Source organism: Acinetobacter portensis, from assembly GCF_023158935.1.
In the GTDB taxonomy this organism is placed as follows: domain Bacteria; phylum Pseudomonadota; class Gammaproteobacteria; order Pseudomonadales; family Moraxellaceae; genus Acinetobacter; species Acinetobacter faecalis.
The window spans coordinates 1,035,601-1,093,271 of the sequence record NZ_CP096120.1; the positions used below are offsets into that span (position 1 = coordinate 1,035,601).

50 protein-coding genes and 1 tRNA gene (2 of these 51 only partly in view) are annotated in these 57,671 nt (G+C 35.9%); 35 read left to right on the forward strand and 16 right to left on the reverse strand.

The window, feature by feature from the left end; genetic code table 11:
• From MZO21_RS05205 to rpmE, 4 genes are all read left to right on the forward strand, one after another.
• Positions 1–423 carry the 3' end of an AmpG family muropeptide MFS transporter gene (locus MZO21_RS05205; RefSeq protein ID WP_248101884.1) on the forward strand. Its footprint begins 1,731 nt before the window's first position, so only the last 423 of its 2,154 coding nucleotides appear in the window; the start codon falls outside the window, past its left edge; its stop codon occupies positions 421–423.
• Between the two features lies 1 nt (position 424).
• The gene (gene gloA, locus MZO21_RS05210) at positions 425–826 is read left to right on the forward strand and encodes a lactoylglutathione lyase (protein ID WP_154773207.1); all 402 of its coding nucleotides are present in this window, start codon (positions 425–427) and stop codon (positions 824–826) included.
• Between the two features lie 145 nt (positions 827–971).
• The gene (locus tag MZO21_RS05215) at positions 972–1,952 is read left to right on the forward strand and encodes a bile acid:sodium symporter family protein (RefSeq protein ID WP_248101839.1); all 981 of its coding nucleotides are present in this window, start codon (positions 972–974) and stop codon (positions 1,950–1,952) included.
• Between the two features lie 207 nt (positions 1,953–2,159).
• Entirely contained in the window at positions 2,160–2,387 is a 228-nt protein-coding gene (gene rpmE, locus MZO21_RS05220) for a 50S ribosomal protein L31 (RefSeq protein WP_154773209.1), read from the forward strand.
• Positions 2,388–2,481: 94 nt separating this feature from the next.
• On the opposite strand, the gene MZO21_RS05225 is transcribed toward rpmE, so the two are convergent.
• From MZO21_RS05225 to epmB, 3 genes are read right to left on the reverse strand one after another with little or no spacing between them, the layout of a single operon-like run.
• Positions 2,482–4,641, reverse strand: a complete 2,160-nt coding sequence (locus MZO21_RS05225) for an EAL domain-containing protein (RefSeq protein WP_248101836.1) — start codon at positions 4,639–4,641, stop codon at positions 2,482–2,484.
• Entirely contained in the window at positions 4,623–6,368 is a 1,746-nt protein-coding gene (locus tag MZO21_RS05230) for a GTPase (protein ID WP_248101833.1), read from the reverse strand. The genes MZO21_RS05225 and MZO21_RS05230 overlap by 19 nt, the downstream gene beginning before the upstream one ends.
• A 12-nt stretch (positions 6,369–6,380) precedes the next feature.
• On the reverse strand, positions 6,381–7,397 hold the full coding sequence (gene epmB / locus MZO21_RS05235; RefSeq protein ID WP_154773212.1) for an EF-P beta-lysylation protein EpmB: 1,017 nt from the start codon (positions 7,395–7,397) through the stop codon (positions 6,381–6,383).
• 370 nt (positions 7,398–7,767) lie between these two features.
• On the opposite strand from epmB, the gene efp reads away from it, so the two are divergent.
• The 12 genes from efp (at position 7,768) to MZO21_RS05295 (ending at position 21,842) form a co-directional block, all read left to right on the forward strand.
• Complete coding sequence (gene efp / locus MZO21_RS05240) at positions 7,768–8,337, forward strand: elongation factor P (RefSeq protein WP_120402416.1); 570 nt, start codon at positions 7,768–7,770, stop codon at positions 8,335–8,337.
• A 172-nt stretch (positions 8,338–8,509) separates the two neighbouring features.
• Positions 8,510–10,612, forward strand: a complete 2,103-nt coding sequence (locus tag MZO21_RS05245; RefSeq protein WP_248101832.1) for a carbon starvation CstA family protein — start codon at positions 8,510–8,512, stop codon at positions 10,610–10,612.
• A gap of 12 nt (positions 10,613–10,624) precedes the next feature.
• Positions 10,625–10,927, forward strand: a complete 303-nt coding sequence (locus MZO21_RS05250; RefSeq protein WP_154773214.1) for a YbdD/YjiX family protein — start codon at positions 10,625–10,627, stop codon at positions 10,925–10,927.
• A gap of 271 nt (positions 10,928–11,198) precedes the next feature.
• On the forward strand, positions 11,199–12,161 hold the full coding sequence (locus MZO21_RS05255) for an AAA family ATPase (protein WP_407060869.1): 963 nt from the start codon (positions 11,199–11,201) through the stop codon (positions 12,159–12,161).
• Positions 12,162–12,170: 9 nt separating this feature from the next.
• Positions 12,171–13,076, forward strand: coding sequence for a DUF58 domain-containing protein (locus MZO21_RS05260; protein WP_248101880.1), 906 nt, complete (start codon positions 12,171–12,173; stop codon positions 13,074–13,076).
• Between the two features lie 5 nt (positions 13,077–13,081).
• Positions 13,082–15,097 carry a transglutaminaseTgpA domain-containing protein gene (locus tag MZO21_RS05265; RefSeq protein WP_248101829.1) on the forward strand — a complete coding sequence of 672 codons (2,016 nt, stop codon included), beginning with the start codon at positions 13,082–13,084 and terminating at the stop codon, positions 15,095–15,097.
• 32 nt (positions 15,098–15,129) lie between these two features.
• Positions 15,130–15,206 (forward strand) — tRNA-Val (locus tag MZO21_RS05270).
• Positions 15,207–15,921: 715 nt separating this feature from the next.
• Positions 15,922–18,153, forward strand: coding sequence for an NADP-dependent isocitrate dehydrogenase (locus tag MZO21_RS05275; protein ID WP_248101826.1), 2,232 nt, complete (start codon positions 15,922–15,924; stop codon positions 18,151–18,153).
• Between the two features lie 338 nt (positions 18,154–18,491).
• Positions 18,492–18,659 carry a hypothetical protein gene (locus tag MZO21_RS05280; protein WP_154773218.1) on the forward strand — a complete coding sequence of 56 codons (168 nt, stop codon included), beginning with the start codon at positions 18,492–18,494 and terminating at the stop codon, positions 18,657–18,659.
• Between the two features lie 364 nt (positions 18,660–19,023).
• Complete coding sequence (locus MZO21_RS05285; RefSeq protein WP_154773219.1) at positions 19,024–20,346, forward strand: NCS2 family permease; 1,323 nt, start codon at positions 19,024–19,026, stop codon at positions 20,344–20,346.
• A 64-nt stretch (positions 20,347–20,410) separates the two neighbouring features.
• Complete coding sequence (locus tag MZO21_RS05290; RefSeq protein WP_248101823.1) at positions 20,411–21,412, forward strand: adenosine deaminase; 1,002 nt, start codon at positions 20,411–20,413, stop codon at positions 21,410–21,412.
• A 61-nt stretch (positions 21,413–21,473) separates the two neighbouring features.
• Positions 21,474–21,842 carry a hypothetical protein gene (locus MZO21_RS05295; protein WP_154773221.1) on the forward strand — a complete coding sequence of 123 codons (369 nt, stop codon included), beginning with the start codon at positions 21,474–21,476 and terminating at the stop codon, positions 21,840–21,842.
• Between the two features lie 58 nt (positions 21,843–21,900).
• On the opposite strand, the gene MZO21_RS05300 is transcribed toward MZO21_RS05295, so the two are convergent.
• Complete coding sequence (locus MZO21_RS05300; protein ID WP_248101820.1) at positions 21,901–22,455, reverse strand: cytochrome b; 555 nt, start codon at positions 22,453–22,455, stop codon at positions 21,901–21,903.
• A gap of 212 nt (positions 22,456–22,667) precedes the next feature.
• On the opposite strand from MZO21_RS05300, the gene MZO21_RS05305 reads away from it, so the two are divergent.
• Together MZO21_RS05305 and rnhB are read left to right on the forward strand one after the other, a co-directional pair.
• Positions 22,668–23,045, forward strand: coding sequence for a hypothetical protein (locus tag MZO21_RS05305; protein ID WP_171501217.1), 378 nt, complete (start codon positions 22,668–22,670; stop codon positions 23,043–23,045).
• Positions 23,046–23,106: 61 nt separating this feature from the next.
• On the forward strand, positions 23,107–23,688 hold the full coding sequence (gene rnhB / locus MZO21_RS05310; RefSeq protein ID WP_154772206.1) for a ribonuclease HII: 582 nt from the start codon (positions 23,107–23,109) through the stop codon (positions 23,686–23,688).
• Between the two features lie 69 nt (positions 23,689–23,757).
• On the opposite strand, the gene csrA is transcribed toward rnhB, so the two are convergent.
• From csrA to alaS, 3 genes are all read right to left on the reverse strand, one after another.
• The gene (gene csrA / locus MZO21_RS05315; RefSeq protein WP_154772205.1) at positions 23,758–24,012 is read right to left on the reverse strand and encodes a carbon storage regulator CsrA; all 255 of its coding nucleotides are present in this window, start codon (positions 24,010–24,012) and stop codon (positions 23,758–23,760) included.
• A 234-nt stretch (positions 24,013–24,246) separates the two neighbouring features.
• On the reverse strand, positions 24,247–25,527 hold the full coding sequence (locus tag MZO21_RS05320) for an aspartate kinase (protein ID WP_154772204.1): 1,281 nt from the start codon (positions 25,525–25,527) through the stop codon (positions 24,247–24,249).
• Positions 25,528–25,590: 63 nt separating this feature from the next.
• Positions 25,591–28,284 carry an alanine--tRNA ligase gene (alaS, locus tag MZO21_RS05325; RefSeq protein ID WP_171501216.1) on the reverse strand — a complete coding sequence of 898 codons (2,694 nt, stop codon included), beginning with the start codon at positions 28,282–28,284 and terminating at the stop codon, positions 25,591–25,593.
• Between the two features lie 403 nt (positions 28,285–28,687).
• On the opposite strand from alaS, the gene MZO21_RS05330 reads away from it, so the two are divergent.
• The 5 genes from MZO21_RS05330 (at position 28,688) to MZO21_RS05350 (ending at position 33,921) form a co-directional block, all read left to right on the forward strand.
• Positions 28,688–29,716 (forward strand): type I glyceraldehyde-3-phosphate dehydrogenase, encoded by a 1,029-nt coding sequence (locus MZO21_RS05330; RefSeq protein WP_154772203.1) that lies wholly within the window; start codon positions 28,688–28,690, stop codon positions 29,714–29,716.
• Positions 29,717–30,016: 300 nt separating this feature from the next.
• Positions 30,017–31,183, forward strand: coding sequence for an ATP phosphoribosyltransferase regulatory subunit (locus MZO21_RS05335; RefSeq protein ID WP_154772202.1), 1,167 nt, complete (start codon positions 30,017–30,019; stop codon positions 31,181–31,183).
• 70 nt (positions 31,184–31,253) lie between these two features.
• On the forward strand, positions 31,254–32,573 hold the full coding sequence (locus MZO21_RS05340; protein WP_154772201.1) for an adenylosuccinate synthase: 1,320 nt from the start codon (positions 31,254–31,256) through the stop codon (positions 32,571–32,573).
• Between the two features lie 153 nt (positions 32,574–32,726).
• The gene (locus MZO21_RS05345) at positions 32,727–33,035 is read left to right on the forward strand and encodes a hypothetical protein (protein ID WP_154772200.1); all 309 of its coding nucleotides are present in this window, start codon (positions 32,727–32,729) and stop codon (positions 33,033–33,035) included.
• Positions 33,036–33,138: 103 nt separating this feature from the next.
• Positions 33,139–33,921, forward strand: a complete 783-nt coding sequence (locus tag MZO21_RS05350; protein ID WP_154772199.1) for a M48 family metallopeptidase — start codon at positions 33,139–33,141, stop codon at positions 33,919–33,921.
• A 115-nt stretch (positions 33,922–34,036) separates the two neighbouring features.
• Here the strand turns inward: MZO21_RS05350 and MZO21_RS05355 are convergent, their stop codons facing one another.
• Positions 34,037–35,086 (reverse strand): NADP(H)-dependent aldo-keto reductase, encoded by a 1,050-nt coding sequence (locus MZO21_RS05355; RefSeq protein WP_154772198.1) that lies wholly within the window; start codon positions 35,084–35,086, stop codon positions 34,037–34,039.
• A gap of 176 nt (positions 35,087–35,262) precedes the next feature.
• Positions 35,263–35,964, reverse strand: a complete 702-nt coding sequence (crp, locus tag MZO21_RS05360) for a cAMP-activated global transcriptional regulator CRP (protein ID WP_154772197.1) — start codon at positions 35,962–35,964, stop codon at positions 35,263–35,265.
• Positions 35,965–36,109: 145 nt separating this feature from the next.
• Between crp and MZO21_RS05365 the strand changes: the two genes are divergently transcribed.
• Positions 36,110–36,532, forward strand: coding sequence for an OsmC family protein (locus MZO21_RS05365; protein ID WP_154772196.1), 423 nt, complete (start codon positions 36,110–36,112; stop codon positions 36,530–36,532).
• A 322-nt stretch (positions 36,533–36,854) separates the two neighbouring features.
• Positions 36,855–39,434, forward strand: coding sequence for an ATP-dependent chaperone ClpB (clpB, locus tag MZO21_RS05370; RefSeq protein ID WP_154772195.1), 2,580 nt, complete (start codon positions 36,855–36,857; stop codon positions 39,432–39,434).
• A 130-nt stretch (positions 39,435–39,564) separates the two neighbouring features.
• Here clpB and rlmKL read toward each other — a convergent pair whose 3' ends face one another.
• Positions 39,565–41,778, reverse strand: a complete 2,214-nt coding sequence (gene rlmKL, locus MZO21_RS05375) for a bifunctional 23S rRNA (guanine(2069)-N(7))-methyltransferase RlmK/23S rRNA (guanine(2445)-N(2))-methyltransferase RlmL (protein ID WP_154772194.1) — start codon at positions 41,776–41,778, stop codon at positions 39,565–39,567.
• A gap of 249 nt (positions 41,779–42,027) precedes the next feature.
• Here rlmKL and MZO21_RS05380 point away from each other — a divergent pair, with 249 nt between their 5' ends.
• Positions 42,028–42,384, forward strand: a complete 357-nt coding sequence (locus MZO21_RS05380; protein ID WP_154772193.1) for a hypothetical protein — start codon at positions 42,028–42,030, stop codon at positions 42,382–42,384.
• Between the two features lie 158 nt (positions 42,385–42,542).
• Here the strand turns inward: MZO21_RS05380 and MZO21_RS05385 are convergent, their stop codons facing one another.
• The gene (locus tag MZO21_RS05385; protein WP_154772192.1) at positions 42,543–43,847 is read right to left on the reverse strand and encodes a D-alanyl-D-alanine carboxypeptidase PBP6B; all 1,305 of its coding nucleotides are present in this window, start codon (positions 43,845–43,847) and stop codon (positions 42,543–42,545) included.
• 179 nt (positions 43,848–44,026) lie between these two features.
• Between MZO21_RS05385 and MZO21_RS05390 the strand changes: the two genes are divergently transcribed.
• The 4 genes from MZO21_RS05390 (at position 44,027) to MZO21_RS05405 (ending at position 48,162) form a co-directional block, all read left to right on the forward strand.
• Complete coding sequence (locus MZO21_RS05390) at positions 44,027–45,730, forward strand: M61 family metallopeptidase (protein WP_154772191.1); 1,704 nt, start codon at positions 44,027–44,029, stop codon at positions 45,728–45,730.
• 90 nt (positions 45,731–45,820) lie between these two features.
• The gene (locus MZO21_RS05395; RefSeq protein WP_248101817.1) at positions 45,821–46,597 is read left to right on the forward strand and encodes a PD-(D/E)XK nuclease family protein; all 777 of its coding nucleotides are present in this window, start codon (positions 45,821–45,823) and stop codon (positions 46,595–46,597) included.
• A 53-nt stretch (positions 46,598–46,650) separates the two neighbouring features.
• Positions 46,651–47,679: an IS701 family transposase gene (locus MZO21_RS05400; RefSeq protein ID WP_180039189.1), complete on the forward strand. Its 1,029-nt coding sequence runs from the start codon at positions 46,651–46,653 to the stop codon at positions 47,677–47,679.
• A gap of 213 nt (positions 47,680–47,892) precedes the next feature.
• Positions 47,893–48,162 carry a hypothetical protein gene (locus MZO21_RS05405; protein ID WP_248102260.1) on the forward strand — a complete coding sequence of 90 codons (270 nt, stop codon included), beginning with the start codon at positions 47,893–47,895 and terminating at the stop codon, positions 48,160–48,162.
• Between the two features lie 64 nt (positions 48,163–48,226).
• Here MZO21_RS05405 and MZO21_RS05410 read toward each other — a convergent pair whose 3' ends face one another.
• On the reverse strand, positions 48,227–49,018 hold the full coding sequence (locus tag MZO21_RS05410; RefSeq protein WP_154772189.1) for an rRNA large subunit pseudouridine synthase E: 792 nt from the start codon (positions 49,016–49,018) through the stop codon (positions 48,227–48,229).
• Positions 49,019–49,459: 441 nt separating this feature from the next.
• On the opposite strand from MZO21_RS05410, the gene MZO21_RS05415 reads away from it, so the two are divergent.
• The 4 genes from MZO21_RS05415 to MZO21_RS05430 all read left to right on the forward strand — a co-directional run bounded on the left by MZO21_RS05415 (position 49,460) and on the right by MZO21_RS05430 (position 53,488).
• Positions 49,460–50,476: an aspartate carbamoyltransferase catalytic subunit gene (locus MZO21_RS05415; RefSeq protein ID WP_154772188.1), complete on the forward strand. Its 1,017-nt coding sequence runs from the start codon at positions 49,460–49,462 to the stop codon at positions 50,474–50,476.
• A gap of 9 nt (positions 50,477–50,485) precedes the next feature.
• Entirely contained in the window at positions 50,486–51,721 is a 1,236-nt protein-coding gene (locus tag MZO21_RS05420) for a dihydroorotase (protein WP_154772187.1), read from the forward strand.
• A 160-nt stretch (positions 51,722–51,881) separates the two neighbouring features.
• Positions 51,882–52,469: a hypothetical protein gene (locus MZO21_RS05425; protein ID WP_154772186.1), complete on the forward strand. Its 588-nt coding sequence runs from the start codon at positions 51,882–51,884 to the stop codon at positions 52,467–52,469.
• Between the two features lie 239 nt (positions 52,470–52,708).
• The gene (locus MZO21_RS05430; RefSeq protein WP_248102262.1) at positions 52,709–53,488 is read left to right on the forward strand and encodes a Rossmann-like and DUF2520 domain-containing protein; all 780 of its coding nucleotides are present in this window, start codon (positions 52,709–52,711) and stop codon (positions 53,486–53,488) included.
• 59 nt (positions 53,489–53,547) lie between these two features.
• Here the strand turns inward: MZO21_RS05430 and trmB are convergent, their stop codons facing one another.
• Together trmB and MZO21_RS05440 are read right to left on the reverse strand one after the other, a co-directional pair.
• On the reverse strand, positions 53,548–54,264 hold the full coding sequence (gene trmB, locus MZO21_RS05435; RefSeq protein WP_154772184.1) for a tRNA (guanosine(46)-N7)-methyltransferase TrmB: 717 nt from the start codon (positions 54,262–54,264) through the stop codon (positions 53,548–53,550).
• Positions 54,265–54,402: 138 nt separating this feature from the next.
• Positions 54,403–55,842, reverse strand: a complete 1,440-nt coding sequence (locus MZO21_RS05440; RefSeq protein WP_171501215.1) for a SulP family inorganic anion transporter — start codon at positions 55,840–55,842, stop codon at positions 54,403–54,405.
• Between the two features lie 218 nt (positions 55,843–56,060).
• Between MZO21_RS05440 and MZO21_RS05445 the strand changes: the two genes are divergently transcribed.
• On the forward strand, positions 56,061–56,672 hold the full coding sequence (locus MZO21_RS05445; protein WP_154772182.1) for a glutathione binding-like protein: 612 nt from the start codon (positions 56,061–56,063) through the stop codon (positions 56,670–56,672).
• An 85-nt stretch (positions 56,673–56,757) separates the two neighbouring features.
• Here the strand turns inward: MZO21_RS05445 and MZO21_RS05450 are convergent, their stop codons facing one another.
• Together MZO21_RS05450 and thiS are read right to left on the reverse strand one after the other, a co-directional pair.
• Entirely contained in the window at positions 56,758–57,543 is a 786-nt protein-coding gene (locus MZO21_RS05450; RefSeq protein ID WP_248102265.1) for a thiazole synthase, read from the reverse strand.
• Positions 57,544–57,555: 12 nt separating this feature from the next.
• A protein-coding gene (gene thiS / locus MZO21_RS05455; protein ID WP_171501214.1) for a sulfur carrier protein ThiS crosses the window boundary here: on the reverse strand, positions 57,556–57,671 show its 3' portion. 82 nt of this gene lie beyond the right edge of the window; only the last 116 of its 198 coding nucleotides appear in the window; its start codon lies off the right edge, out of view; it ends in the stop codon at positions 57,556–57,558.

Below are 57,671 nucleotides of genomic sequence, written 5' to 3' on the forward strand. Positions count from 1 at the left end.
ACATCTGCACAGAAAAATACTCTAGATATAGACTTACAACCAATACCTGCGATTGATTCAAATTCAAATGGAAGCGTCGAAATATCAGGTAAAGTGGTTAAGCCGTATAGTACGGGTTGGTTATATTTTGCCATTATTGTAGATAACTTAGCTTCGGGGCTTGCTGGTGCTGCATTTATTGCATTTCTATCAAGTTTAACAAGCGTGTCTTTTACTGCGGTTCAATATGCAATTTTCAGCTCATTAATGACGCTTACACCTAAGATTTTAGGTGGTTATTCAGGTACTATAGTGACCAATATTGGTTATCCTAACTTCTTCTTAATGACAACTTTAATTGGTATCCCAATTTTAGTTTTAGTTGTTTGGGTTGGAGTTTTATTGAAAAATCATCAAAAATTGACTGTAAAAGAAGGTGAATAATATGCGAATGCTGCATACCATGTTACGTGTAGGCAATTTAGAACAATCTTTAGCGTTCTATACTGAAGTACTGGGTATGACTTTGCTTCGTAAACGTGATTATGAAGAAGGTCGTTTCACATTGGCTTTTGTTGGCTATGGTGATGAAGAAAATAATACCGTGCTAGAACTAACTCATAACTGGGATACAGACAGTTATGAATTGGGTAATGCTTATGGTCATATTGCAATTGCGGTAGATGATGCATACAAAGCATGTGAAGACATTAAAGCGCGTGGCGGTAAAGTTGTACGTGAAGCTGGCCCAATGAAAGGCGGTGTTACGGTTATTGCATTTGTTGAAGATCCTGATGGTTATAAAATTGAGCTAATTCAGCAAGATTTAAATGCACGTAATAACTAAGTAGAACAAATATATTGTAAGAAAATAATGAACATTTCATTTGAAATGGTCGCAAAAATTGAAAAGCTCAGTAAGATGGTTTATCGGAAGGTGAATTTTCATACTGAGCTTTTTAATGTCAGTAGACAAATACAAGGATAGGGTAATGTTGAAATTATTGGCTTTAGATCGATTTACTATTTTATTAATGGTCATGGTGGTCTTGGCATCTATTGTGCCTGTTTCAGGTCAAGCCGCATATTACTTTGGTATTTTAACGACAGTCGCAATTGCAATTTTATTCTTTCTACATGGTGCAAAATTATCACGTGAAGCAGTTGTGCAAGGCATTATGCATTGGAAACTTCATGCACTTGTATTTGCCTTAACTTTTGCTGTATTTCCAATATTAGGTTTAATGGCAAAACCAATTCTTGAACCCATGTTAGGTCGAGAATTATATTGGGGCTTTCTGTTTATGTGCTTTTTGCCATCAACTGTACAATCTTCTATTGCATTTACTTCGGTAGCAAAAGGCAATGTTGCTAGTGCCGTATGTAGTGCATCTTTTTCTAATATTATTGGCATGTTTATTACGCCAATTCTTGTAAGTATTTTTATATTAGGTCAGTTAAAACACGACTTCGACCCAACAGCATCTATTATTCAAATTACATTATTGCTGTTTGTTCCTTTTGTATTGGGTCAAATTTTAAGACCTTGGGTTTTTTCTAAAATGCAAAAAATTCCTAGCCTTGTAAAAGCATTTGATCAGGGTTCAATTTTGATGGTGGTGTATGGTGCATTTAGTGGAGCAGTCGTTGCGGGTTTATGGAAAGTTGTGAGTTTTAATACACTCATGTTGCTTATATTGGCATGTTCTGTTTTATTGACCGTGATTATGCTTTTAGCTTTATATATTCCAAAATGGATGGGCTTTAATAAAGAAGATCAAATTGCCATTTTCTTTTGTGGTTCTAAAAAGACTCTTGCAAGTGGCGTACCAATGGCACAAATTTTATTTATTGGACAGCCATTAGGAATGATTGTTTTACCTATTATGATTTTTCACCAAATTCAGTTAATGGTATGTGGTGTAATTGCAAATTATTGGTCTAAACAAGCAGAAGTTAAAGAGAAAGAATAGTTCGCTTTATATTAAATTTAAAGTATAATAACGCCCACTTGTTGCGCTTAGCTCTGACGGTATCCGTCTCGGTGGGCCAAAAGAATGGTCTGTTGTGGTGTTGATCTGCTGAGGTAATTTAATTACTTCGCCTTTTCCTCATTTTTATGATGAGAGTGATCAATTGCGATGACAGCTAAACCTTCTTTAATCTTAGGAGAATCGACGATGCGCGCCGATATTCACCCAAAATATGAAAACTTAGTTGCTACTTGTTCATGTGGTAACGTAATCGAGACTCGTTCTGCACTTGGTAAAGAAACTATTTACCTAGATGTATGTTCAGCTTGCCACCCATTCTATACTGGTAAACAGAAGAATGTTGACACTGGCGGTCGTATCGACAAGTTCAAACAACGTTTCTCTGGTATGTCACGTTCTATCAAACGCGATTAATACAGAAACAAAAAAAACGGGCATTATGCCCGTTTTTTTTGTTTCTAAAACTAATACAAAATAGTCATTAATAATTTTAAGTATGTACAAGACCTTAAAGGTCTTGTACATCAATAAGCTGATCTAATTTTTTCTGGAAATAATCGCCCTGAATAAAGCGCGCTTCAACATTCCATGCATTTGCGAACAAATTCATATCATTTAATTCACGTAATAACATAAGTGATGGACGAATCTCTTGGAAAGCTAATAATTTCTCATTGAGTTCTTGAGTGCTCGCTTCATCAGACAACATTTGTGTTAAATCTGTATGTAATGCTAAACAATCAATATCGAGTTGTTTTAATAGCGTTTCGCTATACATTGAGCGACCAAAATTACGCATTGAAACTTGAGCGCCATGTGCACGTAATTGCGTAATTTTCTTTTGTGCCTCATCAATGTGCTGATGAATATCTTCTTCGGCAAATTGAAGAATAAGTGGATATTCTGCTGAACTACCAATAATTGTAATTAGTTTTGCTACAAATTCAGGGAATGACTTATCTTGCAGTAAAATGTGTTTATTTAAATTGATAATTAGTTTTGCAGTAGGATATTGCGTACTAAAATTATGCAATTGTTTGCATGACTCTACTAATATCCAACGATCTAATTTAATAGATAATTCTGGATCATCTGCAAGTTCTAAGATATCGCAGCAGTTTTTCCAGTTTGTTCCATCAATAAAGCTACTGGTAACTTCATAGGTATAAAGATTTGTATCTTCTTTATCGTATAGTTGTTGATATTTAAGATGAATTTCACCTTTATTTAAGCACTCAGCAAGACGGCTAAGCGTATTATCTTGCTGTGGTGCAATAAATACAGGTTCAACTGGCTGAGTAGCAACAGGTACAATCGAAATTGCTGGACTTTCAAGTTGGCTTGTTGGGATTTCAATATTTGGTGAAAAATCTGTATCTAAACCAAAATCGATTGTCGTCTTTTCACATGGAATAGGCAGTTTAGTGCTAAATGCCTGACCAATGTAATTTTCGAAATCAAGTTCATCTTTAATTGTGCTGTTGAGTAAGCTAAAACCCATACGTAAGTTTAATGGGTAAGATGAGCCATTTACATCAATAAGTTGTGGTTTAGTTAACGTGCTGAGAGAAGTTAATTTAGAGTCCAAAATTTCTTGGGTATCTGCTTGAAATAGCCCGATATAAACTGAAGTATCAACTTTAAATAAAGGAACTTTTGTTTGTTCTTTTAAAAATGCGCGAATATTTTGGAAATAGGTTTTAGATGTAAGCCAATCTGATAGAAAAATTTGTTCAGGGCAATTTGCTAAAGAAAAACTCACTAAAGCATTTTTTGCAGCAGGTTGCTTTTGTAAAGTACGATTAATTTGTTGGAATACATGCGGATTTTGCGCTGCTGTTTCTACAGAATTAGATTTAGCTGCTGTAGATTCCATATCAATGGTAATTTGAATTGCATCTTCTTCAGTTGCTTTTATAAATTCAATGGTAAGAGGGTTTTTATTCGCAAGATTGGTGTTTAATGATTCTAAGCTAAATGCACCTGCATCAAGCTGTCCCTGAGATGCTTTTTTAATACGCGTTTTTAACTCTGCAATATTCTTGGGTTTAAGTAAATCAAGTAATGGTAAACCAATAATTTCATCTTCAGATTTAAAACCAAAGAGTTCTAAATATTCAGGATTAGCTTGTACGTGAATACCTTCTTGAATAATAGCTAAAGCTTTATTGCTGTCTTCAACTAAAGATTGTGCTTGAGTTTGCGCAGTTTCAAGTTCATCCATAAGGTTTTCTTGCTGTTGCTGTAAACGGCTAAAAGCAATAGTACGAATAAGACCGTAATAGAAACGTTCTGGATGGTCGATATTTAAAACATCATACAAACCTTTATGAATATAACTTGTATATTGTTCATATTCATAATCATCAGGATTGAGTAGTAAAAGAGGTAAATCTGGTTGTGTTGAAGACCGAATGAGAGCAATTGCTTGATCTACTTTTAAATCATAAGCACGACCAAAAATGACAACATCCCATTTAAAATTCAATTGTTTTTCAAAGTTTTTAACATCATCTAAAAGCGTTGCTACAACACTAAAGTCATTTTCTTTTAGTTGATCACAAATTTGATTAAATCGAATCTGATTGTCATCGATAATGAGTAAACGTGCTTCCGAACGCTTATGCTTTTTAGAAAATAATGGATTTCTCACTTCAATGTTTCCCATAAATCATGATGTTTTACTTCATTTAACTGTTTATGGATAAAATTATCCAAAATTGGTCTTTGTTGCTCATTCAGTAATTCAAAGTTAAAACGCATGAAACTTTGTGTAATTAATAATGGCTTAATTAAAAATACTTTCAACTCATCTGTGCCCAAACGAAGTTGGATAGATTGCTTATCTTTTAATAAACCAATTCCAGGTAAAATTAATGTGGTAGATATTTCATCTAATTGTGTATTCTGCATAATAAGAGCAGGGTGGTAATGACCTGTGTTACGGTCGACTTGTAAGTAGCAAGCACATGGTGCAATGTCTTGAGCAAGAATTTCTAAACCAAGTTCTAAACTTTGCTCAGATGATTGTTTAATCCAGCGAATAACACCACCACGCCATGGGCTACGTGAGTTTTCTTGAACTAAAATAAACTCACCTGTTTTTAAATTTTTAGGTGTTATGCCATTCCATTGAATACGGTAACCCGTGACACTGATATCTAGTACATCAACTTGATAGATTTTTTTAGATTCTCTATCAATATTTTTAGAAGGGGTTTCATTAATTGGGATTGTGTGATGATTTGGGTCTAGAAAGTTACTTGCACCTTTAATTTGATAGTTAGAACCTAGTGCTAAGGTTTCATTAAAGTTTTTAGCTTTAGATAAATAAAAATGAGCAGCACTTAATCCAAAACAAATTTTAATACGGGCATTATATTCGTAACGTTCATAACGACGTTCGGCTGTATTGGTTAAAATATTATGAATATGGAAGTGTAGAGCAGGGGTTAAAAATAGTTTTTCATTTGCAGAAAATTTTTCGTTGTTTCTACCCTGATTTTCATTTAAATATTCAAGCAATGCTTGTGTTGAAATATAAATATTAGTATTGCAATTCGTTTCTTGAACTGTATTGAAAATGGGTGCGTGATCTTTAGTTGAGTCTACAACATAGCGAGACAGTGTAGATTCTTTAGGTAAGACTTGAACAAGCCTTGCCCATTCATAGCTGCATAAAAATAAACCTTGAATTTCAGCAGGGCGTATTTGATGCGTATTGAAAATATCAAGTAAAACAATTTGAGCATAGGCCTGATTAATATTTTTAATTTGATGTTTTGTACCTAATATTTGGTTGATATTGGTCAAATTAAAATTATTCTTCATTGCATTGGCTAAAAGTGAATGCGTAATGAGCCATTGACCTGTTAATGCTGAGTTGTACAGCATTTGTTGGTGATAAAACAATAAAGCAAGCTGTTGTAATGCATAGTACGTTGCAACTGTTTGAGCTGTTTCTAAATTCTTTTTGGATTTGAAAGAGAAAAATGAAAAACTTTGATCTTGTAGTTGTTGCTTACTACGCTGTGCGATATCAATATAAATTTTAGATAAATGAATTCTAAGAGATAATGCTAATTCAATAATTTGAGTATTACGACTATCAGATATAAGCGATTGATTAAATGAGTGTTTTTCTAGACTATTTAAGATATTGTCAATAATTGGATGAATGGCTTGAATTAAGTCAAAACGCAGTGTTTCTTTACAATTTAGCTCAGAAATTTCAACAATTGCATTGAATAAAGCGCGTGCGGAATCACCTAAATGATGAATTTCTAATTGACCTGACCATTGCTGAATACTTGTTACAGAGTTTTGGCAAAAACTAAGCTGCTCCAACGTTAATTCGTTGCTGGTTTGAAAGATATCATTCGCCGTTTTATCCATAATTCATTTAACTCAAAAAGTTTCCGTTCCCAAAAGTGGTGTTTTATTTTTCTCCCCAGCAATTTCTCGTACAAGCTTTGGTACTAGATAGCCGGGTAAAGTAGCAAGTAATTCTGTATAAATTTGATTGATTGTGTCTGGTTCTAAATCGAAATGATGAGCACCTTTCACTTTATCCAATACATGTAAATAGTATGGCATTACCCCAATATCAAATAATTTATAACTTAAATTTGCTAAAATGTTCGCTGAATCATTGACCCCTTTTAACAACACAGCTTGATTTAATAACGTGATTTTATTTTCCACAAGTCCATTTAATTTTGAACATGTATATTCGTCTAATTCTAGAGCATGATTCGAGTGTATCACTAGAATAATTCGTAGCCTACTGTTTTTTAAGATAGAAATAAACTCATCATCAACTCTGCTAGGAATGACGACTGGAACACGTGAATGAATTCTCACGTATTTTAGTTGTTTAATTGATTCTAAACGCTCAATCCACAATTGAAGTTTTCTATTTGAAATTGTAAGTGGGTCACCACCACTTAAAATCACTTCATTAATTTCGGGTTTAGATTCAATGTAATTTGCAATATTTATCCAATCATCATTTTTAGGTAAATTTTCTTGATATGGGAAATGACGTCTAAAACAATATCGACAATGAACAGCACAAGCACCTGTAAGTGTAAGTAAAAAGCGTGACTTATACTTATGTAAAACGCCTGGTTGTTGATTCGCTTCTTCTTCACCTAAAGGGTCTGTAATAAAACCTTCGTGATCTTCAAGTTCTAAATGATGAGGTAAAACTTGTAAGAGTAAGGGATCGAGTGAATTACCTTTTTCAATTTTTTCAGCAAACGCACGAGGAACACGAAGCTTAAATGTTTCAGATGCTAAAAGTGCGCCAGACAATAATTGGTCAGATGATAAGTCGAGTAGGTCTAACAGTTCTTTAGGCTGAGTAATAAGATCACTCATTTGAGATTGCCAATTTTGCTCTTGATATAAATAATTTGTCATGTTTATGCTTAAAAATATAAATTGATCTTAGATTCAAACGAGTAGGTAGATACGAATTACGTATAGATTGAAAAAATAAAAATCATAAAAGGATAAAGAAGGAGATTGAATAAAATTTGAAATTCAAATTTAGTGAATTTTACCTCTTTTTAGCAATGCTATAAATAAGAAGAATTGATGTATGTGTATAAGTTAATCAGCTTAAGTTCGATATTCAAGAATTTTTCATTGCGACAAAGTGTATTGGTCATTTAGAATACGTCACATCACATAAATGTGCATGTGGCATAAGTGTGCGAGTTAGCTTGCTAAATGATTCGTACAGCCCGTAGCGCTAAAGATTATAGTTAGTAAGTTTGGAGTGCCAGTCATGGCCTATTATTCTACGAATGATTTCAAGTCAGGCCTTAAGGTTATGCTTGATGGTAACCCATGTTCAATCATGGAAAATGAATATGTTAAGCCTGGTAAAGGTCAAGCATTCAACCGCGTAAAATTGCGTAACCTTCGCAGCGGTAAAGTTTTAGAAAAAACTTTTAAATCAGGTGAAAACTTAGAAGCTGCAGACATCGTAGAAGTAGAAATGGAATACTTGTACAACGATGGCGAAATGTGGAACTTCATGGATCCCGTTTCATTTGAACAGATTGCTGCTGATAAAACAGCGATGAGCGATGCTGCTAAATGGTTAAAAGACGATTCAAATGAAAAATGCACAATTATGTTGTTCAATGGCGTTCCTTTGAACGTTACAGCACCTAACTTTGTTGTATTGAAAATTGTTGAAACAGATCCAGGTGTACGTGGCGATACTTCAGGTGGTGGTGGTAAGCCAGCTAAGCTTGAAACAGGTGCAGTTGTACGTGTTCCATTGTTTGTTCAGCAAGAAGAAAGCGTTCGTGTAGACACTCGTACAGGTGACTATTTAGAGCGTGCATAATGGTGTAGAAATATACTATTATCGAAAGGGATGATCTTAATCATCCCTTTTTTTATGCCAAAGTCTTAGATTAAAAGAAGGATGTGAGGAGTAAAGTTGTTCAGGATGAAACAGCTGTACCTCAAAAAAAATAATTAAGCTGATTTAGAACATACATATATGAGGGATTTAAATGGAATCAGTTCAACCAAAGTTGACAACAACTTCTAAAATTATATGGCTGCTTGTTGCCATATTGGGCGCAATATCCTTCGGGATACTTGCGGTAAGTCGTGGAGAGCATGTGAATGCGGTATGGCTCATTCTTGCAGCCGTCTGTGTATACAGCATTGCATATCGTTTCTATAGTTTATTTATTGCCAATAAAGTCTTTGAGCTGAATGAGCGACGTTTAACACCTGCGCATCGTTTAGCAGATGGCTTGGATTATGTTCCAACCAATAAAGGCGTTTTGTTCGGACATCACTTTGCTGCAATTGCAGGTGCAGGTCCGCTTGTAGGTCCAATTCTTGCTGCACAAATGGGTTACTTACCAGGTACCATTTGGCTTTTAGTAGGTGTTGTACTTGCAGGTGCGGTACAAGACTTTTTAGTACTTTTCATTTCTACACGTAGAGATGGACGCTCTTTAGGCGAAATGGCGAAGCAAGAGCTTGGTTCATTTGCTGGTGTAATTGTAATGCTTGGTGCGCTTGGCGTAATGATCATTATTCTTGCAGTATTGGCACTGGTTGTTGTTAAAGCATTAACAAACAGTCCATGGGGTGTATTCAGTATTGCAGCAACTATTCCAATTGCGTTGTTCATGGGTGTTTACATGCGATTTATCCGACCGGGTAAAATTGCAGAAGTGTCGATTATTGGTTTTGTACTGATGATGGCAGGGATTATCTATGGTGAAAGCATTGCTCAACATCCATATTGGGGGCCGTTATTCACATTAACAGGTACTGAATTAACTTGGTGTTTGATTGCATATGGTTTCATTGCATCAGTTTTACCTGTTTGGTTGCTTTTAGCACCGCGTGATTACTTATCTACATTCTTAAAAATTGGTGTAATTGCAGGTTTGGCAATTGGTATTGTATTTGCAATGCCTGAAATGAAAATGCCAGCAATCACACAATTCGTTGATGGTACAGGTCCTGTATTTGCAGGTTCAATGTTCCCATTCTTATTTATTACCATTGCCTGTGGTGCAATTTCAGGTTTCCACGCACTTGTGTCATCGGGTACAACACCAAAACTTGTGAATAAAGAAACTGATATTCGCATGATTGGTTATGGCGGGATGTTGATGGAATCATTCGTTGCAATTATGGCGATGGTTTGTGCAACAGTACTAGATCCTGGTGTTTATTTTGCAATTAACTCGCCTGCGGCAGTTATTGGTACATCTGTAGAGTCGGCTGCGGAAGCGGTACGTAATTTAGGTTTTGTCATTACACCTGAAGCATTAACATTACTTGCACAAGAAGTGGGTGAAAGCTCAATTTTATCTCGTACAGGTGGTGCGCCAACATTTGCAATTGGTATGGCTCATATTATTACTGAAATTTTCAACAGTCGTGAAATGATGGCATTTTGGTACCACTTCGCAATTCTATTCGAAGCATTATTTATTTTAACTGCGGTAGATGCGGGTACACGTGCTTGCCGTTTCATGGTTCAAGATACAGTTGGTATTGTTGTTCCTGCGGTTAAAAACTCTAAGAATTTTGTAGGTAACTTAATTGGTACTGCTGTCGCAGTTTCAGGATGGGGCTTCTTCGTATACCAAGGCGTAGTCGATCCATTAGGCGGTATTAACAGCTTATGGCCGTTATTCGGTATTGGTAACCAAATTCTTGCAGCAATGGCATTGATGCTAGGTACGGTTATTCTATTCAAGATGAAGAAAGAGAAATATGTTTGGGTGACAATCGTTCCAACTATTTTCTTGTTCATTACATCGATGACTGCTGGTTGGCAAAAGATTTTCCACGAAAATCCAAAAATTGGTTTCTTGGCACAAGCAGACCGTTTCAAGGACGCAATTGCACGTGGTGAAATTTTAAAACCTGCGAAATCAATTGAAGAAATGCAAACAATCATTATGTCTAACCAAATTAATGCAGCGTTATGTGCATTCTTTATGATTGTTGCTTTTGTGATGTTGTTTGCTGCAATTCGTGTGGTGCGCCGTGCATTGGCTTCGCCAACACCAACTGTGAATGAAGCGGAAGCAATTTACGTTGATCCTGCTAAAATTGAGCCATCAAAATCTGCACATTAATGAGGATTTCGTATGAACCTTAAATTTGCTAAAAGTGGTAAAACGGTGATTTATAAAATCATCAAAATGACCATTATGTCGCAGAAGGAGCTTATTCTTAATCCTAAGAATTGGTCTCGAATTGCAACACTTTGGCAGCGTTTACAGCAAAGTTTTCGCTTGATGGTGGGTGTGCCTGATTACCAAAATTATTTGGAACATATGGCAAAACATCATCCAGATTTGGAAGCTATGGATGCTAAAACTTTTTATCGTTATTGCGTGGATGCACGTTATCCAACAGCAGGTGGCGATATGAAGAAATGCCCTTGTTAATATTTGATTAATAAAAAAGCGTCCTAAGGGGCGCTTTTTTATGGTCGTTATTTATGTATTGTTCATAATCTAAAGCCTGAATTGCCCCAAATTTTTTGTGAGTTAGAAGCACAACAAAAACATGAGCCAGATCTTAAGTCTGAAACTGTAAAAATTGAGGATAAAGTCGCATAACCACCTTAAAAATAACACTTTAGAGAGTATTGAATTCTTTGGAAAAAATCTAAAACAGTGTATGTTATTTAAAACTGATTTTATTTGGGGAATGTAGGTGATTTGGGGAATGAAAAAGGCAAACGAAGAAGCTTCATACCAAAGTGAGCATAATTTGGATGCATCAATCGAAAAATACACTCCAAAAATTACTGAATTTTTAACGCAAATTAATCGCATTATTTTAGATAAAGAACAGCAAACAAAGCTTGCACTGTGTTGCTTACTTGCAGGTGGGCATGTGTTGTTTGAAGATCTGCCTGGTTTGGGTAAAACAACATTATCTAGCGCATTAGCAAAACTTGCAGGACTTCAATTTCAACGTATTCAATTTACCAATGACATGCTTGCAAGCGATGTGATTGGCGTAAATATGTTTAATCAAAAAGAACATCAATTCGAGTTTAAACAAGGTCCAATTTTCACCCAAATTTTACTTGCAGATGAAATTAACCGTTGTAGTCCTAAAACGCAAAGTGCTTTACTTGAAGCGATGGAAGAGGGCTATGTCACTATAGATGGTATACGCCACGAACTACCAAAACCATTTTGGGTTATGGCAACGCAAAATCCATTATTTCAAAGTGGTACATACGCTTTACCAGAATCTCAGTTAGATCGTTTTTTAATGCGTTTATCTTTGGGATATCCATCAAGACAAGCAGAAAAACAATTATTACAGCAAAATTCAAGACAATCGTTAATTTCTACTTTAAATCATGTGTTTTTAGAATCAGAAGTGCTTGAATTACAAAATATTGTTAAAGATATTTTTGTATCTGATACGGCTTTGGAATATTTACTAGATTTAGTTGAAGAGTCACGAAAAGGACATCACGGATTGTCTACACGCGGTGCTTTAGCTTTAAAGAAAGCGGCACAAGCGCATGCGCTTATTATGCAACGTAATTTTGTGACCTCGGATGATATTCAAGCTGTATTTAGCGCTGTTACTTCACATCGATTGGGGCTTTCAGAATCAGAAGCTTTACATTTAATGAAGCAAGTAGGTGCGAGTTAATTGTATATGCTGAAGAAATATTGGCAGAGTTGGGTAAATAAAAGATTTAAATTTGAACAATTTAAGCAACTGACCCAAAAAGATATTTTGATATTTATTTATCAGCAAGGTTATTTGTTTCTTGTTCTAATATTTATCACATTTATTGCAGGTGTAAATTACGCGAATAATCTTATTTTAGGTTTTTGCTTTTTAATAAGTTCTATTTTATGTATTAGCTTTTATTTAACTTTTAAACAGCTTCATGGTTTAGAAATTACATCTGCAATATCTGAAATTGGGCAGGTTGGAAATTCGGTAGAACTCACATTATATTTTGAGCAAAAACTACCGCAAACACGGTATCTTTGGATTAAAACAGAACATCATTTAGAGAAAATTTTAATCCAAAATTTAAAAGAAAAAATCACATTAAATTTCTATGCAGAAGAACGTGGAAAATTTGAATTGCCTAATATTCAAATTTATTCAGTTTATCCATTTGGGCTAGTTCGAGCGTGGACGTATTTATATCTTCAAAATTGTGTATGGATTGCACCAAGAGCCAAAGAGTTTCAAACAGATAACAAGTTTGTGCAGCAAAACTTTTCTCAAGATGTAGATGAGTTTAGAGAGTTGAGAGAATATCAAACAGGTGAGTCTCTACATGCAGTTTCATGGAAGCAAGCAGCACGTGGTCATGGCTTATATATTAAAATATTTGAACAATATGAAGATCAACATCACGTGAATATTGTTTATGAAAATATGCCTGCAAATTCACATGAAGAGCGTTTAAGTTTAATGATGGGATTGGTCGAACAATGTGAGCAATTACAACATGCTTATAATTTGGTATTACCACGTGCAGAACTTGAACTGGGTTTAGGTGAAAAACAGCTATATCAAGCGAAACTTCTGTTAGCACAGGCGTAATGACAATGAATAGATTAATTAATAATTCAATTATATTAACGCTTGGTATTATCCTCATTACGCAAAGTATATTTTTACCATTTGCCGTTAGTGCATTATTCGCAGTTGTAATTATTATTTTGTATTTTAAATTAGCTAAACAAGAAAAACGTATATCGAAAGTAATTACATTTTTGTTTGTTATAGTCTCTTTAGCAGCTATTTTCTTTTCTTATAAAACTTTTATTGGTATTGAAGCTGGCGTTGCTGTTCTAGCTACGTTTCTATTTGCTAAAGCAATGGAAATTAAGGCTAAACGTGATGTGATTATTCTTTTGAATTTTGCATTATTTGTAAGTGCAAGTAGCTTTTTATATAGCCAATCTTTATGGATGGCATTACTGGTTATATCGTGTTTATTGAGTTGTTTGGTTGGATTGTATCGCCTACAAACAAGTGAGTTTTCGAATCATCAAATATCTAAAATAAGTATATTTCAGGATGCACGGCATGTTGGAAAGTTTATTGTTTTTGCACTCCCATTTTTTATTTTACTCTTTTTGTTTTTTCCAAGATTACCGCCGCTTTGGCACATTCCAATTCCAGACCAAAATAAAGGTATAACAGGAATTAGTGAGACAATGTCTCCAGGGGACATTGCTGAGCTATCGCAATCTTCTGAATTGGCTTTTCGAATAATTGGCGATATGAAAAAATTGCCTAATCAGTCTGATTTATATTGGAGAGGACTGGTTCTTGATCAATATGATGGGCAACAATGGACAAGTAATTTTGCTAATCAGCAACCATCACTGAACGCTCATTTTGAAAAAAGTAGTCAAAATTTTGAGTATGAATATTTAGCAGCTGATGTTCGAACAAAATGGGTGATGTCTTTAGAAAAATCTGTTCCTATTCAAGAAAAATATGTATTAAGAACAGATTGGAGTGTTGTTCCAATTCGACCAAATGGACGAATTCAACCTGTAAAAATGCAATGGATTGGCAAAGCCCAATTTAATTTAAATGTTAATGTTGTGCCTAATTGGGTTCAAAGTAGTAATACTCGAGCTCCAACTCAATTTGACTTGCAAGCACAGCAATTTGCGCAAAATTTATTTGTGAAAAGTAATAGAAATCCTGAGCTGTATATTCAAAATTTACTTAAATGGTTTAAAGAAAATAATTTTACTTATACATTAAGTCCTGGTTTATTAGGACAAAATAGAATTGATGAGTTTTTATTTAAATCTAAACAGGGTTTTTGTGAACATTATGCTTCTAGCTTTGTCATGCTTATGCGTTACGTGGGTATTCCTGCTCGTATCGTTGTTGGGTATCAAGGTGGGCAGTTGGCACCAGATAGTGAAAGTTGGGAGGTTCGTCAATTAGATGCACATGCATGGACGGAGGTGCTTATCGGTCAGGAATGGATTCGTTATGATCCTACCGCAATAATCGCACCTGAACGTGTAGATCGTGGCATGCAGAATTTGATTGCGAATAATCAGCAAGTTTTTGGTGGTAGTCATACCAGCTGGAAATATCAGCAATTCAATTTTTTAAATAAAGCTCGAATTTGGAGTGATTACTTAACTTATCAATGGCAAAGTAAAGTTGTTGGTTATGATGTTCAAAGCCAGAAAAAGTGGTTTGATCGTTTAGGTTTTAGTAATACTTATACTGCAATTTTAGTTTTAATTTTTGGCATTTTATTGATTGTTAGCGCATATTTTTCTTGGATATATTATTTAACTTTTAAATGTAGAGATAAGGTGCAATTGACTTTAAATCGATTGTCGAAACAGTTACCTATTCATCTTCAGAAAAAGCCTTATGAATCTGTCGCGAGTTGGCTGATTTGCGTTTCTTCAGCCTTAGAGCTAAATGAACATGAACAAGCTTTGATTTGTGAGCTTATAAATTCATATCAAAAGTATGTTTATGGCGCTAATAAAGATGAAAAAGATATTCAAATACTATTAAAATTGATTAATAGTTGTTCTGCTATGTTGGCTCAATATAAAAAAGGCTTGTCTTAAAATTTTTAAATGACTATGATTTCAGCCAATTTAGGTGTATAGCTCAGTTGGTTAGAGCGCTACGTTGACATCGTAGAGGTCTCCAGTTCGAGTCTGGATATACCTACCAAAATTTAGAGATAGAAATAGAAAAAGGTTTTAAGCAAAAACAGCTTAAAACCTTTTTTTATTGTTTGAACTAAAGTAAATCGTTCATGGTAAAGTTTTTATAATTAAAGGAAGTTAGATTAATTATTGAGGTAATGAATCTTCAATAATCCTATTATAAATTCCCAATAAATGATTAAAAATTACGACAAAAGCAGATGCTTTTAATCATAAAAAAGCAGTCAATTTAAGACATTTTTTCTATTAAAATACAAATATGTTTAAAGTTTATACTGTCATTTAGTTGGTGAATGGTGTTTGCTATGAAAGTAATTCAATAACTTTAGTCTATATTGACTTTAGGATTATAAAAAATGGTGTTTGAATTGTTCATATTGTGTACTAATTTAGATATGTGTTTTATAGGTTATTTTATTATATTCTTAATTTAATTAATGACTTATTTGAAAAATAAATTGAATTATAGTGTCATCACATTTGAGAATACCTAACATTTTGCACTTCGAAAAACAGCAAATATCAAGTAGAATAGTGGCACAAGAAAATAGTATAGGTGTGAACAAATGTTAAGCGACATCACAATATGAAATGATATTTCATTGAGGGATAAGCTTTGAGCATCGATACTCTTTATGTTTTATTCAAGCAAACCGGTTCGCAGAAACTGAGTCAAAAGCTCAGTTCTAAAAAACTTAATCTATCGCAAGGGGCTATATATGGCTGGTGGAAAGTCAAAAATCATTTATACACTGACCGACGAGGCGCCATTATTGGCAACTTACTCACTACTGCCGATCATTGAGACCTTTACTAAGCCAGCTGGCGTAGAAATTGTTAAAAGTGACATTTCTGTAGCTGTACGTGTACTCGCAGAATTTGCAGATTATTTAAAAGACGAACAAAAAGTTCCTGATACTCTTGCAGAGTTGGGTCGTCTTACTCAAGATCCAGATACGAATATTATCAAGCTTCCTAACATTAGTGCGTCTGTTGGCCAATTAACAGCATGTATTAAAGAGCTTCAATCTAAAGGTTATGCGATTCCTGATTACCCAGAAAATCCTACAACTGAAGAAGAAAAAGCGATTAAAGCTCGTTATAGCAAATGTTTAGGTTCTGCTGTAAATCCAGTTTTACGTGAAGGTAACTCTGACCGTCGTGCACCTGCTGCAGTTAAAAACTACGTTAAAAAACATCCACACTCTATGAGCGAGTGGAAGCAGTGGTCACAAACTCACGTTTCACATATGAGCGAAGGTGACTTCTATCACGGTGAAAAGTCTATGACTTTAGACCGCGCTCGTGACGTGAAAATGGAATTAGTGACTAAGTCTGGTCAAACAATTGTTCTCAAGCCAAAAGTTGCGCTTAAAGACGGTGAAATTATCGATTCAATGTTCATGAGCAAGAAAGCGCTTTGCGATTTCTATGAAAAAGAACTTGAAGATTGTCGTGAAGCGGGCATTTTGTTCTCTTTACACGTTAAAGCAACAATGATGAAAGTTTCACACCCGATCGTATTCGGTCACTGTGTGAAAATTTACTACAAAGAAGCTTTTGAAAAGCACGGTAAATTATTCGAAGAGCTAGGCGTAAACGTAAATAACGGTATGGCTGGTCTTTATGAAAAGATCGAATCTTTACCGACATCTGTACGTGAAGAAATCATTGCAGATTTACACGCTTGCCAAGAACACCGTCCTGCTTTAGCAATGGTTGATTCTGCAAAAGGTATCACAAACTTCCATTCACCAAACGACGTAATTGTAGATGCTTCTATGCCTGCAATGATCCGTGGTGGTGGTAAAATGTGGGGTGCTGATGGCAAACCTTACGACTGTAAAGCTGTAATGCCTGAATCTACATTCGCTCGTATTTACCAAGAAATGATCAATTTCTGCAAGTGGAATGGCAACTTCGATCCAAAAACTATGGGTACTGTACCTAACGTTGGTTTGATGGCGCAAAAAGCTGAAGAATACGGTTCACATGACAAAACTTTCGAAATTTCAGAAGATGGTGTTGCGAACATCGTTGATCTTGAAACTGGCGAAGTGTTGATGTCACAAAATGTGGAAGAAGGCGATATCTGGCGTATGTGTCAGGTGAAAGACGCACCGATCCGTGACTGGGTGAAACTTGCGGTAACACGCGCGCGTAACTCTGGCATGCCGGCAATCTTCTGGCTTGACCCGTACCGTCCACACGAAAATGAATTGATCAAGAAAGTTGAAAAATACTTGAAAGATCATGACACTGACGGTTTAGACATCCAAATTATGTCTCAAGTACGTGCAATGCGTTACACACTTGAGCGTGTTGCGCGTGGTCTAGACACAATTTCTGTTACTGGTAACATTTTACGTGACTACTTAACAGATTTGTTCCCAATTATGGAATTGGGTACTTCTGCGAAAATGCTTTCTATCGTGCCTTTAATGGCTGGTGGTGGTATGTACGAAACTGGCGCAGGCGGTTCGGCACCTAAGCACGTACAACAACTTGTAGAAGAAAACCATTTACGTTGGGATTCTTTAGGTGAGTTCATGGCTCTAGCTGTGTCACTTGAAGAAATGGGTATTAAAGAAAATAATCCAAGCATTAAATTGCTTGCTAAAACTTTAGACCAAGCAACTGGTAAATTACTTGATAACGACAAGTCTCCATCACGTCGTACGGGTGAGCTTGATAACCGTGGTAGCCATTTCTACCTTGCTAAATTCTGGGCTGAAGCGCTTGTTGAGCAAGACGAAAATGCTGAGCTGAAAGCACAGTTTGCTCCATTAGCAAAAGCACTTGCTGAAAACGAAGATAAAATCGTTGCTGAGTTAGCTGCTGTTCAAGGTAAAGCTGCTGATATCGGTGGTTACTATGCTGTAGATCAAGAAAAAGTAAATGCTGTTATGCGTCCAAGCGCAACATTAAATGCAGTACTTGCTTCTGTTTAAGTATTGATAACTATGTCACTTATTTAAATAGGTGATTTAGGAAAAGCCGATGTTATTACATCGGCTTTTTTATTTCACTGTTTTATTGGTATTTATCTTTTAAAATAATAATTTACTAAATACACTTAGGTGTTGAGGTGTTGAGGTGTTTATTTAAATATATCCAATTGTTTTATTTGAAATATTTATATACCTTCAAAAGGTTGGTATAATTTTTTCCTTATGCTTAAAAATACATAAAAAAGCGAGTTAGTGACTTAATTAAAAGATATAGTGTTAATATTTGCTAAATATTTAAATAAAAAAAACTAAATTTATTGAGGCTTAAAGTGTTCAAAATGATTGCGGGAGTAACTTTTATTGTTGTTCTAATACTTGGATTTATTGTCCATCAAGATATGAAAGAAAAGCAGCATAAAGAATTAAAATTGCTTATAGAGGATGCTAGAAGTTCAATGGGTGAAACAGAGCAAAATAAAAATTATTATGCACCTAAAAATAAATAGTTTTTATACTGATAGTTTGAGTAACAAATAGATTTAAATTTTTCTTAACTAAACAATGCTTGAAAATGAAAAATTTAGAAACTTTAAAAAATCAATGTGATATAATTACAAAATTGGAAGGTTTAATTAAATATTTTTTTAAATTATATATTTAATTTCAAGTAAATAGACAGGGCTGCATATTATTTATGCAGCTTTTTTGTTTACTTATTTAATAGATTCATTTGGTTATTTTTGTTGCCAAATTAATTGAAGACCTCATTTTTTAAATTTGGCATAACCATTGCAACAAGTTTTTTAGGAATATACCTTTTTAGTATATTTAAAAAATCTTGGCATTAAGTTTATTAACAGGGGCTAGGTCATGACGACTCCTAATCCGTCTTCAGTGAGTGTGCTAGAGCGCTTGTTTAAGCTCAGCGAAAACAAAACGACTTTTCGTACAGAAGTTCTAGCAGGTATAACGACATTCTTAGCAATGAGTTATATCATTATTGTCAATCCAATGATTTTATCCGCAACAGGGATGGATCATGGGGCTGTCTTTGTTGCAACATGTCTTGCAGCTGCAATTGGCTGCGTAGTAATGGGCATAATTGCAAATTATCCTATCGCTCTTGCACCTGGTATGGGGCTTAACGCTTACTTTACCTATTCAGTTTGTTTGGGTATGGGCGTGCCTTGGCAAACGGCTTTAGCAGCAGTTTTTGTATCGGGTATTGTTTTTATTGCTATTAGTATGTTCAAAATTCGTGAAGCCATTGTGAATGCAATTCCAATGTCTCTGAAGTTTGCTATTGGTGGTGGTATTGGTTTATTCCTTGCATTAGTTGCACTAAAAAATGCCGGTATTATTGTAGATAATCCTGCAACGCTAGTAGGTTTAGGTGATTTAAAACAGCCATCTGTATTACTTGCACTTTTAGGTTTCCTTTTAATTGTTGTTATGCACCATTTTAAAGTTCGTGGTGCAATTGTCATTAGTATTTTGGCAATTACAGGTATAGCAACAGTTTTGGGCTACAACGAGTTTAAAGGCGTTGTTGGTGAAATTCCTTCTTTAGCACCAACGCTTATGCAGATGAACTTTGAAGGTTTATTTACTGCAAGTTTAATTGGCGTTATTTTTGTATTTTTCTTGGTCGATTTATTTGACTCAACAGGTACATTAGTTGGTGTTTCACACCGCGCAGGTTTACTGAAAGATGGTAAATTACCACGCTTGAAAAAAGCTTTATTTGCCGATTCATCTGCAATTGTTGCGGGCGCTGCGTTGGGTACATCTTCAACTACGCCTTATATTGAATCTTCAGCAGGTGTTGCAGCAGGTGGTCGTACAGGCTTAACTGCTGTTGTTGTGGGTATTTTATTTATTCTGTGTTTATTCTTAGCACCATTGGCTCAATCTGTACCAGGTTTTGCAACTGCTCCGGCATTATTATTTGTTGGTGTGTTGATGATTCAAGGTATTACCAATATTGATTGGGAAGACATCACAGAAGCAGTTCCAGCATTTTTAACCATTATTTTCATGCCATTTTCATATTCAATTGCAGATGGTATTGCAATGGGCTTTATTAGCTACGCATTAATTAAACTATTTACAGGTAAAGCTAAAACTGTACCTTATATGGTTTGGATTGTTGCTGCGCTTTGGGTATTAAAATTTGCATTGTTTGGTGGCTAATTACACCAAGTAAAGCAAAGGGTGTAAACTTTGTTTACACCCTTTTTTATTTTCGAGGATATAAATGAATCAATTAGATTTTATCCGTGCATTGCCAAAAGCTGAGTTGCACGTACATATTGAAGGGACATTTGAACCAGAACTTATGTTTGCAATTGCGCAGCGTAATGAGGTGGAAATTCCTTATAAATCTGTAGAAGAAGTAAAACAGGCGTACAATTTTCACAACTTACAATCGTTCTTAGATATTTACTATGCGGGCGCAAATGTACTTATTCATGAACAAGATTTTTATGATTTAGCTTGGGCATATTTTGAAAAATGTGCAGAAGATAAAGTTGTGCATACAGAAATGTTCTTCGATCCGCAAACACATACAGATCGTGGAATTGCATTTTCAACAGTCATAAATGGTTTACAACGCGCTTGTGATGATGCAAAAGAAAAATTTGGAATTTCATCTCATTTAATCATGTGTTTCTTACGCCATTTAAGCGAAGAAGCTGCATTTGAAACACTTGAACAAGCATTACCTTATAAAGATCAAATTATTGGTGTTGGCTTAGATTCGAGTGAAGTTGGACACCCACCATCTAAGTTTGAACGTGTATTTGCTAAAGCGCGTGAAGCAGGCTTTTTAGTAGTGGCACATGCAGGTGAAGAAGGCCCAGCAGAATATGTATGGGAAGCTTTAGATTTATTAAAAGTAAATCGAATTGACCACGGTGTTCGTTCTGAAGAAGACGAAACACTTATGGCACGTTTAATTGCAGAGAAAATGCCTTTAACGGTTTGTCCATTAAGTAATTTAAAGCTTTGCGTTGTAGATGATATGGCGAAACATAATATTCGTCGTTTATTGCAAAAAGGCGTGCATGTTACTGTAAATTCAGATGATCCATCATATTTTGGTGGCTATATGAATGATAACTTTATTGCAATTACTGAAGCCTTAGATTTAACAAAAGATGAGCTTAAGCAATTGGCAATTAATTCATTTGAAGCGTCTTTTATTTCAGATGATGAAAAGCAAAAATGGTCTGAACAAATTCAAGCAATGGCTTAAATTTCTGACATATTATAAAGCAGTGAATATTCACTGCTTTTTTTAGATTAAAGAAAATGCTATGAAAAAAATATTTAAATTTATCGTGTTGATCTTATTTGTATTTATTGCTGTGATTGTCTATTTGGCGATAGCACATCCTACAATCATCACGAAAACAGCGCTTAAGCCTGTTATTGAATATCAATGTAAAACTGAATTACAAGCAACAAAAGTTTGGAAAACAGCATCTATTTTTATGACAGAAGATGAACAGCAAAAAAGTTTATCTCAAGTTTGTGGTTGTGTTTCAGAGCATGCAACAGATGATGTAGCTGTAAAAGAACTCATTCATGCATTGCTTGATGAGCAAGCAAAGAACGAATTGGTATCTAAAGCAATAACTAACAGTGTACGAGGTTGTGTTGTAAAAGCACTGAATGAAAGATAATTGTATAAAAAGCCACTTTAAAGTGGCTTTTTATTGGGCTAAATCATTGTAAAGAAATCTATTTAGGTTGTTTTGTCATGCTAACTAAAACAGTATCTTTATCTATAAAGTGATGTTTTAATGCCGCAAGAATATGGCCTGCAAGTAATATACCCGCTGCCCAAGATATATAAATACGCAAAGGTTTAACAATCGCTGTAATTTCAGGGTTTTCTGAAATTAAAGTTGGTAAATTAAATAAGTACAATACAGGTGCAGGATGCCCAGCGCTCCAACTAAATAAGCAACCAGTAATTGGTAAAGCAAGTAGCATAAAATACAGCGCTAAATGTCCAAAATGAGCCAGGCGCTTCATAGTGGGAGACATGGTATTTGGTAGTTCAGGCGCAGGGTGCGTATAACGCCAGAAAATACGTACAACAACTAAGAAGATAATAACCGTAGCAATATTTTTATGTAATGTAATGACAGTACCTTTAAAGCTACCATCAACATCATAGCTTAAAAAATTACCACTGTAGAAGCCAATAATCCATGCGGCAATAAAAATAATAGCCATTAACCAATGCAGTATTTGGGCTGTTCGCGTGTAATATTGTGAACGATTTTTCATGTAAATTGAGTCTATTTTATAAGCATCATTATATTAAAGCACTAGAAGAAATTCGTGAATAATCTATTTGCAACACATTGTTGAAAATATGGAACGATATAGTTTGTTGGGAATTTACCCAGATAGGTCATTTTAATGATTTAAACATTTCTAATTTGGACTAAATTCGGCAAAATAGAGCGACATTTATTTTGTATAAAAAGGACAATATTGTGAAAAAGCTAATTGCTGTAATTGCGCCACTTGCACTTATTTTATCTGCATGTGCAACAACAGATACAACAACTACAGGTGCAGCATCTACAACTCAACAATTAGGTGCAGCTGCGCTTAAAATTGCAGTAAATGCAAAATGTACAACTGAGTTAAATAATATTCAAGCTTGGAAAACAGCAACTACATTAATGACTGCTGAGAAAAAGCAAAGCATTGAAACTGAAATTTGTGGTTGTGTAAGTGAAAAAGCACCACAAAGTGTAACGGCTGTAGATTTAGCAACAGCTGCATTAGATCCTGCTGCACGTACGACAATTGTTTCAAATGCAGTAACGAAAACAATAAATGCTTGTGTTGCTGAATCTGTAAAATAATTAAAATTTTGTTATGAATTAGGCTGACTTGTTCAGCCTATTTTTTTAAGGTTATAAATGTATGAAAATAATTGCAGGAACAGATGAAGCAGGGCGCGGGCCATTAGTTGGTTCAGTGGTTGCAGCGGCTGTTATTTTAGACCCAAATAATCCGATTGAAGGGTTAAATGATTCTAAAAAATTAACAGAAAAAAAACGTGAAATGTTATTTGTTGAGATTCAAGAAAAAGCATTGGCATGGGCAATTGCAGAATCGAGTGCTAAAGAAATTGATGAATTAAATATTTTACAAGCATCTTTATTGGCAATGCGTAGAGCAGTTGAAAAGCTTCATATTCAGCCAGATCATGTTTTGGTTGATGGAAATAAAGAACCCAAAGGTTTACTTATGAGCTGCGAAGCTGTTGTTGGTGGAGATGCACTTCATGCTGAAATTTCGGCTGCTAGTATTCTGGCAAAAGTAACTCGTGATCATGACATGGTAGAGCTAGACCAGAAATATCCGCAATATGGTTTTGCTAAACACAAAGGGTATCCAACGAAAGCGCATTTTGAAGCTATTGCACAACATGGTGTTATTGATGAACACCGTAGAAGTTTTGGTCCAGTTCGAAAAGTATTGGAAGCGATGAATAATCACTAAACTGATACAAAATTTAGGCAAATTTAAAGCGGCAATGTAGCCGCTTTATACTCACAAAATTAAATTATCTTAGCGATTAAAATTATTTTGTTGGTTGTTTTCTTCTTCGATAGAAGGTTGATAATCTTGATCGATGTGTTGAAGATGTTCATGCATAGCACGTTCATGTTGAATGCGTTGATAAATCTCTTCACGATGAACAGAAACTTCTTTGGGAGCATTTACACCGATACGGACTTGATTGCCCTTAACACCAAGAACAGTAACACTGACTTGATCCCCAATCATTAATGTTTCACCGACACGTCGGGTAAGAATCAGCATGTTTATCTCCTTGCAATATGCTAAACGTGCAAATGTTAAAAATAGGAAATTACACAACCCTAAAACTTGTTAAATTCTAACAGATATTCCATATTAAACTTTGATATGACATCAAAGCAAAATAAATTAAATATTAAGTTGTAGTTAAATATAACAGAGCCTCTAATATAAATACTAGGGGCTCTATCGGTTCTATATATAAAATTTTACAATTTGGTTAAATATACCAATTGATTAAGCACGAACGCTTGACTCACCGCTTTCACGATCTAGGTTAAATGCAGTATGAAGTGCACGTACAGCAAGTTCTAAATATTTCTCATCAATAATGACTGAAATTTTAATTTCAGACGTAGAGATCATTAGAATATTAATGCCTTCTTTTGCAAGTGCTGTAAACATTGTGCTTGCAACACCAGCATGAGAACGCATGCCAACACCTACGATTGATACTTTTACGATGTCTGAACGTGTAGCAACTTCACGTGCACCAATTTCTTTTGCTGTTGCTTCAAGAATTGATTTCGCTTTTGCTAATTCACCACGGTTAACAGTAAACGTGAAGTCAGTTGTACCGTCTTCTTCGACATTTTGTATGATCATGTCGACTTCAACATTTGCTTCACCAATAGGCGAAAGAATGTTTGAAGCAATACCTGGTAAATCTGGTACACCAAGAATAGTTAATTTTGCTTCGTCACGGTTAAACGCGATACCTGAGATAATTGGTTGTTCCATGTTGTCTTCCGCTTCAGTCGTGATTAGTGTTCCGACATTTTGTTTAAAGTCTTCGTCGAATGCGCCATCATCGTCATTATCAAAACTAGATAATACGCGTAAAGGCACTTGGTATTTGCCTGCAAATTCTACTGAACGAATTTGAAGAACTTTAGAGCCAAGAGATGCCATTTCAAGCATTTCTTCAAAAGAGATACGATCTACTTTTTTAGCTTTTGGTGCTACACGTGGATCTGTGGTGTAAACACCATCAACATCTGTGTAAATTTGGCATTCATCTGCTTTAAGCGCAGCAGCAAGTGCTACACCAGAAGTATCTGAACCACCACGACCTAAAGTTGTTGTATTGCCGTTTGAATCAAAACCTTGGAAACCAGCAACAACAATCACTTGACCTGCGTCTAAGTAGCTTGTCATTACATCTGTATCAATTGCTTCAATACGAGCTTTGGTATATGAGCTGTCAGTTTTAATACCGACTTGGCGACCAGTAAGTGATGTTGCTTTTACACCAATTGTATTCAGTGCCATCGCTAACATGGAAATCGTTACCTGTTCACCTGTAGACACCATTTGGTCTAATTCACGTGGGTCAGGGGTTTCGGTAATGGCCTTCGCTAAAGCAAGCAGACGATTGGTTTCGCCACTCATTGCAGAAACCACAACCACAATTTTGTGACCATGATCGTGCCAACGCTTCACACGACGAGCAACATTTAAAATGCGCTCGGGAGTACCCATAGAGGTACCGCCATATTTTTGAACGATTAATGCCATAGTTGTTCCATAAAAGCCATGACTCTGAATTACCTATCAGAGTCAGTTACACAAAAGGTGAAGTTATTTTGCTTCAAGCCAAGCAACTAAGCTTGCCATTACAGGTTCTAACTTCTCGTTAAGTGGCGCGCCACCTTGTGCCAAGTCAGGTTTACCACCACCTTTACCACCTAGTTCTTGACCTAAGTATTTGATGATGTCACCCGCTTTAATAGACGCAGTAAATTCTTTTGCAACAGATGAAATTAGGCTAACTTTGTCGCCATCTACACCCGCAATTACAATTACTGCATTGTCTAATTTAGATTTCACACCGTCGTGTAAGTTGCGAAGTGATTTCGCATCTGTATTTTGAACAGTTGTGATTAATGTCGAACGACCAGCAATGGTTTGAACTTGGCTTAAAAGTTCAGTTGCTTGGAAGTTTGCAAGTTTTTGATTCAATTGCTCGATTTGTTTCTGCAAGCTAGATGCAGTAGAAGCAAGGCTTTCAACTTTTTCTAAAGTTTGATCTTTCTGAGCTTTCAACAAATCATTAATTGATTGAATATCACGATCAGTTTTTTGAGTTGCTTCAATTGCTTTTGTGCCCGTAATTGCTTCAATACGACGAACACCCGCAGCAACACCACCTTCAGAAGCGATTTTGAATAAACCAATATCACCTGTACGTTTTACGTGAATACCACCACAAAGTTCGATAGAGAAGTTCTTATCTTCGCTAACAGAACCCATAGAAAGTACGCGAACTTCATCACCATATTTTTCACCGAACAACATCATTGCGCCTTTTTCTTTCGCAGCATCAATGTTTAAAAGTTCAGTTGTTACAGCAGTGTTGGCAATCACTTCGCGGTTAACAATACGTTCAATTTCTTGAAGTTGTTCAAAAGTAACAGGTTGATCATTTGCAAAGTCGAAACGTAAAAGTTCGCTTGCCACCAATGAACCTTTTTGTTGAACATGAGCACCCAATACTTGACGCAGTGCAGAATGTAACAAGTGAGTTGCAGAGTGGTTGCGTGCAGTTGCATCACGTAAATCTGCTTTTACAATTGCTTCTACAGATTGAGCAGCTTTTAAGTTGCCCATTGTCACGATACCTTGGTGTACAAATGCACCACCAGATTTTTTCGTGTCTTGAACTTCAAAAATACCTGTTTCGTTTTTGAAGATACCTGTATCACCAATTTGACCACCGCTTTCAGCATAGAAAGGAGTTTGGTTTAATACGATAAGCGCTTCGTCGCCTTCGAAAACTTCATTAACTTGTTCGCCATCTTTGTAGATAGCAACAATTTGACCTTGACCTTGAGTTGCATCGTAGCCATCAAATTGAGTTTCGCCTTCTACATTTACAATTGAGTTGTAATCGATAGCGAATTTACCAGCATCACGTGCGCGTTGACGTTGAGCTGCCATTTCAACTTCGAAACCAGCTTCATCAATTGTTAAATCACGTTCACGTGCAATATCGGCAGTTAAGTCTGTTGGGAAACCGTAAGTATCGTAAAGTTTAAATACTGTTTCGCCAGGAATAACATTGCCTTTAAGATTCGCAAGTTCGCCTTCAAGCAATTTCAAACCTTGCTCTAAAGTTTTAGCGAATTGTTCTTCTTCTTTTAGAAGTTGAGCTTCAATACGTGTTTTTTGAGCTTCAAGTTCAGGATATGCAGCGCCCATTACATTAATTAATGGTTGAAGCATTTTGTGGAAGAATGAACCTGTAGCGCCAAGTTTATTACCATGACGAACTGCACGACGAATAATACGACGCAGTACATAACCACGACCTTCGTTAGAAGGGTTTACGCCATCTGCAATTAAGAAGCAGCATGAACGTGCATGGTCAGCAACAACTTTAAGAGAAGCAGGGTATTCAACAGGTTTATTTTCTGCTTGTGCTTTTGCTTCAAGTTCAGAAGTATCTAAACCAATGATTTGCGCAGCATCTTTAAGTAAGTTTTGGAATAGATCAATTTCGTAGTTCGAGTTTACGTGTTGTAAAACTGCAGAAATACGTTCTAAGCCCATACCTGTATCTACAGATGGAGCTGGAAGAGGGTGTAATACGCCATCAGCAGTACGGTTAAACTGCATGAATACGTTGTTCCAAATTTCAATGAAACGGTCGCCATCTTCTTCAGGCGTGCCTGGTAAGCCACCCCAAATATGATCGCCATGGTCAAAGAAAATTTCAGAACAAGGACCACAAGGACCAGTATCGCCCATTGCCCAGAAGTTATCTGATGCGTATTTTTCGCCTTTGTTATCACCAATACGGATAATGCGAGAAGCATCTAGCCCAATTTCTTTGTTCCAGATATCAAAAGCTTCGTCATCTGTGTGGTAAACAGTGGCATATAATTTGTCTTTTGGAAGAGCTAACCATTGCTCAGAAGTTAAGAAATCCCAAGCGAATTTAATTGCATCGCGTTTGAAATAATCGCCAAACGAGAAGTTACCTAACATTTCAAAGAAAGTATGGTGGCGTGCTGTATAACCAACGTTATCTAAGTCGTTGTGTTTACCGCCTGCACGTACACATTTTTGTGAAGATGTTGCGCGAACATAATCACGTTTTTCCAAACCAAGGAAACAGTCTTTAAACTGGTTCATACCTGCATTTGTGAATAATAAAGTCGGGTCGTTGGCGGGTACTAGTGAACTCGACGCGACACGTGTATGCCCTTGCGATTCAAAGTAACGCAAAAATGCTTCACGAATTTCAGCTGATGTCATAAAACGAGTACTCACAACCAAGTCACTCCATAGATTTTGTATTGGCTAATGTGTAACTGCATAAATTCATCTAAAAATGATTCACCACAGTACACGCGGGCTTAAAATTTTAAAACGCCAAATTATAACGGAAAATATACGTCTCACCAATGATTTTAAGGTCTTTTGGTGACATTTCTATTTAAAGCTTAGTTTTATACAAGGTTTGTGAAAATTGATAAAGACAAGAATGAAGAAAACGCTTTAAATGTATAAAATTCTCGTTATTTCGCTACGTTATATTGCATGAAAGTTTAATTTTTTATAAATCAATTTTACTGACTTGTAATAAACTTAGAATTTATATCTGTAATGTGCCGAAATCTATTAACATAATAGAAGTAGTGATAATATTTCACATGAAGTAAAGGGTCTTTTCATGCAACAAGTGGCGATAAATGGATTTGGTCGAATTGGACGCAATGTATTGCGTGCATGGTTTGAAAATCCTAAAGATTTTGCATTTGAAATTGTTGCAATTAATGATGTTGCAGATGTAGAAACCCTTATTCACTTATTTAAGTACGATACAACTCATGGTCGTTTTCAGGGGAATGTTGAGCTGTGTTATATCGATCAACAAGCGTATTTACAAATTTCCGCAGGCAATGCGAAGTTAAATGTTCAGGTACATAATTGCGAAGACCCAGAACAATTGCCTTGGGAAAAACTAAATATAGATGTTGTTTTAGAATGCACAGGATTATTCCGTTCTCGCCAAGCTGCAACTAAGCATCTTACAGCAGGGGCAAAGCGTGTGATTATTGGCGCTGCACCATTTGATACTGTAGATGCTGCAATTGTGTATGGTGTAAATCATCATGAAGTTAAAGCATCTGACCAAATTATTTCAGGCGTTTCTTGTACTACGCAGGCTTTAGTGCCTTTAGTTAAAATTTTGGATGATGTTTTTGGTATAGATACCGCACTCATGACTGAAATTCATGCCGTAACAGCAGATCAGTCTGTGTTAGATCATGCGCATCGCGATTTGCGACGTGCGCGTGCTTCGGGGCAAAATATTATTCCAACAACATCTTCAGCTTTGGGTGCGCTTAAACGTGTAATGCCTAAAATGGAAAATCGAATAGATGGTTATTCTATTCGTGTACCTACGATTAATGTTGCAGCCATCGATTTAACGTTTATTTCGCAAACAGACATTAATTCACAAATGGTGAATGATGCTTTGGTACATGCGGCACGCTATGATTATGCAGAAATTATGCAAGTCACAGATGAAGCTTTGGTTTCAAGTGATTTTAATCATTCACCATATTCATTAATTGTCGATTTAACCCAAACAATGGTGGTGGGTAAGCAAGCGAAGGTTTTTGCTTGGTATGACAACGAGTGGGGCTATGCAAATCGTTTATTAGATTTGTGTGAATCTTTTACACAAAGTTGAAATAAATAGATGGTGTATAAAATTAGTAACTACTAAGATGAAAAAACAAGTGTTTTTAGCAGCGCTTAAAGCAGGTATTTTACATTTTTAAATAGTTTTGAAACTGTCTTAAACTTGATTTGAAATATAGGCTTAACTTAAATAATTTTATGATTTGTTTAAAATAGAAATTATTCCTGCTGAAAATTAAAAAAGTCGATGCACAGCTAAAACTAACGTGCTAGACTTAGAGAAATCGGGTGTGTTCCCGATTTTTTTATGCGGATTCGTTCCGCGCTTACAAGTATTTAGGTTTGCAACATGCCCATTTCAGAGACATGGTTATTACCTGATGGTGTAGCTGATGTATTACCAGAGCAAGCGCAAGTCATTGAAACTTTGCGCCGTGACGCATTGGATTTCCTCGCATCTCGAGGATATCAATTGGTGTACACGCCTTTCATCGAATACATAGAATCTCTATCTTCTCTTTCAGAATCGAATCAAGATTTAGACTTAGCCACTTTTAAAGTGATCGATCAGCTATCTGGTCGTTTACTTGGTGTGCGTGCCGATATGACACCACAAGTGGCTCGTATTGATGCGCATGTACATCAAGTGCAAGGTATTGCTCGTTACTGCTACGCAGGAACAGTTTTACACACTAAACCACAAGGGTTTAATACCACACGCGCACCACTACAATTGGGTGCAGAGCTTTTTGGTTCAGATAGTATCGATGCAGACGTTGAAATGATCGATGTGATGCTGAACTTGCTTAAAACGGCTGGTTTTGACCGTGGTATTCATTTAGATATTGGTCATGTTGGCTTATTCCGTAGTTTGGTAAAACATGCAGGATTAAGTAAATCAACAGAAAATCAATTGTCTGATTTATATCAGCGTAAAGCATTGCCAGAGCTTGCAGAATTTACGCAAGACATTAAGTTTGGTACAGACTTCTATACATTAGGTCGTTTCTCAAGTGATCTAGATGCATTGCAAGCAAACTTAAGTGCAGAACTTCTTGCAGATGAAGCATTTAAGCAAGCATTTGATGCATTGCTTACAACGAAGTCTGAAATTCAGGCACGCTGGCCAAATTTAGATATTGGTATAGATGTTGTTGAACTACGTTCATATCATTATCACACTGGTTTAATGTATGCAGTGTATGCACCAAATCGTGCCGCACCTGTAGCACAAGGTGGTCGATACGATGGTATTGGCGAACACTTTGGTCGTGCGCGTCCAGCAACAGGATTCTCTTGTGACTTATATGCACTGTGTGCAGGTCAATTCAAGAAAATTGAAAAAGTTGTAGCGCCAAAAGGTACAAATAAAGATTTGCTTACAGCAATTGAAAATGCACGCGCACAAGGCTTAAGTGTAATTCAATTGTTAGGTAACGATGATTTAAACTCTGTTCCGTATGCAACTCACCAAATGGTGAATACTGCGGGTGAGTGGAAAATCGAAAAAATTTAATCGCAGAACTGAATGTTCATGTCATTCGGTTTTGTTCTCAATTTTAACAGCATGATGTAATGAGGCTATTATGGGCAAGAATGTTGTGGTACTTGGTACCCAATGGGGCGACGAAGGTAAAGGTAAAATCGTCGACCTGCTCACAGATCAAGCGACTGCGGTTGTACGTTATCAAGGCGGACATAATGCGGGTCATACTCTCGTGGTTGGTGGTAAGAAAACTGTATTACACCTCATTCCATCTGGTATTTTACGTGAAAACGTACTGTGCTTAATTGGTAATGGTGTTGTACTTTCACCTGAAGCGCTTATTAAAGAGATGGCTATTTTAGAGCAGGAAGGCGTACCTGTTAAAGAACGTCTACGTATTTCTCCAAACTGTCCTTTAATTTTGCCTAACCACATTGCACTTGACCAAGCGCGTGAGAAAAAACGTGGTAATGCGAAAATTGGTACTACAGGTCGTGGTATTGGTCCAGCTTACGAAGATAAAGTTGCGCGCCGTGCAGTACGTGTTGCTGACTTAGTTCGTGGTGGTGATCATCTTAAAGCTCAATTAGAAGAGCTTCTTGAATACCATAACTTCCAATTAACTCAATTCTACGGTGTAGAAGCAGTTAAATTAGAAGACGTACTTGCGCTTTGCGATGAGTGGCGTGAAGTTGTTGCACCATTAGTGATTGATGTAACAGGTGAACTTCATAAGTACCGTAAAGCGGGCGACAACATCATGTTTGAAGGTGCTCAAGGCTCACTTCTTGATGTTGACCACGGTACATATCCGTATGTAACTTCTTCAAATACAACTGCTGGTGGCGTAAGCTCTGGTTCAGGTCTTGGTCCATTGCACCTTGACTATGTATTGGGTATTACTAAAGCGTACACAACTCGTGTAGGTGCAGGTCCATTCCCAACAGAATTGGTTTACGATGCTGCTAACGATGTTGGTGATGCAATTGGTAAACACCTTGGTACTGTAGGTTCTGAGTTTGGTGCTTCTACTGGTCGTCAACGCCGTTGTGGTTGGTTCGATGCAGAAATTCTACGTCGTTCTGTAGAAGTAAACTCACTTTCAGGTATTTGCTTAACTAAGCTAGACGTTCTAGATGGCTTAAAAGAGATTAAAATCTGTGTAGGTTATGAAGCTGCTGACTCTGGTTGTGTAGGTTCTTCTGATGCGCTTGCATTTGAAACTTTAAAACCAATTTACGAAACAATGCCGGGTTGGACAGAATCTACTTTTGGTGCTAAATCTTTAGACCAATTGCCAGAAGCTGCAATCAACTACATTAAACGTATTGAGCAGTTAATCGAATGTCCAATCGACATCGTTTCTACTGGTCCAGATCGTGACGAAACTATCGTACTTCGTCATCCATTTGATGCTTAATTTATTGCATTAAATTGATCGAAAAGCCCTGTATTATGCAGGGCTTTTTTTATAGCTAAGTAAAATAACCGACTAAAGTTGCAAGTTGTATTGCTATGCAAATTTTAAACAATTGCTACAATACAAAAATTCATAAATATTGAGACATGCAGGATGCAGAACAATATCGGCAGCACTATTTTCTATTCGTTTTTATTTGCAATGGGTGGGGCACCTACAATTGCGATGTTGCTTATAAAAACACAGCAGCTTGATGAAGCGGTTTTTTATCAGGTGTTTATAGGTTTAAGTGTGATGATTGCTTGTGTATTGGTTCCAATTATTTTAATTCAAAATACATATTTGCTCTTTAAAAGAAAAAATTCTGTGTTAGAACAAAAAATTAAGCCACTAAGTAAGTTTTACTTTGTACTTAATGCACTTTGTTTAGTGTTTTGGCTTACTATTCAATTTATGCTTTAATTCAAATAAAAAATTAATACGAAATATAATGAAAAGCAGTTGAATATTCTTTTTCATGCTGCATCAATTCACTATAATGGCGAAAATAGATGGAGACATTAGAATGAATAAAAAATTGTGGATGGCATTATGTGCTTCTAGCGTAGTTACAATTTCAGGTTGTGCAACATTTGCAGAAATGGCTGGTGCAAACACTGCAACTTTAAATGCTGTTGCAACTGAAGGTTTTAATAAAACTTTAACTGAAGCGCGTTCAAAAAATACTTTAGATACATCATCTTCGGTTTATAAGCGCGTTAATGCTGCTTTTGTGAACTTGAAGCCTTACGCAGATCAAATGAATCAAACTGGGGTGAAGTTTAACTGGCAATTGGCTGTGTTGAAGTCTGACCAAGTAAATGCTTATGTTGCACCAGGTGGCAAAGTTGTATTTTATACTGGTATTGTAACTAAGCTTAATCTTACAGATGCTGAAATTGCGGCAATTATGGGTCATGAAATGATTCATGCTTTAGAAGAGCATTCTAAGCAAAAAATTGGTGCTCAAGCTTTAACAGATTTAGCATTAGGCATTGGTTTAAGTGCTGCAGGTGCAGGGCAAGGTGCAGCAGCGGCAGCGCAGTTAGGCAGTCAAATTGGTGTGGGTTTACCATATTCACGTAGTTTAGAAAGCCGTGCCGATGAAGGTGGTTTAATGCTAATGGCGCGTGCGGGTTATCAACCTCAAGCAGCTATTACATTGTGGGAAAAAATGCAGAAACATTCAGGTGGAAGTAATTCGGCATTTTTATCAACTCACCCATCAAATGCTCAGCGTATTCAGGCAATGCGTGAAAACTTGCCTGCTGCACAAGCAATTTATCAACAAAGTGCAATTAAGCGTTAATTGTTTTTATGTAAAAAGGATGCTTATGCATCCTTTTTTATTTTTGGGTTACTGTATTTTTAATTCAAATTTTGTACTGTTCTAAAAATAGATTAAAGCAGTGCTTAATTTATTTTTAGGGAGCGGGGTTCGGTTGCTGTTTGTGAATAGCTTCAATTCCTTTAAGAACATCTTCAGATAAATTGACATCGAAAGCATCAATATTTTCTTTAAGCTGCCCTAAATTTGTTGCGCCAATAATTGTAGAGCTTACAAAGAATTGTTGTTTAATGAATGCCAATGCAAGCTGAGTTAATGTTAAACCATGTTGTTCTGCAAGCTGTGCGTACTGTTCTGTTGCCCATTCACTTTCGGGGTTGGTGTAGCGGCTAAAACGTGAAAAGCGTGTTACGCGTGCATTCTCTGGGCGTGCGCCGTTGCGAAATTTACCTGTTAAATAGCCAAATGCAAGTGGAGAGTAGGCAAGTAAGCCTATACCTTCATACTTTGCAATTTCAGACATACCAATTTCGTAGGTTCTATTTAATAAACTATAGGGGTTTTGAACACTTACAAATTTTTCCAAGCCTAGTTTTTCTGCTAAGTGTAAAAATTTCATTGTTCCCCAAGGTGTTTCATTCGATAAACCAATATAACGAATACGACCTTTTTTAATTTCATCTTGTAATGCGAAAAGTGTTTCTTCTAATGCTGTTACTTCTTTGGTATTTTCAGCTTCTTCATTGGTATAGCCGAGTTTTCCAAAAAAGTTTGTTGGGCGTTCTGGCCAATGCAATTGATAAAGGTCAATATAATCTGTTTGAAGGCGCTTTAAGTTTCCATCTAATGCAGATGAAATATCCGATGCATTAAAGCGTGTTTCGCCATTACGAATATAACGTCCACCTTGTGAAGGACCTGCAATTTTAGAGGCAATAAAAAGCTTGTCTCGTCCACTATTTTGTTGAATCCAATTGCCAATAATTTGTTCTGTTGAACCTTGAGTTTCTGGCTTAGGTGGAACTGGATACATTTCCGCAGTATCCCAAAAATATAGACCACGGTCTAAAGCATAATCAAGTTGTTGAAATGCTTCTGCTTGAGTATTTTGTTCACCAAAAGTCATGGTGCCTAAACAAATTTCAGGTAAAAGAATACCTGTATTAGCAAGTGGTCGAAATTGCATGTGAAATGGCTCTTAATAAACTTAGATATAGTTTTAAGCTTCTAGGTGAGTAGACGCAAGTTATATATTGAAATCATTCATTGTAAAAAGTTTATGAAATATTGATCTGAGAAAATTTAGATATAAAAAAAGCAAATCATGTGATTTGCTTTTTTTAACTTATTTAGATCAGATTCTTATTGTTCAGCATCTGCATAAGCATCTTCAACTGCTTCTAAAGAAGCATCGAAGATTAAAATTGCTTTACCATCAGTTTCGATCATGCCTTGTTCTTCTAATGTTTTAAGAACACGACCAACCATTTCACGTGAACAACCTACAATGCGACCAATTTCTTGACGTGTAATGCGGATTTGACGACCATTCGGTAAAATCATCGCCTCAGGCTGAGATGAAAGGTCAATCAAACAACGTGCAATACGACCAGACACATCAATAAATGCTAAGTCAGTTACTTTACGTGTAGTATTTTTTAAGCGACGAACTAATTGAGCAAATACTGCATAGCTTAAGTCAGGATATTGCTTGCTAAGTTCATGGAAGTTTTCGTAAGTCACTTCGGCAATTTCACAAACGTCACGTGTGCGAACTTCTGCAGTACGTTGTGGATTTGATTCGAATAGACCCATTTCCCCAAAAAAGTCCCCAGGATTCAAATACGCAACAACAATTTCACGGTCATCATCTTCACGAAGAATGATTGATACAGAACCTTTAAGAATTAAGTATAAAGATTTAGATTCTGACCCCGAGTCAATAATTGTTGTACGTTTAGGATAACGATTAATATATGCACGTTTTAGTAATGCTTTAACTGAGTCAGGCAATTGACCCGGAGAAAGGGCATCGGTGCTTAGTTGTGAAAAATTTGAAGTCATACTAACAGTTCCGAAAATGGATAAATATTAGATCGCACAAGATCTAGTATGAACGTGCTACACAAGGGCTGAAATTCCGTATCAACCCAAATTATGTTAGTGTACAGGTACACTGTAAATTTATAGCTTTTTTTAGGGACTTGCAATGCAAACAAGCGTTCATTGGTTAGAGAATGTTGCTTTCGAGGCAAAATCGGATAGCGGTCACACAATTGTAATGGATGGTTCACCTGAATATGGTGGTGAAAACCGAGGACCACGTCCCATGGAGCTTATATTAATGGGGCTTGGTGGTTGTGCTTCATTCGATATTGTGACTATTTTGAAGAAATCTCGCCAAGATGTGACCAATGTTGTATGTCAGTTAAAAGCAGATCGTGCCGATACAATCCCGGCTGTATTTACTAAAATTCACTTGCATTTTGTTGTGTCAGGTCGTGCAGTTAAAGAGAAGCAGGTCGCAAAAGCAGTTGAACTTTCGGCTGAAAAATACTGTTCGGCTAGCAAAATGTTATCAGATGGTGGCGTAATTATTAGTCACGATTTTGAGATTATTGAAGTTGAATAATCTGAATTGTAAATTTTTGTAAAGATTTTAAAAGATCGATTTTTAATCGGTCTTTTTTTTGATTTGAATAAAATTTTAAAATGAACAAATAAGTAGGAAAACTAAAAAAATAGGTGAATTTGATATTAATTTTTAGATTTAACCTTGAAATAAAGCAATAAAACACCCATATTATAACTGTAATATTTGTCTTTAATTTTAAATTAAATATTTGAAAAATATAAATAAAAATATAAATAAAAATATTAAAAAAAGATTTGAAATTCTCTAAAGTATCTCCATATAAGGTTTAAGTAAAAATTTGTTGTGAGGTAAAACAAGAATGCGTTTTGAAAAATTTACAAATCGCCTGCAGCAATCTTTGTCAGATGCTCAATCTTTAGCTATGGGTAAAGATCATACATCTATAGATGGTATTCATATTTTAGCAATGTTATTGGAAGAAGCTTCTAACCTTAGCTTATTGCAACAAGCAGGTGCGAATCTTCCTGAATTGAAAAAGAAATTACAGCAGGCATTAACAGATGCACCAACTTTGGCAAACCCGACAGGTGATCTGCATTTAAGTCCAGATGCTGTAAAAATATTAAATTTAGCAGATAGTTATGCACAAAAAGCAGGTGATGAGTTTGTTTCGACAGATTGGGTCATGCTTGCACTTGTAGAAGTGAGCTTAACTAAATCGTTATTAACAAGTGTTGGCGTAAATAAAGATAACTTACGTAGTGCAATTGAAAAAATTAGAGGGAATGACAAAGTGATGAGCAATAATCATGAAGATCAACGTGATTCACTCAGCAAATACACAATCGATTTAACAGAGCGTGCCGCTGCAGGGAAATTAGATCCTGTAATTGGTCGTGATGATGAAATTCGTCGTACTGTTCAAGTATTGTCACGTCGTACAAAAAACAATCCTGTGCTTATTGGTGAGCCGGGTGTAGGTAAAACTGCCATTGTTGAAGGTTTGGCACAACGTATTATTAATCGTGAAGTGCCTGAAAGCTTACAAGGGATGCGAGTTTTATCTTTAGATTTAGGTTCATTACTTGCTGGTGCAAAATTCCGTGGCGAATTTGAAGAGCGCTTAAAAGCTGTTTTAAATGATCTTGCGAAACAAGATGGTGAAGTGATTCTATTTATTGATGAATTACACACGCTTGTAGGTGCCGGTAAGAGTGAAGGTGCAATGGATGCGGGTAATATGCTTAAACCTGCATTGGCACGCGGTGAGCTTCGCTGTGTAGGTGCAACAACGCTTGATGAATATCGTCAATATATTGAAAAAGATGCAGCACTTGAACGTCGTTTCCAAAAAGTTCAGGTCGATGAACCCTCTGTTGAAGATACAGTGGCAATTTTACGTGGCTTAAAAGAGCGCTATGAAGTCCATCATGGTGTGAAAATTTTAGACTCTGCAATTATTGCTGCTGCAAAAATGTCGCATCGCTATATTACAGACCGTCAATTGCCTGACAAAGCCATCGACTTAATTGATGAAGCTGCGTCACGTATTAAAATGGAATTGGATTCAAAACCAGAGCCATTAGATAAGCTTGAACGTCGTTTAATTCAGTTAAAGCTTCAACTTGAAGCTGTGAAAAAAGATGAAGATGCAGGCAGTAAAGCTGAAATTAATCATCTTGAAAAACAAATTGATGAAGTACAAAAAGAATATAGCGACTTAGAGGAAATTTGGATTGCTGAAAAACGCTTAGTCCAGGGCGATCAACAAACTCAAGCAGAGCTAGATCAAGCACGTATTGCATTGCAAAAAGCACAACGTGAAAATGATTTATCTGAAATGGCACGTATTCAATATGGTGTGATTCCTGAACTTGAAAAACGTTTAAGTGAAGAGGAGGCAAATGAAGATAAGCCTGAGCCTAAACTTTTACGTAATAAAGTGACTGACAACGAAATTGCAGAAGTTGTAAGTGCTGCAACAGGTATTCCTGTAGCAAAAATGATGCAAGGCGAACGTGAAAAACTTCTTCAAATGGAAGACTTTTTACATAAACGTGTTGTTGGTCAAAGTGAAGCGGTTGTTGCTGTATCGAATGCGGTACGTCGTTCACGTGCAGGTTTATCTGATCCGAACCGTCCAAGTGGTTCATTCTTATTCCTTGGGCCAACAGGTGTGGGTAAAACTGAGTTAACCAAAGCACTTGCGAACTTCTTATTTGATAGTGATGATGCAATGATTCGTATCGACATGTCTGAATTTATGGAAAAGCACAGTGTAAGCCGTTTGGTGGGTGCGCCTCCGGGTTATGTGGGTTATGAAGAAGGTGGTGTATTAACTGAAGCTGTACGTCGTAAGCCATATAGCGTGGTGTTATTTGACGAAGTGGAAAAAGCACATCCAGATGTATTTAATATTTTACTTCAGGTACTTGATGATGGACGCTTAACAGACTCGCAAGGTCGTGTGGTGGACTTTAGAAATACTGTAATTGTAATGACATCAAACTTAGGTTCACAAGATGTGCGTGAATTGGGTGATGGTGCATCGGAAGATGAAGTACGTGCGGTAGTTATGGGTGCTGTGAATCAACACTTCCGTCCAGAGTTTATTAACCGTATTGATGAGTTAGTGATTTTCCATTCGTTGAAAAAATCACAAATTCGTGGCATTGCAGATATTCAGTTGGATCGTTTACGCAGTCGTCTGGCGGAACGTGATTTAAGCTTAACTGTAGATGACACTGCATTTGATTTATTGATTGATGCTGGATTTGATCCAATTTATGGTGCGCGTCCATTGAAACGTGCAATTCAACAGAAAATTGAAAATCCACTTGCTCAAAAAATCTTAGCAGCGGACTTTATTGCAGGTGACACTATTCTTGTTCATTCGAATGAAGGTCACTTAAGTTTTGAGAAATTGAAACTTAACTAATCTAAAGTTTGTTGATATCTTTTAAATAGTTACTAACCAAAAGTATGTTTATTCAATTAAATGTACTTTTATGAAAATAAAAAAACCGAGCCAAGGCTCGGTTTTTTTATTTAAAGCAAAAACTTAATGATTAATTCTGCTCGTTTTGTGGGTGAGAAATTTTCCACGCACGGTGAATTTTTGTATTACGTTTAAAGTCTGGACCAATGGTTTCATTTGAAATTTCTTGAACATCGTAGAATGCTAAGATTTCTTCATCCATTTCAAAACCGCGGTAGTTATTCGAGAAGTATAAAGTACCGTCAGTTGTTAAGCGGTTCATTGCACGTTTAAGTAATGACAAATGGTCACGTTGAACGTCAAAAGTACCGTAGAACTTTTTAGAGTTAGAGAAAGTAGGTGGGTCAATGAAGATTAATTCATATTGCTCATGACCTTCTTTCAACCATTCGAAACAGTCGCTTGCAAAGAATTGATGCTGTTCATCTGGATGATCTACAGTTAAACCATTTAGTACAAAGTTTTCTTTAGACCAGTTTAGGTATGTATTCGACAAATCGACACTTGTAGTGCTAGCAGCGCCACCTAAAGCAGCGTGTAAGCTTGCTGTAGATGTGTAGCTATACAAGTTTAAAACGTGTTTGCCTTTTGCTTCAGCAGCAATACGTAAGCGCATTTGACGATGATCGAGGAATAAACCTGTATCTAAATAGTCAGTTAAGTTCACTAAAATTTTAGCTTTGCCTTCTTGCACAATAAAGCGCTTAGATGCAGTACTTTGTTTTGTGTACTGAGTTTTACCTTCTTGGCGAGCACGCGTTTTAATGAAAATAGCGTCACGACCTAAACCAGTTACAGAGCGAATTGCAAGTAAAGCAAGATTGAAACGACGTTTTGCTTTTTCAGGATCAATTTGTTTTGGTGGTGCATATTCTTGAACGTGTAAACGATCGCCATATAAATCGACAGCAACATTAAAGTCAGGTAAATCTGCATCGTATAAACGTAAGCAGTAAATGCCTTCTTTTACAGCCCATTTTTTAAGGTTCTGCATGTTCTTTGTTAGGCGGTTTGCAAACTCCATTGCACCTTCAATTTCTTCAAATTGACGAGGTTGCCATTCTTCTAAGAAAGGCTTGCTCACAGGAGCAGGTTTTACAGTACCAAAACGAATGTAAATTGGTAATTTACCATTCATTAAACGCAGAATTTGCGGATCGTTGAATGCAAGAACGTCTGCTTGTTCAACTTGTGATGCAATAACGGCAGCAGATTGATTTGGGAAATGCTTTTGTAATAAAGCAGATAAACCTAAATACAATGCTTTATTAGATGCTTTTTCACCTAAACGCTCACCATAAGGAGGGTTAGTTACAACAAATGAAACTTTGCCTTCATTTTCGAAATTAGGCCAATCTGCAAGCGTACGTTCTTCAATTTGAATTTGATCTAAAATAGATTCAAAACCCGCAGCAATAATGTTTTGCTTCGTTGCTTTTACTGCTTCCCAGTCTGCGTCAAATGCATAGAATTTTGGTAATTGTTTTTCAAGCGCAGCAGCATGACGTTCAGCAGCTTCAGCTTTAATTGACATCCAAAGTTCATGGTTATGACCATTCCAACCATTAAAGCCGAAACGACGTACTAAACCAGGCGCACGATCAGTCAAAATGAATAATGATTCAATAATGAATGTTCCTGAACCGCACATTGGGTCAAGAATGATGTCTGGATTTTTTTCTGCAAGTTTTGCTTTATGTAAAATTGCTGCTGCAAGGTTTTCTTTAATCGGGGCATCTGTCATAAAACGACGATAGCCACGTTTATGTAAAGAATCACCAGATAAATCTAGGCAATACGTATGCTCAGTTTTACCTGCAAGAATGAACATTGTAATTTCAGGTTGTTTTGTATCGATGCTTGGACGTTTGCCCACAGCTTCCATAAACGAGTCAACAACACCATCTTTTGCACGTAAAGTTGCAAATTGCGTATTTACCTTAATGTCACGTTCTACGTGTAAACGAATAGCAAAGGTACTTTGTGGTGCAAAAATAAGCGACCAATCGAAGCTAATTGCACCTTCATAAAGCTCTTCTGCAACATCACGAGCATCATGTGAAAATTCAATTTCATGTGTATGAATAGGCATAAGTACACGTGAAGCTAAACGTGACCACATGCAAACACGGTATGCGTTTTCTAAATTGCCTTGGAAAATTAATCGACCAGGTAGACGTTCAATATTTTGAATACCTAAACCTTCCATTTCTTCTTGGAGTAAGGTTTCAAGTCCATCTGCACAGGTAACCCAATATGTAGAAAGACGGGGTTTCGAATTCATGTAAATTTCCAAAAGCAAAAAAGCAATCTACTATTTTAACGTATTTTCATGCTTTTGGGCTGATCTACAAGTGAAGATATGTAGGAAAATTAGAGTCTAGTGATTTTTAAATGCATTTTTATTGTAAATAAACCTTATTTGCACAGTTAAAAATAGATTTTATTAAAAATAGACATGAATTTATAAATTGGTATGCATTTTGCTTTTTATAAAATAAGAATTTTTATTAAAACTTTAAATGGGGGAAATATGAATAGGGAGATTTATAGCAATTTGGGGAACTCTGCTTTTTCGGTAGCAACTTTACTTTACACGCGCTTAAGAAGAGTGTCAGGACGAGTTGTTGATGTTGTTTATCTTTCAGAAAATGCAGATTATGCAAAGTATGTTATTACATTGGCTTTAGAAACTAAGGATGAAGATTTAATTAAACATGCAGAAAGCTTGAAGAAAATTTTAGGATTAGAAACTGAAAAACAAGAATTTAAATCACCTGTTCAAATATTAGAAGAATCGGCAGAAAAATTACAAGCATCTTATGAAGCGACTGAGGAGGAGGTTTATAAAGCGCAAGTGTCGCATCACTACATTGGAAGCTTACGTTAATAAAAGGGAATAGCATTGTTTTTATTGGGGAAATAATAAAAAATTAAAGCAATATAGATATAAGAATTGGTGTTTCAACACTATTAAGTTTAAAGCCACTCAAGTAACAGTAAACCGTTACTTGAGTTTTTTTTATGAATTTTGAGTGCTTTAAATATTTAGCTTTGAAGTGGGTAAACTTTTACTTTATGAGCATCGCTAGAAAATAAGCTAGAGAACCACATGATGATTTTTTGGAAGATATTTGCTTCTTCAACTTGAACATCTTGATTCAAATGTAACGTATTAATCAGCACGTTATTTTGATACACCTGAACCGTTGCAAGCTGCATCACTTTCGCAATAGGTGCAATAATTTCTTGTGCATTCACTTTAACATCGTAGTGCGTATTTGTTTGAGTAAGTGGTTCAACTTGTTGAATAGTGCCATTACCTGTATTTAACATGACACGGTTATTTACTTTGTCATACGTTGCTAAATCAATTGCATAAATTTGGTTATATAAAGATGTCGTAACGTATTTGGGTTCTGTTGCGGTAACTTTAAATAATTTTAAAGTCGATTTAACAACAGGAATATCGGCAATGGTTTGTTTTTCTTTAATTGCGACTTCATTACGTGTGTAGGTATAAGCCAAGTTTAATAATGTTTCTGCAATTTCAGCACGCTTTTGAGCACTTTTTGCACCCATTACGACCACAATTAAACGTCTATTTGGTGCGTTTAAATCGGCAGTTGGACGATGTGCTGTTAACGTTAAGTTATAACCTGCTGCTCGTGTAAAACCAGTTTTTAAACCATCTACGCTTGGGTCTGTTTTTAAAGCCAAATTGGTTGCGTGGTGAAAGCGTTGGTTATAGCTAAAACTTGGCATAATAGAATAACGCAAATATTCAGGCGTTTGCTTAGTAACAGCTTGACCTAAAAGCGCCATATCGTATGCAGATGATAAATGATCATCCATAGTAATGCCCGCAGGGTTTGAAAAATGTGTTTCTTTCATTCCTAAAGCTTGTGCTTCTTTATTCATGCGCTGAACAAATGCAGGAACTGAACCTGAAATACGTTCTGCAAGCGTAACGGCTGCATCATTTGCAGACATTACAATTAAACCTGCAAGTAACTGATCTACAGAAATTGTTTCAGTTGGCTTAAGGTACATTTGAGATTCATCCCATTGCACCGTATTGACTACAGACGTAGCAGTAATAATTTCATTTAAAGATAAACGACCCGCTTCAATTTCTTTAAATGCAATATAAGCGACCATCATTTTGGTCATAGAAGCAGGTGCTCTTTGCACATGGCTGTTATGTTCTGCAATGACTTGACCCGACTGAGGGTCTAAAATTGTCCAAGCTTCGGCTTCCACACTTTGTGGAACAATATTGAGTAACGCAGCTTGAGTTAAAGTTGAACACAATATGCTTAATATTGTGAGTACATAAATTACAGCTTTCAATGAAGATCCTTAGTCAAGTCGGGCCGTGACTGTTGTAGCGCAAAAGAGGGTAAATGCTATGCCTTTTTTTTAAAGCTGACTAGTCAAAAATGCAGACATTTAACACAGTTCAGCACTGTATTTAAAAAAAATGATAAGCTAGAACTAAGTTTTGTAAAATATATTTTGAATTGCCTATTATGCTGCATTATCAAATCGAATTTGACGATTATCGTCAACATCTTGTACACGTAACACTTCGCTTTTTGGCAGATCCTACACAAGTTCTGACTTTACCGACTTGGATTCCGGGTAGTTACTTAATTCGTGAGTTTTCTAAACACATCGAATCTGTAAAAGCATCAGATGAAGATGGTCGTCTGTTAAAAATTAGCAAATTTGAAAAGAACAAATGGCGTTTGTTTAATACAGATCATGAGCTGATTACTGTTGAATATGACGTATATGCTTATGATTTATCTGTACGTGGCGCATATGTAGATCAAAACCGTTTATACATTAACCCAGCTTGTGCTTGTATTGGCTTAGTTGGGCATGAAGATAAACCTGTTGAAGTTGAAGTGTTTTTACCGCCAGAGTTAAAGCATTTTCAATTGGCAACGGGCTTAAAATCTAAAAGCTTGGTGAAAGGTCGTTATACATTAAAAGCGAAAAACTATGCGGAACTAATAGATTCGCCATTTGAATTGGCAGATCAAACACGCTTTAGTTTTGAAGCAAATGGCATTGCACATGAATTTGTGGTTTCAGGTCAGCACAAAATGAATGCTGAACGTATGAAACAAGATATTGAAAAAATCTGTGCGACAGAGATTTCAATGTTTGGTTCTGCGCCATTTGAAGACTATACCTTTATGACAATGGCGACTGCCAATAGTTATGGCGGTTTAGAGCATCCGAACAGTACAAGCTTAATTAGCCCACGTGATGATTTACCAAAAGCCAATGAGCCTGTAGAGCCATCTGAAAATTACCAACGCTTTTTAGGCTTATGTAGCCATGAATATTTTCATTCTTGGTTAGTGAAGTTTATTCGACCTGAAAACTTTGTAAATTACGATTTAAACCGTGAAGGCTATACGTCTTTATTGTGGATTTTTGAAGGTTTCACATCTTATTACGACGATTTAATTTTGCTTCGTAGTGGTGTAATTCACCAAGATTCATACATTAAATTGTTAAAAGCACAAATTGATCGTTACTTACAAAACCCGGGTCGAGAAATTCAAACGGTTGCGGAAAGTAGTTTTGATGCTTGGGTGAAATTCTACCGTCAAGATGAAAACTCAAATAACGCAGGTACAAGCTATTACAACAAAGGTTGTTTGGTTGCGCTGTGCTTAGATTTAGGCTTGCGTTTACGTGATTCTAGCTTAGATGCTTTAATGTGTAAGTTGTACGAAAATGCACAAAATGGCATTCAAGTACATGAAGGTACAATTTATGAATTGTGCAAAGAATTAACAGGTGATGATTGGTCTGAACAGATTAATCACTTGATTAATACCACAGATGAATTGCCTTTAGATCAGCTATTCCCTGAATTTGGTGTTTCTTATACTTTAAAAAATGACAAAACTTTGCCATTTGGTTTGAAACTTGCCGATAAGCCTGAAGGTGTTGTGGTTCAATCTGCACGTCGTGATGGAGTTGGGGCGAAAGCAGGTCTTTCTGCTCTAGATGTGATTATTGCAATTGATGGCGTAAAAGCATCTGTAAAATTACTTGAGCAATATGCGAAAGAGGAAGGTGTGTTTACTGTTTATGCTTTCCGCCGTGATGAGTTAATGCAGTTTGAAGTGAATGCTTCGGGTTCTGTTTTAGCTGAAGTTGAGCTTAAAGTTGAAGATGCTGTAAAAGCGGAAAAATGGCTTAAAGCTTAATTGCTTATAATGGAAAGATCATGTAAAACCCATACTTAGGTATGGGTTTTTTATTGCCTGAAATTAACTATTTATTTTAAGGTTTTTTTTATGACAAATGGGGTTGAACGGCTATTAAAAAAGTTAATTCTTGATGATGATTTTTCACATTTATTGAGTTTAACAAACAAAGAAATTAATTTAATGGATATTTTAAAGGTATCGCATAAAGAGCTTCAGCATTCTAATTTTTTAGCATGGCTTATGTCACCGAATGAGTCTCATAATTTAGGTGATTGTGCTTTTAAAGAGTTTATTAAAATTTATTTTAAAGAAAATGAGTTTGAAAGCTTAGGAGGCGATACAGGTTTATCTGTCTTTGATTATATAAATTTTGATTTTGATGATTTAGTAATAAAACGAGAATATAAAAATATTGATCTTATTTTTTTATCAGAAAAAAATAAGTTTTGTATGGTTGTAGAAAATAAAATTCACTCAACTGAAAGTAAAGGGCAGCTAAAAAAATATAGAGATTTTGTTGAAAAAGAATTTTCTAATTACAAACATCGAATATATTTATATTTATCACTAAAAGAGCAAAACTTAAGTGGTGATGATAGTGATTATTATATTCAAATTACATATAACCACATTATTAAATTATTAAATACACTGTTGGCTACACAGCAGATATCTATTTCGGAACAAACTAGATTTGTTCTTCAACAATATTTACAGACATTAAAATCTATGCTTAATCAGAATGAAGAAATTGAAACTTTGACTAAAGAGCTTTATAAAAAGTATAAGGCTGCTTTTGATCTTGTTTTTAAATACTGCGCAACGTCAGAGTCAGAGGAACTAAGTAGTTTTTTACAAGAGTAGGACTTACGCATTGACGGATTCAAAAAAGTATTAAAATACTTTATAAAGTATCTGTGATCAGACGAATTAAACATGCTTCTACAGCAACTTGTACATTACCCATTTATATGGGCTTTCTCATGACAGAACCGAACTCTATTAGCTGCACACAACTTGCCGAGACTTATAATATCTCGCATGATAGTGTAAATCGCTTTCTAGAGCGTGAAGACTACACACCTCACGACCTATATCAAGAATCAATTCAACATATTGATAATAATAAACTTATAGTCAGTATTGATGATACTGTTTTAGATAAACCATATAGTCAACATATGGACTTGGTTAGCTATTTTTGGTCAGGCAAACACCACCGATCCGTCAAGGGTATTAATCTCATTACCTTGTATGCGACAGATCAAAATGGTCAAAATATTCCAATTAATTTCCGAATTTATGACAAATCTGAAAGTAAAACCAAGAATGATTACTTTATGGATATGTTAAGTGAAGTACTCAGTTGGGGTGCAAAGATTCAATTTATTACAGGTGATAGTTGGTATTCATCGACTGGAAATCTAAAAACCATAAGAAAATATGGTATTCGATTTATGTTTGGTATCGACTGTAACCGTAAGGTTTCCCCAGAAAAAGGACAATGGTTTCAACTGCGTTTATTGCCAGATTTCCATCAGGGTCAAGTGATCTGGCTCAAAGATTTTGGCTTTGTACAATTATTTAAGACTCAGTTAAAAGAACAGCAGAGGTTTTATATTGTGCATCAAGATGAAGATGATTTATTGTCCTTTGAGGGTTTTCATGAATTACATTCAAGTCATTGGAAAATAGAGCAATATCACCGGGTGATTAAACAGGTTTGTCATATTGAAAAGTTTCAAGTAAGACGATCTAAACTGATTTTGAATCATATTTTTTCAGCCTTGATGGCCTACGTTGAGATACAAAAGAACCAGTTTGAGCGGATCTTTGAAAATGTATATCGTTGGCAGAAGAAATTATTTAGACCAGTTATCAAAAACTTCATTGATGACTTTATTCTCGATAAAAATCATCTGCTACCACAGAGAATCTATAAATAATAGTGCGTAAGTCCTAAAGAGTTAATAGAAAGTGAAACTAGTATAGTTTCTTTTCAAAGCACTAAAAGTTATGTACGTTTTAAACCAAAATTTATATACGATAAGGTTGGGGTATTAAAGGAAAAAGGAATTTTTCCTAAAGATGAAGATATAGATGACGATTGGATTTATTTATTTGAATTTAATATTAGGAATAATTGTATTAATTTTGATTTGAAAATTGGTGATGGTGACTCAGATATCAGATCAAAAATTTTAGATATATATCAGAATAACTCTCATTTTTTTAATAAAGTGAATAAGAAATTTTCTTTGAAATGGCATTTATCATTTCAGAAAGAAATTTTACGTAGAGATGAGTTTGAGAGATTCATAGAAACTGGCAATATAGAAGAAACTAAAATTATTATTACTAGGCGTTTCCAAGAGCTTATGGAAAAAATAAAAGAGTATGAAAAAATTATTTTCAATGAATTGAGTTAGTTTTATAAGTTAATTTAAAGACAAAACCCCTCAATTGAGGGGTTTAATTTATAACTTTTAAATCTTAACGACCATTACGTCCGCGGCCACGTGGTGCTTTCGTATTCGGGCGCGTAGTACCATTAGTTCTACGCTTCGGCTTCTCGCTATCATCCATCTGCCAAATACGTTTCGTACCAGAAGACTTCTTCACAGAACCATCTTTATTCTTACGAACCATAGGCTTACCGCCAGTACCACCTGGTTTCTTCACATAAGAACGTGAACGGTACGGCTCTTCAGCAGGAACATTTTGAAAATCAGGATATAAAAGCGGTTCAATTTCTTTCGTTTCACCTGGTTTTAAGACCATTTGAACTAAATCAATTTGACCAATTTTAGTACGAATTAAACGCAAAGTAGGGAAACCAACCGCAGAAGTCATACGACGAACTTGACGGTTACGACCTTCACAAATAGAAATTTCTACCCAAGACGTTGGCACAGACGCACGGAAACGAACAGGAGGATTACGTTCCCATAACCATTCAGGCTCTTCAACTTTTTCTGCTTTAGCAGGCAAAGTCATACCATCTTTAAGCTCTACACCTTTACGAAGTTGCTCAAGTGCTTCTTCAGTTACATCACCTTCAACCTGAACCAAGTAAGTCTTAAACTTCTTATTTTCAGGATTCGTGATGTATTGGTTTAAACCACCATGATCGGTTAAAAATACTAAACCTTCAGAGTCCATGTCCAAACGACCAGCAAGACGCAATGTTGGATCGTTAACGAAGTCCGCCATAGTTTGGTGTTTTTCGTCGGCACGGAATTGAGAGAGAACGTCATAAGGTTTGTTTAGAATAACAATTTTCATTGTAACCTATTGATATAAAATAAAAGAATTTTTTGAGCTTTGGGAGTTACCCGTTTAAGAACCCAATTTAATAAAGGTAGGGTGTATTGAGGTGTAAAAAGCCCACTAGATGTTGCCTACTATAGCAGATTCTTGCTTATGCTCCTCAATTTTATTTTTATGTGAAATTACGATTGATTTATCAAGTTAATTTTTGGCTTTTAAAAATGAAACTTTAATTAAAAAATGCCAAGTTGTTGATATATACAACGCTAGATAAAATTCACCTTTAAAATTCGCAACTTAGCTTTTTGATAAAACTATCTAATTGAAATTATTATTGGATATTGAGTTTTTAATTGTAATTGTTAAATGTATTTTGATCATTCAATGATGTATTTCACTGCAAAGTTGGATTGAATGTCTGTATAATATGTTGACTTAGCATATAAGGAATCCACCATGCATTTGGCGGCACTGCATACCCCGAGCCAGATTCAGCTCAACCAAAACGGAAACCTAAAGCACTTTTTGACCATTGAAGGTCTATCTAAAGAAACTCTCACAAAAATATTGGACACAGCACAGTCCTTTTTTAATGACCAAAATCAGCTAATTACCAACAATCTTTTAGAAGGTCGTACGGTAATGAATCTTTTCTTCGAAAACTCTACACGTACTCGTACAACTTTCGAAGCAGCTGCAAAGCGTCTTTCTGCAAATGTATTAAATATTGATATTGCTCGCTCAAGTACATCTAAAGGTGAAACTTTACGTGACACGCTTTGGAACTTAGAAGCGATGGCGGCAGATATTTTTGTGGTTCGTCATTCGTCTTCGGGTGCAGCACATTTTATTGCTAAAGATGTATGTCCAAATATTGCCATTATTAATGCAGGTGATGGGCGTCACGCACATCCTACGCAAGCAATGTTAGACATGCTGACCATTCGCCGTGAAACTAAGAAAAAATTTGAAGATATTTCTATTGCCATTATTGGTGATATTAAACATTCACGTGTAGCACGTTCAGATGTTGCAGCATTGCAAACATTGGGCTGTAAAGATATTCGTGTTATTGCACCAAATACATTACTTCCATATGGTTTTGATGAATATGGCGAAGGTGTTCGCTTATTTAACAAAATGGAAGATGGTATTAAAGATTGCGACGTGATTATTACCTTACGTATTCAAAATGAACGTATCGATTCTCCTGCGTTGGCTTCACAATCTGAATTCTACAAAATGTATGGCTTGAATAAAGAACGTCTTGCTTTAGCAAAATCAGATTGCATCGTTATGCATCCGGGGCCTATGAACCGTGGTGTAGAAATTGACTCAAGCATTGCAGATGGTTCGCAATCTGTAATTTTGAATCAGGTAACAAACGGTATTGCAGTGCGTATGGCGGTACTTGCGTTGTCTATGCAAGGTCAGTTGCAAGAAAAGGGTTTATTAGAAGCGATTGCGGTATAAGGGATAGTCATGAGTATTGTTAAAATTGAAAATGTACGTGTCTTAGACCCAATTGCTAAAACGGACAGCGTACAAACTGTATATGTTGAAAATGGCAAATTGGTTGCAGAAACAGCCAATGTTGCTGAAACCATTAATGGTGAAGGCAAATGGTTAATGCCTACCATGGTAGATTTGTGCGCGCGTTTACGTGAACCGGGTCAGCAACAACATGGTACGTTAAAATCTGAAGGTAAAGCGGCACGTGAAAATGGTATTTTGCACGTATTCACGCCACCAGATTCAAAACCAATTGTTCAAGATAATGGCGCACTTATTCACGGCCTAGTTGAAAAAGCGATGTTAGATGGTGGTATTTATCTACAAGTGATTGGTGCTCAAACCCAAGGCTTATTAGGTAAACAACCTGCAAACATGGCTGGTTTGAAAAAGGGCGGTTGTACTGCTGTTTCAAATGCCAATGCAAGTTTTGAAAATGATGATGTTGTACTTCGCACATTAGAATACGCAGCAGGTCTAGATATGACCGTTGTGTTCTATGCAGAAGAACCTCAAATTGCGAAAGATGGTTGTGTACATGAAGGCTTTGTTGCTTCACGCCAAGGCTTGCCAACAATTCCTGCTTTGGCAGAAACCATTGCCATTGCAAAATACTTGCTAATGATTGAAGCAACAGGCGTAAGTGCTCACTTTGGCTTATTGTCATGTGGTGCTTCTGTTGAGCTCATTAAAATTGCGAAAGCCAAAGGTTTAAATATCACTTGTGATGTTGCAATGCATCAACTGCATTTAACAGATCAATTGATTGATGGTTTTAACTCACTTGCACACGTGCGTCCGCCACTTCGTTCTGAAAAAGACAAAGAGTTGCTTCGCCAAGGTGTGAAAGATGGTGTAATTGATGCGATTTGTACGCACCATGAACCATTAAGCAGTTCTGCGAAAATGGCACCATTTGCTGAAACATTATCTGGATTTACAGCGTTTGATACCTATATTCCATTTGGTATTCAACTGATTAAAGAAGGTTTGTTTGAACCTTTAGAATGGGTTGAAAAAGTGACTGTTGCACCTGCAAAAGTTGCCAATATGTATGATCGATGGGTGGCTGAATCTGGTTGGGTATTAATTGATCCTGAAGTTGAATGGACAATTACCAAAGATTCAATTATCTCTCAAGGTAAAAATACGCCATTAATTCAGCAAACTGTACGAGCGAAAGCACTTCGTACTTTTACAGCTTAGCTTTAATTGTGGTACTAAATTAAAGTGTAATGATAAAAAGTCAGCCTAGGCTGACTTTTTTGTTACATAAATATATTTAATAAGAAATTTAAAATGTTTTACATAGAATAAAAAATAACCTATAAGTAGTTGAACTGACATTTACATTCGTGGGGGCGAAATGTCTTTTAATATAATTTATTTATTACAACAACAAGTAACACCTATTGTTCTTGCTGAAGAAAAAGAAGATTTTTTATTTAAAAAACAGGCTTTAACTGATTTTTATCCTATTCTATTATCCGCAATAAATGCCAAACCAGAATTGTTCGAAAAATTACGTGATCAAGTCCAACCAGATATCACAGAGATTTTTGATAATAATTTAGAAACTACTCAGCAAGTTTTAAATTATATTAGTGGGGAAGCATCTACAGAAGATGTAAATACCATATTAAATGCATCGCTCGGACCTTCTTTAAACTTACTAGTAAGTGAAGCAGGCTCAAGTGATATACAAGTGATTGGGCATTTAATTAAAGGGCAAATGCCATTAGTACTTAATGCTTTACCTGCATGGTCGGATGATTTGCTAAGAATTTCGGGTATAAGAAATTCAGTAGAAGAAGTTCGTGAAGAATTAAAAAAGCCTGAAGAGTTGAGAGCTACACGTTCTGGTAAAAAGAAGAAACCATTTCCAATACAATACGTTGTAGTTTTTATTTTGGCTGTGCTTTTATTTATGGTGGTGAAATCATTTTTAGAGTAGAAAAATAATGGTTCGAAAATACAAATTCGAAAGTAGTATTTGGGGTCACATTATAGATTAATAATTGCCAAGTTCAGAAACTATAGAAAAGGTAAAATGAGTTTATTTCATAATTTATAAAAAGTACAAATGAATTAATTTGTACATTGAATATTGTATTTATTTTAAAGATTAAAAAGGGCGTTGATTCGTCCTTTTTTTATTGGCATGCTGTAGAAAATAAACGTTGTGAATGAATCATGAGAATTAGTTTTATTGGTGCAGGGCGAGTTGCGTATCATTTGGCAAAAGCGCTAGGTTCACAGCATCAAGTTGTACAAATTTATAGTCGTACTTTTGAAAAAGCAGAATGGCTGTCACTGCAAGTTCAAGCACAAGCAATTTCTAATTTTGAAAATATAAATACTGATATTGATTTAATGATTATCGCCGTGAGTGATCAATCAATTAAAGGTGTAATTGAACAAATTAGCCCTTATTTAAAAGATGTTTGTATTGTGCATACATCGGGAAGTACACACTTAAATGTTTTGGCGAAAACTCACGATAAATGTGGTGTATTTTATCCGCTACAAACGTTTAGTTTGGAACGTGAAATAGACTGGGAAAATACACCTTTATTTATAGAAGCAGCGAATAAACAGGATTTAGAAAATTTAGTTTATTTAGCAAATAGCCTAAGCAATAAATTGTATTCTTATAATTCAGAACAACGTTTAAGTTTACATTTGGCTGCTATTTTCGCTTGTAATTTTAGTAATTATTGTTATGACATGGCAAAGCAAATTGTCGATGCAAAACACGTGGATTTCAGTTTGTTATATCCTTTAATTCAAGAAACGGCGAATAAAGCTTTAGCGAATAATCCGAAAGATATGCAAACAGGTCCTGCAATGCGCGGTGATGAAAATATCATTCAGATGCATCAAGAAATGTTAAAACAAGAAAAGAGAGAAGATTTACAAGAAGTGTATGCTTTACTCAGTCAGCAAATTATACAAAGACATACCAAATTATAGATAAAAGAAAAGGGCTCTTATAGAGCCCTTAAATCTTAATGCTTAGATATTAGTAAATATTACTTAATTTTTTTGAAAAGGAAGTCATTAATTTTATGACCTTCTTCTAAACCACGACGTTCAAATTTAGTTTGTGGGCGCCAATCTGGACGAGGATAGCTATTGCCTTTACCTGCCATATTTTCAAGATTTGGACGATTATCTAAAACATCTAACATCCATTCAGCGTATGGTTCCCAGTCTGTTGCAGCGTGGAACGTACCGCCCATTTCTAACTTTTGTTCAACCAATGGCATACGGTCATGAGAAACGAAACGACGTTTGAAATGACGTTTTTTCTGCCAAGGATCAGGGAAGTATAATTGAATTGCATTAATGCTGTTATCTGGCATTTCACGTAATACTTGAATTGCATCTGCATCTAGTAGGCGTAAGTTAGTTAAACCTGCCATACCTGCTTCATATACGCATTGCGCGATACCAGGTACGTGTACTTCAATACCTACAAAGTTACGTTCAGGGTTGGCTTTTGCCATAAGTACCAATGAACGACCCATACCAAAACCAATTTCTACAGTTAAAGGGTGTTCAGGATGTTCAAAGTGTTGGCGTAAATCACCAACTGGATATTCCAAAATTAGGTGAGCGTATTGTTCAAGCGCAGTACGTTGAGAAGTATTTAGCGGAGAAGAACGGCGCATGAAAGTTACAATTTCACGGTGCTCATTCAGGTTTTCCAGCTCTACAACTTGCTGGTCTAATTGATCGTTCGACATAATTTTGGCAATGTTAAAAACTACGAATGCGGTATTTTAAGTGCTAAGCTTCACAAGTCAAACTTTTATATGGCTTTATCTAAAATTTGAACAAAAAATACAAGAAAAGCGTTCAATAGGCGCTTTTCTTGTTTGAAATTAATTATATTTGTCTATAAGTATGCTACTCGCTTCGTTTAAGCCAATAATATTTACTTCAATATTTTTGTCGTTAAATTTTTTCACTACGCTGTTAAACATGTTGACTGAAGTAACATCCCAAATATGTGCATGAGTTAAATCTAGCTCTACAGACTGAACGTTTTCGTTAAAGTCGAAAAATTGTAAAAATTTATCTGAACTGCTAAAAAATATTTGCCCAGAAACAATGTATTTACGCTCATTGTTGATTAGTACAGATTCAACTTTCACAGAGCTTTCTAATTTATTAATAATGAATAGCGCAGAAAGTAAAACACCAACACATACACCAATGGCTAAGTTATGCGTTGCAAGTACGACAATAATCACTGAAATCATCACCACATTAAAAGAAATTGGGTGATTTCTAAATTGTTTGACCGAATGCCATTGAAATGTCGTAAATGACACCATAATCATAATGGCAACAAGTGCAGCCATTGGAATATAAGCAAGCCAATCTTTAAAAAACACGACTAAACACAGTAAGAATAGGCCCGCAATAAGTGTAGATAAGCGTGTACGTGCACCAGAGCTTACATTAATAATCGATTGTCCAATCATGGCGCAACCTGCCATACCGCCCATAAATCCGCTAACAATATTAGCAAAGCCTTGCCCGCGACATTCTTTATGCTTATCACTTTGCGTTTGAGTTACTTCATCGACTATGGTGGTAGTCATCATAGTTTCAAGTAAACCAACTGTAGCAAGCGTAATAGAATAGGGAAGAATGATGCTGAGTGTTTCAAAATTGAGTGGAATTTGAGGAATGAGGAAAATAGGTAATGTATCTGGGAATGTACCTAAATCGCTCACCGTTCGCATATCTGCACCTAAAAATAGTGCTAAACAGCTTAAAACAATAATACAAATAAGTGGTGATGGAATGCTTTTGCCAATTTTAGGTAAATAGGGAAATAGGTAAATAATTGCTAAACCTAAACCTACAAATATATAGGCAGTAGTATCCATTTTATTTATTTCGGGAAGCTGTGCAGCAAAAATTAAAATCGCCAAAGCATTTAAGAAACCAAACACGACAGATTGTGAAACAAAGCGCATGAGTTTGGCAACTTTAAAATAACCTGCAATAACTTGAATAATGCCTGTAAGTACGGTTGCAGCAAGTAAGTATTGCAAACCGTGTTCTTTTACAAGCGTAATCATCAGCAGGGCAAGTGCGCCTGTTGCTGCGGAAATCATGGCAGGTCGCCCGCCAAAAAATGCAATAGAAACAGCAATACAAAAAGATGCGTATAAACCGACTTGTGGGTCTACACCAGCAATAGCGGAAAATGCAATTGATTCAGGAATTAAAGCTAAACCAACCACCAAACCTGCTAAAACATCGGTTCGTATATTAGAAAACCACTCATCTTTTTTTAAGCTAATCACGTGCAATATTCAATAAACTCGAAAGTTGCATATGTTAAAGCAACTTTATTTAAAAAAGTATGAATATTCAGCTTGAATAATTTATGTAATTGAACAATATTGAAGACGTAATTGTGACTTTAATAGTTACGATTTGATAAAAATAAGTAGGTTTCTTTACTTGAAAGTTTGACCGAAGCAATTTAAAACAGAGTATAGATAAATAACAAGGATCAAGTATGAAGCTTTATTATTCGCCGGGTGCATGTTCACTTGCATCACATATTATCTTAAATGAAATAAATGTAGATTTTGATTTAGAACGCGTTGATACAAAAACACATATCACAGAAAAAGGCACAGATTATTACACCATTAACCCTAAAGGTTATGTGCCTGCATTGGAAATTAACCCAGGTTTAATTTTAACTGAAAATGTGGCAATTCTTCCTTTTTTAGCACAACATGATCCTAAGCAAGATTTAATTCCACCATCGGGTTTAGGACGTGCAAAAGTTTTAGAGTGGTTGGGTTACTTAAACTCAGAATTACACGATGCTTACGCTGTGTTTTTTGGTGCGCCATTAACAGATGATGCAAAGCAAAAAGCGTATGCAGAAATTGATCGATTATTGAAATACATCGATAGCACAATTGAAAAATCGGACAATGAATATTTGGTAGATGATAACTTTGGTCCAGCAGATGCTTATTTATTTGTACTTACAAACTGGTCTAATCTAATTCATCACGATTTAACGCCGTATAAAAATGTTATTGCGCTACGTAATAAAGTAGCTGCACGTCAATCTGTACAAATTGCAATGCGAGATGAAGGTTTAATTCCTTAAGTTATATTGAATAAAAAAGGACTCATGTAGAGTCCTTTTTTATTGGAGATTCATTTAAATATTCAAATGAATAATCTACGTGGATTTATTTAAAAAAGTAACCTGTTTCGGGTGAGCTTGCATTTGCCATGCGTTTACGTGGCATACGACCTGCCAAGAATGCTTCACGACCTGCTTCAACAGCTTTCTTCATTGCAGAAGCCATTAAAATAGGGTTTTGAGCAGCAGCAATAGCGGTATTCATTAATACACCATCACAACCAAGTTCCATTGCAATCGCAGCATCACTTGCTGTTCCAACACCAGCATCTACAAGTACAGGAACTTTTGCATTTTCTTTAATAATAGAAATGGTATGTGGGTTTAAAATACCTAAACCAGAACCAATTAAGCTACCAAGAGGCATAATCGCCACACAGCCCATGCTTTCAAGTTCTTGAGCAACAATAGGATCATCCGATGTGTACACCATAATTTCAAAGCCATCGTCAATTAAAATACGCGCAGCTTTTAATGTTTCGGTAATATTCGGATATAACGTTTTTTCATCACCTAAAACTTCAAGTTTTACTAAGTTGTGACCATCTAACAATTCACGAGCAAGCATGCACGTACGTACAGCACTATTTGCATCGAAACAACCTGCCGTATTTGGAAGAATTGTGTATTTTTCAGGAGGTACAACAGAAAGTAAATTTGGCTGATCAGGATGTTGACCAATATTCACGCGTCGAATTGCAACAGTGACAATTTCTGCACCACTTGCTTGAATCGCAAGATCTGTTTCATTTAAATCTTTATATTTACCTGTCCCTACAAGCAGGCGAGATTGAAATGTACGTGAACCAATTATAAGGGGGGTATCTTCCATGGGAACTCCAAATTAACCGCCACCGACGGCATGTATAACTTCTATTCGATCATTTTCATGAATCATCGTTTGCTGTAATTTGCTTTTAGCAATGATCATTTCATTGTGTTCAACAGCAAAGCGTTTGC

What these genes read in the sequence shown, in the direction of transcription:
- MZO21_RS05330 (WP_154772203.1), top strand. Translation starts at nt 28,688, where the DNA reads ATGCAACAAGTGGCGATAAATGGATTTGGTCGAATTGGACGCAATGTA.
- MZO21_RS05300 (WP_248101820.1), bottom strand. Translation starts at nt 22,455, where the DNA reads ATGAAAAATCGTTCACAATATTACACGCGAACAGCCCAAATACTGCAT.
- MZO21_RS05380 (WP_154772193.1), top strand. Translation starts at nt 42,028, where the DNA reads ATGAATAGGGAGATTTATAGCAATTTGGGGAACTCTGCTTTTTCGGTA.
- MZO21_RS05445 (WP_154772182.1), top strand. Translation starts at nt 56,061, where the DNA reads ATGAAGCTTTATTATTCGCCGGGTGCATGTTCACTTGCATCACATATT.
- rnhB (WP_154772206.1), top strand. Translation starts at nt 23,107, where the DNA reads ATGAAAATAATTGCAGGAACAGATGAAGCAGGGCGCGGGCCATTAGTT.
- MZO21_RS05290 (WP_248101823.1), top strand. Translation starts at nt 20,411, where the DNA reads ATGAATCAATTAGATTTTATCCGTGCATTGCCAAAAGCTGAGTTGCAC.
- epmB (WP_154773212.1), bottom strand. Translation starts at nt 7,397, where the DNA reads ATGACAAATTATTTATATCAAGAGCAAAATTGGCAATCTCAAATGAGT.
- MZO21_RS05355 (WP_154772198.1), bottom strand. Translation starts at nt 35,086, where the DNA reads ATGCAATTTCGACCACTTGCTAATACAGGTATTCTTTTACCTGAAATT.
- MZO21_RS05230 (WP_248101833.1), bottom strand. Translation starts at nt 6,368, where the DNA reads ATGGATAAAACGGCGAATGATATCTTTCAAACCAGCAACGAATTAACG.
- MZO21_RS05410 (WP_154772189.1), bottom strand. Translation starts at nt 49,018, where the DNA reads ATGAAAATTGTTATTCTAAACAAACCTTATGACGTTCTCTCTCAATTC.
- rlmKL (WP_154772194.1), bottom strand. Translation starts at nt 41,778, where the DNA reads ATGAATTCGAAACCCCGTCTTTCTACATATTGGGTTACCTGTGCAGAT.
- MZO21_RS05450 (WP_248102265.1), bottom strand. Translation starts at nt 57,543, where the DNA reads ATGGAAGATACCCCCCTTATAATTGGTTCACGTACATTTCAATCTCGC.
- MZO21_RS05320 (WP_154772204.1), bottom strand. Translation starts at nt 25,527, where the DNA reads ATGGCATTAATCGTTCAAAAATATGGCGGTACCTCTATGGGTACTCCC.
- MZO21_RS05415 (WP_154772188.1), top strand. Translation starts at nt 49,460, where the DNA reads ATGCATTTGGCGGCACTGCATACCCCGAGCCAGATTCAGCTCAACCAA.
- MZO21_RS05425 (WP_154772186.1), top strand. Translation starts at nt 51,882, where the DNA reads ATGTCTTTTAATATAATTTATTTATTACAACAACAAGTAACACCTATT.
- MZO21_RS05215 (WP_248101839.1), top strand. Translation starts at nt 972, where the DNA reads ATGTTGAAATTATTGGCTTTAGATCGATTTACTATTTTATTAATGGTC.
- MZO21_RS05430 (WP_248102262.1), top strand. Translation starts at nt 52,709, where the DNA reads ATGAGAATTAGTTTTATTGGTGCAGGGCGAGTTGCGTATCATTTGGCA.
- csrA (WP_154772205.1), bottom strand. Translation starts at nt 24,012, where the DNA reads ATGCTGATTCTTACCCGACGTGTCGGTGAAACATTAATGATTGGGGAT.
- rpmE (WP_154773209.1), top strand. Translation starts at nt 2,160, where the DNA reads ATGCGCGCCGATATTCACCCAAAATATGAAAACTTAGTTGCTACTTGT.
- MZO21_RS05350 (WP_154772199.1), top strand. Translation starts at nt 33,139, where the DNA reads ATGAATAAAAAATTGTGGATGGCATTATGTGCTTCTAGCGTAGTTACA.
- clpB (WP_154772195.1), top strand. Translation starts at nt 36,855, where the DNA reads ATGCGTTTTGAAAAATTTACAAATCGCCTGCAGCAATCTTTGTCAGAT.
- efp (WP_120402416.1), top strand. Translation starts at nt 7,768, where the DNA reads ATGGCCTATTATTCTACGAATGATTTCAAGTCAGGCCTTAAGGTTATG.
- MZO21_RS05365 (WP_154772196.1), top strand. Translation starts at nt 36,110, where the DNA reads ATGCAAACAAGCGTTCATTGGTTAGAGAATGTTGCTTTCGAGGCAAAA.
- MZO21_RS05225 (WP_248101836.1), bottom strand. Translation starts at nt 4,641, where the DNA reads ATGGGAAACATTGAAGTGAGAAATCCATTATTTTCTAAAAAGCATAAG.
- MZO21_RS05295 (WP_154773221.1), top strand. Translation starts at nt 21,474, where the DNA reads ATGAAAAAAATATTTAAATTTATCGTGTTGATCTTATTTGTATTTATT.
- MZO21_RS05345 (WP_154772200.1), top strand. Translation starts at nt 32,727, where the DNA reads ATGCAGAACAATATCGGCAGCACTATTTTCTATTCGTTTTTATTTGCA.
- crp (WP_154772197.1), bottom strand. Translation starts at nt 35,964, where the DNA reads ATGACTTCAAATTTTTCACAACTAAGCACCGATGCCCTTTCTCCGGGT.
- gloA (WP_154773207.1), top strand. Translation starts at nt 425, where the DNA reads ATGCGAATGCTGCATACCATGTTACGTGTAGGCAATTTAGAACAATCT.
- trmB (WP_154772184.1), bottom strand. Translation starts at nt 54,264, where the DNA reads ATGTCGAACGATCAATTAGACCAGCAAGTTGTAGAGCTGGAAAACCTG.
- MZO21_RS05340 (WP_154772201.1), top strand. Translation starts at nt 31,254, where the DNA reads ATGGGCAAGAATGTTGTGGTACTTGGTACCCAATGGGGCGACGAAGGT.
- MZO21_RS05335 (WP_154772202.1), top strand. Translation starts at nt 30,017, where the DNA reads ATGCCCATTTCAGAGACATGGTTATTACCTGATGGTGTAGCTGATGTA.
- MZO21_RS05250 (WP_154773214.1), top strand. Translation starts at nt 10,625, where the DNA reads ATGAACCTTAAATTTGCTAAAAGTGGTAAAACGGTGATTTATAAAATC.
- MZO21_RS05280 (WP_154773218.1), top strand. Translation starts at nt 18,492, where the DNA reads ATGATTGCGGGAGTAACTTTTATTGTTGTTCTAATACTTGGATTTATT.
- MZO21_RS05390 (WP_154772191.1), top strand. Translation starts at nt 44,027, where the DNA reads ATGCTGCATTATCAAATCGAATTTGACGATTATCGTCAACATCTTGTA.
- MZO21_RS05285 (WP_154773219.1), top strand. Translation starts at nt 19,024, where the DNA reads ATGACGACTCCTAATCCGTCTTCAGTGAGTGTGCTAGAGCGCTTGTTT.
- MZO21_RS05265 (WP_248101829.1), top strand. Translation starts at nt 13,082, where the DNA reads ATGAATAGATTAATTAATAATTCAATTATATTAACGCTTGGTATTATC.
- MZO21_RS05245 (WP_248101832.1), top strand. Translation starts at nt 8,510, where the DNA reads ATGGAATCAGTTCAACCAAAGTTGACAACAACTTCTAAAATTATATGG.
- MZO21_RS05420 (WP_154772187.1), top strand. Translation starts at nt 50,486, where the DNA reads ATGAGTATTGTTAAAATTGAAAATGTACGTGTCTTAGACCCAATTGCT.
- MZO21_RS05395 (WP_248101817.1), top strand. Translation starts at nt 45,821, where the DNA reads ATGACAAATGGGGTTGAACGGCTATTAAAAAAGTTAATTCTTGATGAT.
- MZO21_RS05275 (WP_248101826.1), top strand. Translation starts at nt 15,922, where the DNA reads ATGGCTGGTGGAAAGTCAAAAATCATTTATACACTGACCGACGAGGCG.